Origin of the sequence: Rhizobium quercicola, assembly GCF_021168455.1 — a bacterium.
Classification (GTDB): domain Bacteria; phylum Pseudomonadota; class Alphaproteobacteria; order Rhizobiales; family Rhizobiaceae; genus Ferranicluibacter; species Ferranicluibacter quercicola.
In genome coordinates, this window is sequence record NZ_JAJOZR010000004.1 from 282837 (window position 1) to 340507 (window position 57671).

48 protein-coding genes (1 of these 48 only partly in view) are annotated in these 57671 nt (G+C 63.4%); 13 read left to right on the plus strand and 35 right to left on the minus strand.

Translation table 11 applies throughout. The features are described 5' to 3' along the window. On the minus strand, positions 1-2713 hold the 5' portion of the coding sequence (locus LRX75_RS08215) for a DUF2339 domain-containing protein (protein ID WP_231813383.1). Its footprint begins 95 nt before the window's first position; 2713 of the gene's 2808 nt are visible here — the first part of the coding sequence; it begins with the start codon at positions 2711-2713; its stop codon lies beyond the left edge, outside the window. A gap of 108 nt (positions 2714-2821) precedes the next feature. After that, positions 2822-3610 carry a DNA repair protein RecO gene (gene recO, locus LRX75_RS08220; protein WP_231813385.1) on the minus strand — a complete coding sequence of 263 codons (789 nt, stop codon included), beginning with the start codon at positions 3608-3610 and terminating at the stop codon, positions 2822-2824. Positions 3611-3903: 293 nt separating this feature from the next. On the opposite strand from recO, the gene LRX75_RS08225 reads away from it, so the two are divergent. Both LRX75_RS08225 and LRX75_RS08230 read left to right on the plus strand, forming a co-directional pair. After that, entirely contained in the window at positions 3904-4617 is a 714-nt protein-coding gene (locus tag LRX75_RS08225) for a class I SAM-dependent methyltransferase (RefSeq protein ID WP_231813387.1), read from the plus strand. A 122-nt stretch (positions 4618-4739) separates the two neighbouring features. Further along, complete coding sequence (locus LRX75_RS08230) at positions 4740-5714, plus strand: acyltransferase family protein (RefSeq protein WP_231813389.1); 975 nt, start codon at positions 4740-4742, stop codon at positions 5712-5714. Positions 5715-5763: 49 nt separating this feature from the next. On the opposite strand, the gene LRX75_RS23265 is transcribed toward LRX75_RS08230, so the two are convergent. Further along, positions 5764-5889: a hypothetical protein gene (locus tag LRX75_RS23265; protein ID WP_269456111.1), complete on the minus strand. Its 126-nt coding sequence runs from the start codon at positions 5887-5889 to the stop codon at positions 5764-5766. Positions 5890-5943: 54 nt separating this feature from the next. On the opposite strand from LRX75_RS23265, the gene LRX75_RS08235 reads away from it, so the two are divergent. Further along, a complete protein-coding gene (locus LRX75_RS08235) occupies positions 5944-7365 on the plus strand; it encodes a family 16 glycosylhydrolase (protein WP_231813391.1) in 1422 nt (473 codons plus the stop codon). Positions 7366-7453: 88 nt separating this feature from the next. Here the strand turns inward: LRX75_RS08235 and LRX75_RS08240 are convergent, their stop codons facing one another. Further along, complete coding sequence (locus tag LRX75_RS08240; protein WP_231813393.1) at positions 7454-7600, minus strand: hypothetical protein; 147 nt, start codon at positions 7598-7600, stop codon at positions 7454-7456. Positions 7601-7989: 389 nt separating this feature from the next. Here LRX75_RS08240 and LRX75_RS08245 point away from each other — a divergent pair, with 389 nt between their 5' ends. Beyond that, a complete protein-coding gene (locus LRX75_RS08245; protein WP_231813395.1) occupies positions 7990-9009 on the plus strand; it encodes an acyltransferase family protein in 1020 nt (339 codons plus the stop codon). 19 nt (positions 9010-9028) lie between these two features. On the opposite strand, the gene LRX75_RS08250 is transcribed toward LRX75_RS08245, so the two are convergent. From LRX75_RS08250 to LRX75_RS08275, 6 genes are all read right to left on the minus strand, one after another. Then, the gene (locus LRX75_RS08250) at positions 9029-9733 is read right to left on the minus strand and encodes an SGNH/GDSL hydrolase family protein (protein ID WP_231813397.1); all 705 of its coding nucleotides are present in this window, start codon (positions 9731-9733) and stop codon (positions 9029-9031) included. Between the two features lie 191 nt (positions 9734-9924). Next, positions 9925-10077: a hypothetical protein gene (locus LRX75_RS08255; RefSeq protein WP_231813399.1), complete on the minus strand. Its 153-nt coding sequence runs from the start codon at positions 10075-10077 to the stop codon at positions 9925-9927. A gap of 10 nt (positions 10078-10087) precedes the next feature. Further along, complete coding sequence (locus tag LRX75_RS08260; RefSeq protein WP_231813401.1) at positions 10088-11314, minus strand: hypothetical protein; 1227 nt, start codon at positions 11312-11314, stop codon at positions 10088-10090. Then, positions 11314-11517 carry a hypothetical protein gene (locus LRX75_RS08265; RefSeq protein ID WP_231813403.1) on the minus strand — a complete coding sequence of 68 codons (204 nt, stop codon included), beginning with the start codon at positions 11515-11517 and terminating at the stop codon, positions 11314-11316. The genes LRX75_RS08260 and LRX75_RS08265 overlap by 1 nt, the downstream gene beginning before the upstream one ends. A 172-nt stretch (positions 11518-11689) precedes the next feature. Then, entirely contained in the window at positions 11690-14176 is a 2487-nt protein-coding gene (locus LRX75_RS08270) for an SGNH/GDSL hydrolase family protein (RefSeq protein WP_231813405.1), read from the minus strand. Between the two features lie 239 nt (positions 14177-14415). Continuing rightward, the gene (locus LRX75_RS08275; protein WP_231813407.1) at positions 14416-16389 is read right to left on the minus strand and encodes an acyltransferase family protein; all 1974 of its coding nucleotides are present in this window, start codon (positions 16387-16389) and stop codon (positions 14416-14418) included. A 159-nt stretch (positions 16390-16548) separates the two neighbouring features. On the opposite strand from LRX75_RS08275, the gene LRX75_RS08280 reads away from it, so the two are divergent. From LRX75_RS08280 to LRX75_RS08295, 4 genes are read left to right on the plus strand one after another with little or no spacing between them, the layout of a single operon-like run. Then, on the plus strand, positions 16549-17466 hold the full coding sequence (locus LRX75_RS08280) for a glycosyltransferase family 2 protein (RefSeq protein WP_231813409.1): 918 nt from the start codon (positions 16549-16551) through the stop codon (positions 17464-17466). Then, positions 17453-18805 (plus strand): O-antigen ligase family protein, encoded by a 1353-nt coding sequence (locus tag LRX75_RS08285; protein WP_231813411.1) that lies wholly within the window; start codon positions 17453-17455, stop codon positions 18803-18805. Before LRX75_RS08280 ends, LRX75_RS08285 begins: the two co-directional genes overlap by 14 nt. A 3-nt stretch (positions 18806-18808) precedes the next feature. After that, entirely contained in the window at positions 18809-19732 is a 924-nt protein-coding gene (locus LRX75_RS08290; RefSeq protein WP_231813413.1) for a glycosyltransferase family 2 protein, read from the plus strand. Further along, positions 19729-20883: an endo-1,4-beta-xylanase gene (locus LRX75_RS08295; RefSeq protein ID WP_231813414.1), complete on the plus strand. Its 1155-nt coding sequence runs from the start codon at positions 19729-19731 to the stop codon at positions 20881-20883. Before LRX75_RS08290 ends, LRX75_RS08295 begins: the two co-directional genes overlap by 4 nt. 20 nt (positions 20884-20903) lie before the next feature. Here the strand turns inward: LRX75_RS08295 and LRX75_RS23340 are convergent, their stop codons facing one another. The 7 genes from LRX75_RS23340 to LRX75_RS08330 form a co-directional block, all read right to left on the minus strand. Then, positions 20904-21623, minus strand: a complete 720-nt coding sequence (locus LRX75_RS23340) for an acyltransferase (RefSeq protein ID WP_231813415.1) — start codon at positions 21621-21623, stop codon at positions 20904-20906. A gap of 28 nt (positions 21624-21651) precedes the next feature. Beyond that, entirely contained in the window at positions 21652-22584 is a 933-nt protein-coding gene (locus LRX75_RS08305) for a glycosyltransferase family 2 protein (RefSeq protein ID WP_231813416.1), read from the minus strand. Further along, complete coding sequence (locus LRX75_RS08310; protein WP_231813417.1) at positions 22581-23714, minus strand: glycosyltransferase family 4 protein; 1134 nt, start codon at positions 23712-23714, stop codon at positions 22581-22583. The genes LRX75_RS08305 and LRX75_RS08310 overlap by 4 nt, the downstream gene beginning before the upstream one ends. Before the next feature lie 46 nt (positions 23715-23760). Next, positions 23761-24879 (minus strand): DUF1972 domain-containing protein, encoded by a 1119-nt coding sequence (locus tag LRX75_RS08315; RefSeq protein ID WP_231813418.1) that lies wholly within the window; start codon positions 24877-24879, stop codon positions 23761-23763. A 258-nt stretch (positions 24880-25137) separates the two neighbouring features. Beyond that, a complete protein-coding gene (locus tag LRX75_RS08320) occupies positions 25138-25926 on the minus strand; it encodes a WecB/TagA/CpsF family glycosyltransferase (protein ID WP_231813419.1) in 789 nt (262 codons plus the stop codon). 364 nt (positions 25927-26290) lie between these two features. After that, positions 26291-27553, minus strand: coding sequence for a polysaccharide biosynthesis protein (locus LRX75_RS08325; protein ID WP_231813420.1), 1263 nt, complete (start codon positions 27551-27553; stop codon positions 26291-26293). 55 nt (positions 27554-27608) lie between these two features. After that, positions 27609-28898, minus strand: a complete 1290-nt coding sequence (locus tag LRX75_RS08330) for a glycoside hydrolase family 5 protein (protein WP_231813421.1) — start codon at positions 28896-28898, stop codon at positions 27609-27611. Positions 28899-29229: 331 nt separating this feature from the next. Here LRX75_RS08330 and LRX75_RS08335 point away from each other — a divergent pair, with 331 nt between their 5' ends. Further along, positions 29230-30243, plus strand: coding sequence for an NAD-dependent epimerase/dehydratase family protein (locus tag LRX75_RS08335; protein ID WP_231813422.1), 1014 nt, complete (start codon positions 29230-29232; stop codon positions 30241-30243). Positions 30244-30433: 190 nt separating this feature from the next. Here the strand turns inward: LRX75_RS08335 and LRX75_RS08340 are convergent, their stop codons facing one another. After that, positions 30434-32704 (minus strand): polysaccharide biosynthesis tyrosine autokinase, encoded by a 2271-nt coding sequence (locus tag LRX75_RS08340; protein ID WP_231813423.1) that lies wholly within the window; start codon positions 32702-32704, stop codon positions 30434-30436. 246 nt (positions 32705-32950) lie between these two features. After that, complete coding sequence (locus tag LRX75_RS08345; protein ID WP_231813424.1) at positions 32951-34162, minus strand: polysaccharide biosynthesis/export family protein; 1212 nt, start codon at positions 34160-34162, stop codon at positions 32951-32953. 360 nt (positions 34163-34522) lie between these two features. Between LRX75_RS08345 and LRX75_RS08350 the strand changes: the two genes are divergently transcribed. Further along, positions 34523-35218 carry a metallophosphoesterase family protein gene (locus LRX75_RS08350; RefSeq protein WP_231813425.1) on the plus strand — a complete coding sequence of 232 codons (696 nt, stop codon included), beginning with the start codon at positions 34523-34525 and terminating at the stop codon, positions 35216-35218. Positions 35219-35436: 218 nt separating this feature from the next. Here the strand turns inward: LRX75_RS08350 and LRX75_RS08355 are convergent, their stop codons facing one another. From LRX75_RS08355 to rpoZ, 13 genes are all read right to left on the minus strand, one after another. Further along, positions 35437-36123, minus strand: a complete 687-nt coding sequence (locus tag LRX75_RS08355) for a sugar transferase (protein ID WP_338110289.1) — start codon at positions 36121-36123, stop codon at positions 35437-35439. A 516-nt stretch (positions 36124-36639) separates the two neighbouring features. Next, positions 36640-37806, minus strand: a complete 1167-nt coding sequence (locus LRX75_RS08360) for a nucleotide sugar dehydrogenase (protein WP_269456112.1) — start codon at positions 37804-37806, stop codon at positions 36640-36642. Positions 37807-37957: 151 nt separating this feature from the next. Next, entirely contained in the window at positions 37958-38953 is a 996-nt protein-coding gene (galE, locus tag LRX75_RS08365) for a UDP-glucose 4-epimerase GalE (protein WP_231813426.1), read from the minus strand. A 66-nt stretch (positions 38954-39019) separates the two neighbouring features. Continuing rightward, a complete protein-coding gene (locus LRX75_RS08370; protein ID WP_231813427.1) occupies positions 39020-41338 on the minus strand; it encodes a Tex family protein in 2319 nt (772 codons plus the stop codon). Between the two features lie 75 nt (positions 41339-41413). Continuing rightward, a complete protein-coding gene (locus LRX75_RS08375; RefSeq protein ID WP_231813428.1) occupies positions 41414-42415 on the minus strand; it encodes a glutathione S-transferase family protein in 1002 nt (333 codons plus the stop codon). Between the two features lie 117 nt (positions 42416-42532). After that, complete coding sequence (era, locus tag LRX75_RS08380; protein ID WP_113150457.1) at positions 42533-43513, minus strand: GTPase Era; 981 nt, start codon at positions 43511-43513, stop codon at positions 42533-42535. Positions 43514-43630: 117 nt separating this feature from the next. Continuing rightward, entirely contained in the window at positions 43631-44341 is a 711-nt protein-coding gene (gene rnc / locus LRX75_RS08385; RefSeq protein ID WP_231813429.1) for a ribonuclease III, read from the minus strand. Then, positions 44341-45084: a signal peptidase I gene (gene lepB / locus LRX75_RS08390; RefSeq protein WP_113150216.1), complete on the minus strand. Its 744-nt coding sequence runs from the start codon at positions 45082-45084 to the stop codon at positions 44341-44343. Before lepB ends, rnc begins: the two co-directional genes overlap by 1 nt. Positions 45085-45248: 164 nt before the next feature. Further along, on the minus strand, positions 45249-45668 hold the full coding sequence (gene acpS, locus LRX75_RS08395) for a holo-ACP synthase (RefSeq protein WP_231813430.1): 420 nt from the start codon (positions 45666-45668) through the stop codon (positions 45249-45251). A 31-nt stretch (positions 45669-45699) separates the two neighbouring features. After that, positions 45700-46263, minus strand: coding sequence for a DUF2062 domain-containing protein (locus LRX75_RS08400; RefSeq protein ID WP_231813431.1), 564 nt, complete (start codon positions 46261-46263; stop codon positions 45700-45702). 456 nt (positions 46264-46719) lie between these two features. Further along, positions 46720-46872, minus strand: coding sequence for a DUF3563 domain-containing protein (locus tag LRX75_RS08405; protein WP_092988262.1), 153 nt, complete (start codon positions 46870-46872; stop codon positions 46720-46722). 138 nt (positions 46873-47010) lie between these two features. Next, a complete protein-coding gene (locus LRX75_RS08410; protein WP_231813432.1) occupies positions 47011-49236 on the minus strand; it encodes a RelA/SpoT family protein in 2226 nt (741 codons plus the stop codon). A gap of 304 nt (positions 49237-49540) precedes the next feature. Further along, positions 49541-49942, minus strand: a complete 402-nt coding sequence (gene rpoZ / locus LRX75_RS08415) for a DNA-directed RNA polymerase subunit omega (protein ID WP_113150212.1) — start codon at positions 49940-49942, stop codon at positions 49541-49543. 500 nt (positions 49943-50442) lie between these two features. Between rpoZ and LRX75_RS08420 the strand changes: the two genes are divergently transcribed. Beyond that, positions 50443-51024 carry a LabA-like NYN domain-containing protein gene (locus tag LRX75_RS08420; RefSeq protein ID WP_231813433.1) on the plus strand — a complete coding sequence of 194 codons (582 nt, stop codon included), beginning with the start codon at positions 50443-50445 and terminating at the stop codon, positions 51022-51024. A 151-nt stretch (positions 51025-51175) separates the two neighbouring features. On the opposite strand, the gene smpB is transcribed toward LRX75_RS08420, so the two are convergent. Next, positions 51176-51652 carry an SsrA-binding protein SmpB gene (smpB, locus tag LRX75_RS08425; RefSeq protein ID WP_113150211.1) on the minus strand — a complete coding sequence of 159 codons (477 nt, stop codon included), beginning with the start codon at positions 51650-51652 and terminating at the stop codon, positions 51176-51178. Next, a complete protein-coding gene (dapA, locus tag LRX75_RS08430) occupies positions 51652-52536 on the minus strand; it encodes a 4-hydroxy-tetrahydrodipicolinate synthase (RefSeq protein WP_231813434.1) in 885 nt (294 codons plus the stop codon). Before dapA ends, smpB begins: the two co-directional genes overlap by 1 nt. A gap of 309 nt (positions 52537-52845) precedes the next feature. Here dapA and LRX75_RS08435 point away from each other — a divergent pair, with 309 nt between their 5' ends. Together LRX75_RS08435 and LRX75_RS08440 are read left to right on the plus strand one after the other, a co-directional pair. Next, complete coding sequence (locus LRX75_RS08435) at positions 52846-54996, plus strand: lytic transglycosylase domain-containing protein (RefSeq protein WP_231813435.1); 2151 nt, start codon at positions 52846-52848, stop codon at positions 54994-54996. Positions 54997-55106: 110 nt separating this feature from the next. Further along, positions 55107-56000: an alpha/beta fold hydrolase gene (locus tag LRX75_RS08440; RefSeq protein ID WP_231813436.1), complete on the plus strand. Its 894-nt coding sequence runs from the start codon at positions 55107-55109 to the stop codon at positions 55998-56000. A gap of 107 nt (positions 56001-56107) precedes the next feature. Here the strand turns inward: LRX75_RS08440 and LRX75_RS08445 are convergent, their stop codons facing one another. Next, a complete protein-coding gene (locus tag LRX75_RS08445; protein ID WP_231813437.1) occupies positions 56108-57136 on the minus strand; it encodes a porin in 1029 nt (342 codons plus the stop codon). Positions 57137-57671 lie beyond the last annotated feature (535 nt).

Consider the following 57671-nt stretch of genomic DNA (forward strand, 5'->3'; position numbering starts at 1 on the left):
CGAGCCCCATGAAGGACAGTGCGCGCAGCAGACCTTCCAGATTGGCCATGTCGAACAGGAAGACCTTCAGCACCGTGACGAAGACGAGCACGCCGGAGACGATGCGCATGCTGCGGCTATGGAAGCGCAGGCTGGCGACGAGCAGAAGCACGCCGAGGGCGAGCCAGACAACCGAATAGGTATAGGTCTCGCCGGCGAGGAAACCCTTCCAGTCCGCGATACCGGGGCCCTGCCAGGCACGGCGCACCGACAAGGTGGCCCAGGTGAAAGCGAGCACCGCCGCCGCTGTCGCCAGTGCCGCGACGAAGATCGGCGGACGCCGGCCGACGGCCATGCGCGCGAGCGCGGCGTAGGCGAGGCCCGGCAGCAGGTAGCCGATGAGGAGCAGGTCGAACAGCGGATAGGGTCCGAGCATTTCGCCGGTGAGATAGGGATTGAGACCGACAAGGTGGGCCGAGAGCGTCATCAGCAGAGAGACGGCGCCGAGACCGATACTGCCATAGCGCAGGAACGAGCCGGGACGGCTGAGATCGAGCCGCATCAGGATGGCGGAGGCGCCGATGACCAGCAGCGTATAGATCGACTGTTCCGACAGGGACGGCGTGCCACCCTGAAGCTGGCCACCATTCATCGCGTGGCGCACCAGAATGGCGAGCGTGAGCAGGCCGAACAGGCTGGCAATCGCCTGCAGCGTGTTGCGCAGGCGATCGGACGGCCAGTCGCGCAGCGTATAGGCCGACCAGAGCGCAAAGAGCGCGGGGAGACCATAGCCCGGAAGCAGCGCGTTCAGCACCGGCGTGCGGCCAAGGGCGAGCGGACCGACGATGGTCGGTTCCCAGCCGATCCGCGCAAGGACGAACACGAAACCGAGCGCCCCGACCCAGGGCAGCGCCGCCCAGTCGCGCACCCGCGTGGCTGCGACGAAGGCGACCGCGAAGACGGCCATGGCGAGCACCGTCCAGAGCCCATCCGACAGCGCGTGTGCGGCAATGACCAGCTGGCCGAGCGCACCGGCCAGCAGCAGGCCCTGGGCGACGATCGGAAAAGACGCGTCGCGGCGGACGGAGATGTCTGCAAGCGCGAGAAAGGCAAGGGCGGCAAGCGTTGCGGCGATACCGTGCAGCGGATCGAAGGCATAGGTGCCGAGGATGAGGAAGGAGAGCCCGATGCAGGCGACCGAGGTGACGGCGGAAAGACCGGACCAGAGAATGACGAACCGGTGCCTGTCGCCATGGCGATGGAGGGCGAAGGCGCAGAGCGCGATGAAGATCGCCGCAAGGCTCAAGGCCGCGACCGGCGAGGTCGCGAACGACCGTTCGGCAACGACGCCGATGCTGGAAAGCTCCAGCAGCATCGGAAGCGTGGCCAGCGTCGAGACGCCAAGAATGGCGAGGAGTCCGGCCGTCAGCGCAGCCGTGACGGCCCGCACCCGCACGGCGCCGAGGAGGCCGAGCGCGGCGGTGATGGCCAGGAATTCATAGGTCGGATTGCCATCGGTCTCCGTCAGCGGACCGATGAGCGACAGCCCGGTCATCAGCACGGCAAAGGCGCCGGTGAGGATGATGGGGGCATGACGCGGCAGCAGCAGGCGGCGCCAGTGCGCCGCACTGCGCGATGCCGGCACCGCCGGTGTCGCCACGGCATCCCCGGCCTCCGCCGCTGCATCCGCGGCAAGGGGACGTGCCTCCGCTACGTCCTCGATCGCCTCCGGCTCCGCGTCGTCGGCACCGGCCGGCCAGACATAGGCGTGGCCGGCGATGAGGACGAGCAGCGACAGAGAGACCGGCAGGGTCAAGGCTGGATCTTCCGCAATCAGATAGACCGTGCCCCAGAGGGCAAGGCCGATATTGGCGAAGGCCGGCACGATCCGCCAGCGGCCGATCCGCGCCGTTGCCATCGCAGCCAGCCACACGAGCGACAGGAAGGCGAACAGGCTCCATGGCGAGGGATCGTCGGCATCGATCAGGAGCGGCGTGACGAGCGACGCGACGAGGCCGAGACCGGCCAGCGCCTGGCCATGCCGCAACGACAGGCCGAAGACAAGGAGCGACACCAGCCCCATGAGAACGAAGGCCGTCGTCGGACCGATGAAGGCGTAGACCGCATGTGCCGCAAAGATTGCGCCGAGCAGCGTCACCGCGCCGGCCGCGGTCAGAATGCCGGGGATCATGGCATTGGCGAAGCGCTGTCCGCCGTCCGCAGGACCACGCCTGCGGATCATCTCGCCGCCGACCATGAGGGCCGCGCCGAACAGCGCCGCCAGCACCAGCCTTACGGCAGGGCTGAGCAGCCCCGCATCGATCGACACCTTGACCAGAAAGATGCCACCCAGAGCCAGGGCAACCCCGCCGACCCAGACGGCCCAACGCGCACCGAGCCAGCTTTCCAGCGATTCGCGCGGTTTTTGCGGCTCGGCTTCCTCCGGGGTCGCGGAAGCGGCGTCCGCGTCGATCGTTTCCGGCTCGGCGACGGCTGCCGATCGCTCATCCTCCTGCGCGTCGGTCGTCGGCATCTCGATCGCCGCGACATCCGTCGCCGGCTCCGTCACGAGCGTTCCGGACGGGCTGTCGGCGGGAAGCCGGGCAGCGGACAGGCGGGCGATCTCCGACTGGAGAAAGGCGATGTCGCGCGTGAACCGCTCGTTTGCCTGCCGGGTGCGGGCAAAGGCCAGGAACGAGAAGATGAAGGCGGCGAGAACAAGAAGGTCGGTCATGGGCACCCGTCATGCAGACCCCTGCGGCCGAAACCGGCAGAGGCGATCAGAAAGACGGCAACTTATCGTCATTGCAGCGGAAACCAAGACGGAACCGCGTGATTCTCTTCAAGGGAGCAGGATGTCGATGGTCTTTTCCCCGGTCGAGGCCGCATCGGCTGCGGCCGGCGCGGTGCCGAGCGCCTTCATCGCCGCCTGAACGAAGCCGTTTCTCGCGGCCGAGATTTCGATGCCGCGTGGCTCGTAGACGTGGCGATGAAGGAAATAGCCCGTCATGCGCAGCGCGTCTTCGAGGCTTTGCCGGTCGGCCGCCCTGCCCTCCAGCGCCAGGAAGGGCGGCAGCGCGAACATGCGTTCGGCATAGGGCAGACCGGCTGTGCGGCTGACGGCGCGGCCGGATTTCGGCGAGATGAAAGCCAGATCCTCGCGCGCGCCGGTGGCGGCGCAGCGCGCGAGATCGAGGCCGAAACCGAGATCCTCGAGCACTGCGATCTCGAACCGCACGAAGAGTTCGCCGGCATCCTTCGGATCGTGCAGATGGTCGAGGATGACGGACAGCGACGTATAGAGATGCGGATGCGGGTCGCGCTCGGGCAGCAGCCGCAGAAGCGCCGCCATGGCCTGCACGCCGTAAACGGCCGTCGCCGTCTCCATCAGGCGCGCGGCACGCAGCTCCACCGGCTCCATGCGGAATTCTCCGAGATGCTCGTCGAGACGCGCCCGCCAGGTGACTTCGACCGCGTTGCCCGGCTGCAGCACCGGCTGGAGCGCGCGCGACCGCCCGCCGCGCACGAGGCCGAGATGGCGGCCGCGGGCGCGTGTCATGACTTCGGCGACGACGGAGGTTTCCCCATGTCGCCGAATGCCAAGAATGATCGCCTCATCGGTCCATTGCATGGGAAACGGTCCAGAAAGCAGGAGGTGTGGCGCGTGTGAGCGGACGCGGCGCCCACGCCGGGCGGCCGGTCGTGCGTACCAGCCCTGATGTAAGACGCGAGCGCCGCTTTGGGAAGAGCCCGCCGACAGGGCCGATCGCTCGCGAAGCGGCATCCCGACGCTGACGGGCCTCCCGCAAGCGCGCCCGCGGGCGAGGTTAACGATGTCTGAAGATATGACCGATATCCCTAATGTAAACTCTTCAAAATAAGGATAGCCTGATGGTCCGTCGATCCTGTCTTCCCGGAGTTTTCATGCATCCGACCATCAAACGCGTCGCCAAGCCGATCTTTCGCGCCGTCCGGCCGATCCTTCCCGCGCCTCTCCTTCTCTGGTTCAAGGGATATTCGGAGATGCGGTTCTGGAAGGGCCTCTACTCGGAAGAGCGCAAGCTCGACAACGATCACTACGAATATTTCTACACGACGTTTTTCTCGCTGGAGAAGGACTGGTACACGGGCAAGACGCTGCTCGACGTCGGCTGCGGCCCTGCGGGTAGCCTCGAATGGGCCGACATGGCGGGCACGCGCACGGGTCTCGATCCGCTCGTGGAGCAGTACCGCACGCTCGGCATCGACAAGCACAAGATGGACTATGTCTGCGCACCCGTCGAAAAGATCCCGTTCGCCACCGGTTCGCGGGATGTCGTCTGCTCCTTCAATTCGCTCGACCACGTGGATCACCTCGACACCGCGATCGACGAGATCTTCCGCGTGCTCAAGGTCGGCGGTTCGTTTCTCATCATCGTCGAGGTAAATCACAAGGCGCGCCCGACCGAGCCGATCGAGATCTGGGAAGACGCCCTGCGCCAGACGCTGGCGCGACACGGTACGATCGCCTCCTGGCGCGCCTTTCCCATCCGCTACGACCACGACATCTATCGCAGCCTGCGCGAGGGATCACCGATCGAGCGGATGCCGGACGGCAAGGAGGGGCTGATCGCCGCCCAGGTCATCAAGGGCGCCTGATCGGCGTCCGGCTCGGGCCGGGCGCATGGCCTTGCGCCGTCGCGGCGCAGGCGCGCTGTGTTTCCATCCCCCTGCCCGGCTGTACCACGCATGCCAGAGCCCTCTCCCGCGGAACGATCGCCATGTCCAAGGTCCCCTCCTACCAGTCCATCCAGTGCCTGCGCGCCGTCGCGGTGCTGATGGTGGCGCTCGTACACCTCTATCCGCAGCAGGTGGCCATCGGGGCTGCGGGCGTCGATATCTTCTTCGTCATCTCCGGCTTCATCATGGCGACCATCGGTGCACGGGAAACGCCCTCGACCTTCGCCATGCGCCGCGTGGCGCGGATCGTGCCGCTCTACTGGGCGGTGACGCTCTTCATGTGCGCGCTGGCGCTGAAGCCCGGCTTCTTCGCCAACTTCACCTTCGACACCCCGCGCCTCCTCATGTCGCTGTTCTTCCTTCCCTACCGCGATATCGACGGCGTCATCTGGCCGCTGGTCAAGGTCGGCTGGACGCTCAATCTCGAGATCTTCTTCTATGCGGTGTTCATGCTCTGCCTGTTGACGGCACGGCCGGTACCGGCCGCCATTGGTGCCATTCTCCTCCTGATCGTCACCGGTCTGCTGCTCGACCCCGCGCACGCCGCGCCGATCACCTGGACCTCGCCGCTGCTGGCGGAATTTGTGTTCGGCATGCTGATCGCCATCCTGCCGCGACCGCGCAACCGCGCTCTGGCGCTTGCGATCATCGCGGGCGGCATCCTCTGGTTCGCCCTCGCCGCCGCATCGCAGGTGACGCCCGACAACGAGGGCTGGCGGTTCGTCGTCTGGGGCGGCGGTGCCGCCCTCCTCGTGCTCGGCTGCCTCGGCATGGAGGAGGCCGGCGCCTGGCCCCGGGCAACCCGCCCGCTCGCCCGCCTCGGGGATGCGTCCTATTCCTTTTATCTGCTGCACGGTCTGGTCATCGCGCTCGTCGCCAAGCTGCTCGGTCACGGACTTTTCGCCGGGATCGTCGTCCTCGCCGTCTCGACGGTCACCGCCTTCCTGTCGCTCCATCTCTTCGAGCGCCCCGCTGCCCGTCTCGTCCGCAGCGTGCTGTTCCGCAACCGCGGCTGAGGCCGCCTGTTGTGCCTTTCCGGCACAGCCGTGCCGGATCGACACAGGTTCAACCTTCCTTCACCACCATTTCCAGCGTTTTCAGGCGCGCGCCGGTGAATCCGCCGATGCGTAAAACTTGAACGATCGCAAACGGCTTATCTTCATTTGGGACAATTAGGTTTTGCTGCATCACCTGCTGGCAATCGACTGCCGCGCAGGCCTTCTTCCTCGGATTTTGGAGATGACAATGGCAAAATCGATCAAGAATGCTGCTGGCAAGACTTTGTACTACAGCAACGACTCCAATGCATGGTCCGCCGCGACAGAAGCCAACACGTTCTTCAACAAGAACGGCGGATGGTTTTCGGGTACGGCCAAGGACGACTCGATCTGGGGAAAGGCAGGCTTGAAAGCCACCCTGATGGGCGGCGCCGGCGATGACATCTACTATCTCGCATCCCCCGACAACCTTGTCTATGAGGCTGCCGGACAGGGAACGGACACGGTCAGCACATGGTTCAGCTACCAGTTGACCAACCCGAATCTCGAAAACCTGATCGTCAGCGGCGACGATACCTTCGCGTTCGGCAATAGCCTCGACAACATCATCACGGGCGGCGCAGGCAAGCAGACGCTCTGGGGCGCTCTTGGCAACGACGTCCTGACAGGAGGCGCCGGCGACGACACGTTCATCATCACCGGCGGCGGCGGCCACGATACGATCACGGACCTCGGCGCCACCGATACCGTGCGCATCGCCTACTACACCTTCACGTCCTTTGCAGACGTCCTAAAGAACGCCAAGCAGGTCGGCAACGACACCGTCATCAAGATCACCGACAGCGCATCGGTGACGCTTCCCAACACAAAGGTCGGCAGCCTGAAAGCCGACCAGTTCGACCTGAACATCTCCAAGGCCGGCATGAAGATGACCTTCAGCGATGACTTCAACAAGCTCAGCCTCAACACCGGCAAGAATGGCGGCACCTGGGATACAAAGTTCTGGTATGCCAGCGACAAGGGCTCGTCCCTCGGCGCCGGCGAGCAGCAGTGGTATATCAACCCCTCCTATGCCCCAACCTCCAAGGTCAACCCGTTCTCGATCAAGGACGGCGTGCTGACGATCACGGCCGCGGAAACGCCGCCGGATTTGCTGAAGACCATCGGCTACGACTATACCTCCGGCGTGCTGACCACACATTCGAGCTTCGCCCAGACATACGGCTACTTCGAGATCCGCGCCGACCTGCCGGACGACGCGGGCGCATGGCCTGCCTTCTGGCTGCTGCCGAAGGACGGCACCTGGCCGCCCGAACTCGACGTCTTCGAGGCGATCGGCGGTACCAACAGCTACTTCGCGACCGCGCATACCAAGGAAACGGGCAGCCACACAAAAGTCTCCACTCAGGTGCATACCCAGAGCACCGAGGGCTTCCACACCTATGGCCTCCTGTGGACGAAGGACACGCTGACCTGGACCTTCGACGGGACCAAGGTCGCCAGCACGAAGACACCGGATGACATGCATTCCGACATGTACCTGCTGGTCAACCAGTCCGTCGGCGGCTGGGCGGGCACCCCGTCGGACAAGGATTTCGCGGACGGATCGCAGTTCAACATCGACTACATCAAGGTCTATTCGCTGCCGGCCGACGGCTCCATCATGTAATCCTTCGCTGCTCCTGTCCCTGATACGCAAAGGCCGCGCATTCAAAAATGCGCGGCCTTTGCGTCTCCGTTTCGGGCAGCTCCCGGGGTTAACGACCGGGCACCGCCATGTCGTCATCGCTCTCACCAGCGATGCCGCGATTGCCCTTCAGCCGCTCCATTTCCGCACGCAGCCGGTGGAAAAGGAAGTGAATTTCCGAAAGTGTGACACGGAAGTTCGTGATTTTATTCTCCAAGTGCCTCGTCAAAAGGCTTTAGAACAGAGTTCATATTCCGTGTGATATCCGTTTGACAAAGCTGTCTCGCCTAATGCTCAGCGTGCCACTCAGATTTTTTCTTTATACGAGACACGCTTTGCGCGCCTGCCAAAGGGCGGCTGGTTAGAAGGATTTCGTGCCAAGAGCGGCTGAAATCGGATCCTGACCGCTTTATGAGGAAACCCCATTACGGCACAGAGTGAACCAGAACGCAGGGGCTGCTAAATTTTCGCCAATTAACTGATTTATGTATTACTACTATTATATGTTGCCTTTTTTTAGCTGCGGATTATCAGTTATCCGACCGCAAAATATGGGGCTCGCAAATGGTTTCATTAAGTACCGATTTACATAGATTCAATTCAAAGATGATTGAGGTAGGAAGAGCTATAGCTGCAGCAGCTGTAGTTTTCTATCATGCTGGATCAATGTACGCATTACCCAAATATGGAAATGCCGTCCCATGGAGCGGATGGGGAGAGATCGGCAAGCATGGCGTCGATTTATTCTTTATAATTAGCGGATTTATCATTTTTGCGACCCATCAGAAAGATTTTGGCCATCCTGAACGTCTGAAGACATACATTATCCGACGCTTCGTTCGTATCTATCCAGTATACTGGTTCTGGATGACGGCATTTCTTCTGATGGCAACCGTCGGGTTGGCGACCGCGGCAATTGCGAAATCCCCTATCGACCTTCTTTCAGCTTATAGTCTGATCAGGTTATCCTCAGAGAACCCGCCTCTTTGGGTCGCGTGGACTCTGTTCCACGAGGTTGCATTCTACGCTATTTTTGCGCTTCTCATTCTGCACCGCTCAATTGGTATCATGGCTCTGACGGTTTGGGGTCTGAGCATTGTACTGATTAGGACATATACCGGACCAGATCAGCCAACTTTCATTACAGTGATCACAGATCTAATCAATCTCGAATTCTTCTTCGGTATGGCTATAGCCGCGACCTTTCGCCGGACCGGCGTCAAGATAGCAGCCGCCTTGGCGATTATCGGTGTTTTCGCGCTAGCCTTTGTTGCCTATCACAATCATGCTGGCACACTTCCGAGAAACCCTCTTTTCTATGGGGTCCCGTTCGCGCTGATACTCTCCGGGGTGGTTTCGCTTGAGTATAAGAGGCGCATCTCCGTACCCGCGTGGATATTAGCTATCGGCGCAGCAACATTTTCGATCTACCTCGTACATGGAATGTTTTTGTCAGTTATCTACCGCATCATCACGAAAATCATTCCAAGCTCGATACCGTTTTCTCTCCAACTCATTCCAGCCATCGCGGCGCTAATTAGTATCGGCATCGGGTACATTTGCTACTTGATGATCGAACGTCCTGCTCTCGCCTGGATGCGCAATCGTGTGGCCAAACCCGCATAGTCTGGACCGGCGTCGTAACTCACAAGTAGGACGACAATGCCCTCTTCAGTGCCGGCAGGATCCTCAAATAGCCTTCACGACTAAGGTGGATCTTGTCAGGCATGAGAATCTGCGGAACCGGCGACGGTCCAGCAGTTAGATAGTCACCGAGATCAAGAAAGTGGACATGGCTGTCCCATTGGCATCTACGCAAGCTATCATTCGTTTGCTGGATTTTCTCTGTGATTGAGCCTGCTTCGAGGCCGGTTGGTAACACCGCTATCAGAAAGATTTCAGCTTCGGGTGCATACTCCCGAAGCTTATGAACTGCAGAACCAATGCCACGCGCAGCGTACTCCGGCGACGCGGCGTGCTGGGCTATGTCATTTGCGCCACCGAGGAAGGTTATAATTCGTGCCCTTCGGATATCGAGGCGCGAGATCCGCCAATTAAGATTGGCGAGCGTATCGCCACCAATGCCGGCATTAAAAGGCTGTTTTCCGTTGAAGATTTCTGCCGCGATCTCACGTGGAAGTCGTTCTGTAAGAGAATCTCCGATCATGACATACTTCGCACCTGCAGTAAGGTGCTCTAAGGCGACGGCTTTACGAGACCATTCCGGGTTATCTCTAGGGACGCTGGCGGTTTCTGAAGCCCCACACTCAGAATGCTCGCTTTTAAAGCTACCAGTCGCGAAGGTGATCACGACTACCAGCAACGCTAGAACCCACGATCTGCTTTTCATTCAGATCTCCATAAGGAAATATGAATGTTTCTAGCTTGATGTCGTTCACTCGAAAAGCTTAGTTTGCCTTGCTCAGATGCGTAGGCTGCACTGATGTCCTGCAATGTCGCGTTTGTCATAATCGTCCTCATCTGGCTAAAACAGGCGAATATTAGCATAGACCGAAAACGTGTGCGCTCCGCCCTGCGCCATTAGCCCTCACCTTCATTGGCAGTTTGCAGCGCCTCCAAATGCTGTCGCTCGCGCTTGGCGAGTTCCGCCCGCAGCCGGAGAACCTCGCGCTTCAGCGCATCCAGTTCGATCCCCAGCGCATCGATCACGATCATCAAACCCTGTCCCTGCATCGGTCTCTCCTCAGGCCAGCGCCACGTCGCCCGACACCAGGGCGCCGGCTGCGGTCTTCGCGGTGATCTTGAACTTCGCATTGGCCTCGTCGTACCAGAAGGTCAGCTCCGCATTGACGAGGTCGGCCGCCGCCGGTGCCGCCGTCTTTCGTGTCATGACATAGCCGCCGTAGTTGATGCGGCTCACCACCTGGTCGCTATAGTCCAGCATCTGGAAAAAGTCGCCGGTGCCCGATGCCGTTTCCTGGCTGAACTGCACCACCGGCTGGGTCGCGGCATAGCCCGACAGCTGCATGGCCGGCTGGTCGGTCTTGCCGGCATTGGAGAAGACGCTCGAATAGGCCGCCGTGATCCGCCCGCTCGCCTGCACGCGGAAGAGCTGCGCGTCGGCGCTGTTGAGGATGGCGAGAATATCCGCCGTCTGGCCGGATGTCCCCTTCGCCGTCAGCGCCACGGTGCCGCTCGCGTTGCCCGTGACCTTCACCGGCGTGCGCCAGTCAAAGAACCCGTACTGGATCGACCCGCGCAGCGTCGTGCCGTCGGCGTCGAACAGGCTGAGCATCGGCTGGCTGGCCGGCACGGCACGCCCGCCCACCCGGAAGCGGATGCCGGTGCCCGAGGCGCCGGCCGCCTGCGACAGGGTCACCGTCTGGCTGTTCACGACGGCGCTGATCGTCGTGCCCGAGGGAATGCTGCCGAACGGGCTCGATGCCCCGACCGAGGTCAGCTGCGCGATCGCCTGGCCGACATCGGCCGCCGTGAACGCGGCCGTGGCCGAGGTGAAGGTGGTGGAGCCGGCGTTCGACACGCCGTCCTTGAAACCGGCGCCGGTCCTGGCCTGCAGCTTGACGCCGCCGGCGCCGGCATAAAGGTCCACCTGCAACGCGGGATTGATGGCAAAGCCGCTGATATAGGCGCCGAGGCCCGCACCCGGATTGTTGACGATGTTGAGGCCCCAGCTCGCATTCTTGTGGCTGATGAGCAGGCCGCCGCCCGCGCCCTCGTCCGTGCCGATGCCGATCGCGCCGGCCAGAGCGCCGGAGTTGGGACCGGCGCACAGGTGGAAGATGTAGCCGGTCGCATCGTCATATCTGGCGTCCATGACGCCGCCGCGGCCGTGGCCGGAGGGCTTGGCGATAAAGGCCGCGTCGCCGAAGACGCTGTGGCGGAGCGCATCCTCCACCTCCGTCTTCTCCGTCGATGCGACATTGCCGAGATAGGTCGCGAAATAGGTCATCAGGCATCTTTTCGGGTGAGGTCGTTCTGGGCGGTCGTGGTGGGAGCGATGCCTGTGGCGGACGGTCGGGCAGCACGGCCCATCAGCCTGCGGCTTGCCGAATCCGTCAGGACGGCACCGTTCTTCGCTGTCAGGGCCATTCTCCCCGAGACAGCGGATGCGCCGCCCCGGTCGAGGTTCAGGCCAAGAGAAATCTGATGCATGTTCTGTCTCCTCGATGTGTCCCGATGCGCCGGCCTCGACGGATGGGCAGCCGAACGATGAATGCAGAAGCGTCACGAATATCCACCGGGGGAGCGTCTTCGCTCCTCCGTCGTAAAATCCGCCATCCATGGACTTGAGACCCGTGCGCCGGATCCGGACCTGAGGCCGCGCCTAGCCCGGCCGCGCAGCGAGGCGCACGAGGCGCCGGTTCTCCGCATCGGGCGGCAGCGTGTAGGGGCCGCGAACGCCGAAGACGTCCTGCGTGCTTCCGTCCTCATAGGTCAGAGAAAGGTCGTGGCGCCCCGGAGGAAGCGCGATGCCCACCGTGTCCGCCTCCCGCACAGCCGCATGTCCGGTGGTGGGGATGATGGAAGACGGCGCGGGGCCCTGTTCAAGCTGCGGCAGGCCGATCCGGAAGGCGAAGCGGGTTGCCTGGCCCACCGCGCAGGGAATGGAGAGAGACGGGCGCAGGTGCGTCGCCAGCGGCGTCAAGACGACCGCCGTGCAGGCCTGCCGCAAGAGATGGCGTCCGGCCGCGACATCGGTCGAATGACGCGTCAGCGGCTCCGCGGACGACGCCAGTTCGGTCAGCCCGAGCCGCAGTTGCGGTGTATCCACTGCACCGATCCGCGCGAGGAAGCAGGAGAGCGTCCAGGCTCCCGGCTCGGCCGCCTGCGGCACGGCGATCGCGCCAGCCTCCTCGAAGAACAGCGTGACGGCATCCGTCTCGGGCACGCCCTCCCAGACCAGATCGATGAAGGACACGCCGGCTTCCGTGCCCGTGCGCAGGACCGACAACGTCAGCCCTTCGCCGCCCAGAACGCTCCAGTGCCGGGGCAGACCGGCCTGCGAAACGTGGGTTGCGGCGCTGTTGCGGATCAGGTTGCGTGCCGCAGGCTCGATCAGCAGCCCGCCGCCATCGGCTCGCCTTGCGTGTTGGGCGGCAACGGTGTGCCAGCCCGCACTGCCCTGTGCGAAACCGGGCGCGTCCCGTTTGCAGGACAGCACTGTGGCGAGCGCCACGCGCGCGCCGTCGAGGCGCGCGATATCGTCGACGAAATCGATCTCGATGCCCGTCCGCCCGGACGATGTCACGGCATTGGCCGCCATGCGCCGGAGCGCCGGCAATGCGGCTGCGGCCATGGCAGCATGCCCCGCCGCCTGCGGGTGGATGCCGTCTGCCGAAAGCGTTGCGCGAACCGGCGTGCCGGCGTCATGGGCAGCGCCCGGGCCGCCATTCAGGACGGCGGTGACGGGATGTGTCGCCGAAACGGTCGTCACGTGCGGCCAGTTCCGCTCCGCGCCATCGCTGCTACCGACGGGTGCGACCGGCAGGAAAACCAGATGATCGCCCGGCAGGGGCGCATCGCGCAGCACGAGCGCGCCGCCCCAGGCCGCCACCGGCGCCGCAAGCTCGGTCTGGAAGAGAGGCACGTGCCATCTGTGCTCCGTCTGCACGGCTGCCACGATATCGATGATGTCGTCCGGTCCCTTCTGCCCGGCAGCCGCCGCGCCGGCTGCGGCAGCCATGGTTTCGTTGACGGCGGAGGCGACGCTCTGCGGGCCGAAGCCTTGCTGGCTCTTCTGGCCTTCGATGCTCGTATTGGCATCCGGCGACAGCGTTTCGGACAGAACGGGTGCCTGAGCAATATGGCGGACACCGGCTGCGCGCAGGGCGCTCCGGATCGTCTCGAGGTCGCCCGAGACCTGATCGGCCGTGCGACCGTCGCGAATGTCGTTGGTTCCGAGCGCCAGGATGGCGGCCGTGGCACCGGCCCGCCGGACGAGGTCCAGCGATTTCTGCGACATGGCGCTGACGAACTGCGCCTTGTCGCCGGTCCGCGTCACCGAGAGATAGGGAAGCCCTGCGGCGAACGCGGCCCGCCGTCCCCAGCCGCCGCCCGCCTCGCCGTCGCCGGCCACATCGACCGCCCCGTCGAGGATACTGTCGCCGATGCCGGCGACGGAGGTGACGGGCTGCGCCGGTGTGCCGACCAGCATGACCGGGCACGGCGCCGGCACCCAGAGATCGGCACCCTCCGGGATTTCCCAACCGGCGCCATCGATATCGTCGCCGCCCTGGCGCGGGTCGAACAGCAGCTGGCTTTCGCCGGGGAGGTATGCAGAATTGCCCTGCACCGCGACGAGGCCTTCGGCTTCCAGATCGACCAGCATGCGGATATGCACGACCGTGCCCGGGGCGAAGACTTTCAGCCCGAACGCCTCGACCGAGAGCGGGTCCGGCAGCACCGCGATGGCGCCTGCCGATACGCTCCGCGACCGTTGTCCGTCGAAGACGAAGGGCACCGTTCGCCCTTGGGTGGACGCCGACACCTTGACGAGGCTGTAGGCGACATCGCCATCGACCTCCCGGTTCCCGGCATTGACGATGCTGAAATTGGAAAAGACGGGCGCGATCGACAGGGCGCCGCCGGCGCCGACGACGAAGCGCGTCGCGATCTTCATGCGGGTCTTCGCGCCCTTGGCGCCGCCCATGGCGTTCGGAACCTGCCCCCGGTTGGCGATGTTCGACAGGGGGATGGCAGACGAACCCGATGCCGCACAGGGACCGACAGCGCTGGCCACGGCCGCAAGGCCGGCAGCTGCGAGGAACTGTCGTCTGTCGATGGTCCAAATACCGCCGTTTCCCTTGTCCAAAGTCCTATCCTTCCGCGTTCCGCCCGGTCGCTTCCGCTGCGGTCATCCCCGTCGTTTGCATCCGTTCCGCACGTCCGCTGCTGCGTCGCTCGGTAGCCGACACTATCGGCCGGCAAATTCGCGCGGGGAGATGCCGACGTCGGTTTGTGCAGAGGATTCCTTGACAAATCTCGCAAATCTCGTCTCATGTCTCGAAAATTGACGGCTCTTCCACCCAGATTTTCCCCGCGGCCGACACGTCACGGTGCCGCCTCCTGCCATGCTCGCGCTCCGGGGATAGCACCGGTGCCGATGATGGCTTCGGCAAGAGCTTGGGAGCCCTCCGCGGTCATATGGCCGTAGTCCCATTGCAGAGGGACATTGCCGACCATCGTCCTGCAGGCCGTCTCCGGGTTAGGGCAGAGAAGCCGATACGGCGAGACGTAGATGGCGCCAGATGCCTCGACCAAAGCCTGCAGTTCATGGTCCCACTTTGCCTGTTCGGTCGCTCGGCTCCCCACCAAAAGCGCATCGCTGCGCCCGCCCGCGACCTGTGCGAGCAGACGCGCCAAAGGCCGCTGGTACTCCGCGATCGGGCCAGAGACAACGACGATGCCCGCCCTGTCTTTCACCTGCCGGAGCGTTTCGGCCACCAGCGGAAGGTCGTAGTCGGCCCAGCGTGCAGAGAGGATCAAGACTTCGGGCCTGTTTTCGGGTAGAAAGCGCTCGAACATGCGCTGCATCAGGCCGACGCATTCCGGATCGCCGCCCGCCCCGAACAGCGGCTTGCATCCGCTGGATGCCGCAAGCATGACATGCGCCTGCGGCAAGGCCGCTTCGAAGCCACGATACAGATGCGCGGCGTGGCTGTCGCCCATGATGAGGATATTCGGCTTGACCACCGAGGGCGACAGACAGTCGGCGGTGGCGAAATCCGCCACGGTCTGCTGGTAGCCGATGAGAAAGCAGGTCCCCCGCAGGTAGACGTCCCGATCGTCATAGGTGAGATAGGCAGCAAGGCGGTCGCTTTCCGTCTGCGGCGCCGCCGCCGCGACATGCCAGATCGCGAGACCGAGAAGGCCGCACGCACACCAGGCCGCACCGGCCTGCCGCCACAGCGAGCCAGCCGTTCGGCCGATCCGGCGTTGCCGGAAAGGCTGTTCCACAAAACGCCAGGAAAGATAGGCGGCAACCAGACTTGCCAGGATCAGGCCGGCGGCTTCCGGTATCGTCGGCGCCCTTGCGGTGATCAGCGCCACGCCGACGAAGACCGGCCAGTGCCACAGGTAGAGCGAATACGAGATCTTTCCGATACCGACGAAGGGCGGCAGCGCCAGACACCGCGTGATGTGTGAACCGCCGGTGCTGCCGATCGCGATCAGGAGCGCGGCACCGGCAACGGGGGCGACCGCGAGGACGCCGGGGAAGAACATGCCGCCGTGGAACCGATAGGCGCTGCCGAGGATCAAAGCGAGCGCCAGAAGTGCGAGGCCATCCCTGATGCGGGCCGGCAAGCGCGGCAGCGACAGGAAGACAAGCAGCCCGCCTGCGACCAACTCCCAAGCGCGCGATAGGGGAACGTAATAGGCAAGATCGCGATTGGCGCCGGTCAGCCAGATGCAGAACAGGAAGCTCGCCAAAGCGATCGCCGCCACGACGGCCCCGGCACGCCGCCGCCCCAAACCGGACACCGCGAGGAGAATGAACGGGAAGACGAGGTAAAACTGCTCCTCGACCCCGAGCGACCAGGTGTTCACGAGGGGCTGGCTATAGGCATCGGCGGCGAAATAACCGGACTTCCCCAACGTCTCCACAGCGAGATAGAGGTTCGATACGGAGGTCAGGGCTGCCAGCCCCGTCCAGACCGTCGTCGTCCGCTCGCTAGGAAACAGAACCAGCGGCGCAAAGACAAAAGTGACCGCGACCGTGACGACCAGAGCCGGGAAGATTCGGCGCGTGCGTCGCTCGTAAAAGGTAAGAAGAGAGAAGCGTCCTTGCTGGAGCTCCTGCCAGACCGCCTTGGTGATCAGATAACCCGAAATGACGAAGAAGACATCGACCCCGATGAAGCCGCCTCGCAGCGGGCTGATACCAGTGTGGAACAGCAGGACGACGAGAACCGCGACGGCGCGCAGCCCATCGATATCAGCTCGATAAGCGCCCGGTTCGTGCCGGGCAATGCCCTGCTCCGGACGTCGTAACGTTCCCTTCGAAACGTCCTGATCCAAAAGCATAAGCCGTCTCCAGTGCAGAGGAAGTCGCGGCGGCGATTGTTTGCCGCTTGCCTCCCTCAGTGTATCGTGTCACTCAATTAGATACAGATGAAATTTGCTTTGTCGACGGAATTTGCGCCCGGACATGGAAGACCTTTGCGTGACATTCGGTAGCGACGCATGAGGACCGCGGTTCTCGTCGCCATCCCCACCTACCGGCGCCCCGCCGAGCTGGAGCGTCTGCTGTCGCGGATCGCGCAGCTGGACGTCGCCGTGCCGGTCACGGTGCTTGTGGCGGACAACGACCCCGAGGGCCGGCAGGGCGAAGAGGTCGTGGCGGCGCTTGCAGCCCGCGCCTATCGCTTCCCGCTGGAGGCGATCACGGTGTCGGCCAAGGGATTGGCAAACGTCCGCAACACGCTGTTCGCGCATGCTCTTCAGCATCGTGACTTCACGCATATCGCGATGATCGATGACGACGAATGGCCGGACGCGCCGTGGCTCGGCGAGCTTCTGCGCGTCCAGCAGGCGACCGGTGCGGACATCGTCGGGGCGCCCGTCGCCTCCATCTTCGACGGCGCCGGCGGGAGCTGGGTGCGCCGCGCGCGCCTCTTCCAGCCCGAAGCCCGGCCGGAGGGTCCCTGCCCGATCATCTGGGCGAGCAACAACGTGCTCCTCACGCGCGACTGCGTCGAGACCGCCGGACCGCCCTGGTTCGACCTCGCCTTCAACGTCACCGGCGGCGAGGATGTCGAGCTCTTCACGCGGCTGAAGGCGCAGGGCAAGCGCTTTGCCTGGGCACCCGGCGCGCTGATCTTCGAAAGCGTGCCGCGCGAGCGCACGCGGGCGCGGTGGCTTCTGCGGCGGGGTTTGCGCATCGGTTCGACGGATGCCCGCGTCCAGCTGCGCCACGGCACCGGCAGGCTTCATCGCCTGCGCACGGTGGCCAAGGCCGTCCTCGGTCTCGTGGCCAGCCTGTCGCTACTGCCGTTACGGGCGCTGAGCGGCAAGCGCCGCGCCGACGGATTGTTCTCGGCGGCGCGTGCGGCCGGCAAGTTCTATGGTTTCTACGGAGGCAGGGTGCATGAGTATCGGTAATGTTCCGGCCGCGCCGACGCCGGTTTTGGCAGGCGCCGTGCTATCGAAAGAGCCCCTCTGGCTCCGGCGCTTCCTTGAATTGATGCTGTGCGCTTTTCTCGCCTACGTCTTTACCGACGGAACGCTGATTGCGGTCAATTCCGGCGTCAGCGACATGACCAGCCTCGTGCTCGATAGCGGCGAAGGCGATGCCAGCCGGCAAATCTTCTATATTGGCATCGCCATCCTGCTCCTTCTCATCGCGGCGCGACACGGGCTGAGCAATGTTGTCTCGCCTGTTCCCGCCTCCGTCTTCATCGTCGTCTTCTGGTGTTTCTGCAGCGTTTCTTGGGCCATCATCCCGGATATTTCGCTGCGGCGCGTCATTCTCGCTACGATCATCATCTTCGCGACCATCACCATCGTCTCGGCGCTCGGACCGCTCCGTGTCACGCAATTGCTCTACCGGATCCTTGCCTTCTTTGTCGTCGCAAACATGCTTTCGGTCGTCCTGCTGCCTGGCTATGCCATTCATTCCGAGCGGGAACTGGACACGGCCCTCGTCGGGGCATGGCACGGGCTCATGCCACACAAGAACATCGCTTCGGCGGTGACGGCGCTGTCGGCCATCGTGTTTGGCTACCACGCCTTTCTCGCACGCAGTTGGAAATCAGCCGTGCTTTTGGTCCTTTCCGTTATCTTTCTCCTGGGAACGCGCGGCAAGACCTCGCTCGGAATCGTCGTGCCCTGCCTGTTTGCCGGCATCATGTACAACCACGCTTTCCGAACCGAGCGGCAGAAATTCCTAATGTTCGCAAGCATCTTCCTCTTCGTGGCGGGCCTGGCCGTGTTTGCTATGGTCTTCACGCCGCTGCTTGCGCAGATCTTCGACGATCCCGCCTCGTTCACCGGCCGTGTCGCCATCTGGGACATCGTGCTGCGTTATGTCGAGGAATATCCGATGACAGGCGCCGGCTTCGGCTCGTTCTGGTTGATCGGGCAGGACTCGCCGATCCTGCGCATCGGTGGCGACATGCCGTGGCTATTCGGCATCGCGCATTCGCACAATGGCTACCTCGAAATGCTGGTGACAACCGGTGTCCCGGGGCTCGTGCTGACGATCATCATGTTCGTCATCGTGCCGTTCTACTCCTTCGTCATGGCCGATCCGTACTGGCGGAAGATCAACGGCCTCTATTTCGGCATCTGGCTCTTCGCCGTCGTCTACAATCTTCTCGAAACCCACATCATGAACCGCGACCGACAGGTCTGGGTCATCATGCTCATCGCCATCCAGGTCGCGTTCCTGCACCGAAAGCGAGAGGCCGGCACCGGCCCGCGGATCGTTCTGGACAATTAGGCCATGGAGACGAGCACGCCGAAGGTCAGCGTCGTCATTCCGCTCTTCAACAGGGCGCATCTCATCGCCGCGACCCTGCGATCGGTGCTGGCGCAGTCGTTTCAGGACTTCGAGGTCATCGTGGTCGATGACGGGTCCCTCGACGATCCGGAAAGCGCCCTCGCCGCCATCGGTGACCCGCGTATCCGGCTCGTCCGGCAGGAAAACCGGGGCGCCTCGGCTGCGCGCAATCGCGGCGTCGAGGATGCTCGCGGCGCGCTCGTCGCCTTTCTGGATTCCGACGATCGTTTCCTTCCCCACCATCTCGCCACCATGGTCGAGCTGCTCGCCGCGCGGCCCGACTGCGCCGCCTACGCGCAGGTCGTTGCCGATCGCGGGGAAAACCGGACTTTCGTGAAGCCGTCCCGCGGCATAAGGCACGGCGAGCCGATGGCCGACTATCTTGTTTGCCATGGCGGCTTCGTCCAGACCAGCACGCTGGTGGTTCCCCGATCCTGGGCCCTGAAGGTGCCCTATCGCCCGGATGTCGGCTTCGGCGACGACACCGATATCGCCATCCGGCTTTCGCTGGCGGGATGCCGCTTCGTGATGGCGCCCGCGCCGGGGGCCATCTGGTCGGACGAACACGGGGCGGACCGCCTGTCCTCGTCGTCCGCGGCCAGCCGGGCACGGTTCGCATGGCTCGACGATCTCAGCGACCGCATTTCGCCCCGGGCTTATGCCGGCTATCGCGGTTGGCATGTCGCCAAGACGCTGGTGCGGACAGAGCCGCGCAAGGCCTGGGCACTTTACGGCACGGCGCTCCTGCGCGGCGCCTATCCCCCGAAACTTGCCCTGCGCGTCGCCCTGCAGCTGCTCTTGAACGGCGATGGCTACCGGCGCCTGGCAGACCGGATCGTGGCGCGCAAACGAAGGATACCCTCGTGAGCGGATTTCTCAGACGGCAGTTTCTCGCGGGCGCGGGCCTTGGCATTGGGGCGGGCATTGCCGGCGGCCTGACGGACGTTTCCCCCCTGGGTGCCGCATGGGCGAACAGCGCAGCGCCCGCCTCCGCGACCGGACCCACGGACCGTCTGCGCGACCTTGCCGCCCGGCGCGGGCTCTTCTACGGCTGCGCCATGAAAAGCGGGCAGATCACCGACGATCCCGCCTTCACCGCGGCCGTCATCGCGGATTGCGGCGCCATCGTTCCCGAATACGAGCTGAAACGCATCGTCACCGAGCCGTCGCCCGGTCGCTTCGACTTCAGCGGTGCCGACCGGCTGTCGCGCTTTGCGCAGGAGCACGACATGCTGATGCGCGGGCATACGCTGGTCTGGCACCTGGCCAACCCTGCCTGGCTGGAGGCGGCTCTCGCGGAAGCGCCCGACCTGAAGACGCATATGTTCAACTATATCGAGACGGCGATGCGGCGTTACGGAAACCGCGTTCCCGTCTGGGACGTGGTGAACGAGGCCGTCGCGCCCGAAGAAGGCGATTTTCTCGGCCGCAGGATCGGCTCGCCCTGGTTCAAGGCCTTTGGCGAAAGCTATATCGACGACGCCTTCCACCATGCCCGCGCTGTCGCGCCGGACGCCGTTCTCGCCTATAACGACTATGGCGTGGAAATGACGGGAAGCTGGTACGGCGCACGGCGCAGGGCCATGCTGCTCCTGCTCGAAGGTCTTGTCGCCCGCAACGTTCCCATCGACATGGTCGGTATCCAGGGCCATCTCATCGCCTTCGACAAGGCGTTCGACGAAGATGTCTTCGCCGGCTTCCTTGCCGAGATCGCCGGGATGGGCCTGAAGATCACGATCACCGAATTCGACATCACCGACCGGAAGGGACCGGCCGATCCCGCCGTGCGCGATGCCGAGGTCGCAGCGCTTGGCCGCCGGTTTCTGGATGTCGCCCTGAACTGCAAGGCGCTCGTCGGCGTTCTCAGCTGGGGCCTCAGCGACCGCTATTTCTGGGTGCCCGAGGATCCCGCGCAACAGCCGCCCAAGGGCCAGAAGCTCCGCCCGCTGCCGCTTGATGAGACCCTTGCGAAGAAGCCACTCTGGGACGCGATCGCTGGTGCGTTTCGAGAGTCCTGATCGAGACCCCGCAACCGATATCAGGTCGTGGGTGGCTCGCTCGCCGACGCTTCGATCAGCCGGCTCTTCAGCAGCTTTGCCGGCACGCCGCCGATGACCGAATAGGGCGGAAAGGTGCCGCGCACCAAGGCGCCGGCAGCGACCACGCTGTGTGCGCCGACATGGGCGCCATCGAGAAAGGTCGCTTTCGATCCGACCCAGACATCGTCATCGATGCGGATCCCGAGATCGGTGGAGGCCTGCATACGGATCGGGACATCCGTACGGTCGAAAACATGGCTCGCGGCATGGAACGAGACATACTGCCCCATGATGACGTTGCTGCCGATCTCGATGCCGCCGAGGGCACCGAAATAGGAATACTGTCCGACGCCACTGTCGGAGCCGATCCTCAGGCCCTTGCCCAGTTGACTCGGATGATTGGTGATGCCGATGATCGTGTAGTCGCCGATATTGACGCGCTCGCCGAGTACGAGCCCCTGGCGCCCGTAGCCGTCGAGCTGGCAATGGGCGCCGATGGTGGAAAACCGGCCGATCTTGATGCGGTTGCCGCCGCGCATCTTCACACCCGGGCCGATAAAGACCTTGTAGCGCCCGCGAAGCAGTGCGCGGAAAAGCCAGATCAACCGTCGCATGAGAGTATGCACCAGAAAGCCGGCGGGAAGTTCGGGCGACATCGCATAGGTCTTTCCGACCAGCCGTAGGAGGGCTGCGAAGATGCGGTGCAGAAAGGCATCCACTGTCTGTTCCTTTGTTGGCGCGCGGCCCTTACGATCCGTGAATCGTCGTGTATTCGTTGTACCGGCGACCGGCAAAAGCGTTCAGCATGCCGAGGCCGCGTGCAGCACGCGAGAAGGCCTTGACCCTCGTTGCCGTACCGAAGGGCAGCGCCGCCACCGACAGGACGGCGCCGCCGCCCACGCGTGCGATACCGGACAGGAACAGGGCGATCTGCCGGCTGGCCGTGCATCCCGACAATTTTTCGGAGAGAACATAGGTGTTACCCTCGCGGAACTTGCGTGAAATCAGCCACTTTGACGAGACGCGCGAAGCCGGAACGATCTCGCGAACCCGGGCTCTGCTAGCCCAGAGCATCCGCCCGCCCTTCTTGTGTATCATCATGCCGAGCAGCGTATCCGTTCCGCCCGTGTACCGCATGCGCGGATCGAACTGAAGGCCGAAGGCCTTGAAGACTTTGAGGTCGATCAGGATATTGGCTGTATTTCCGAAGGGAACGGCACCGCCATCAGCAAAATCCTGCGCGACGAAGAAACCGCCTTCGGAGACCCATTGCGGCGGGGTCGTCTCGAACTCCGAAATGACAGGCCCGAGAATCGCCTCGGCACCGGTGGCGCGGTACTTCGCCAGAAGCTGGTCCGCCCATTCGGGTTCCGGATATTCGTCATCGTCGATGAAAAGGATGACCCCGTCCGCACCCTTTGTTTCTGCAACGACCCGATTGCGCGCGAAGGGGATGCCTGATTCCGGGTGGACAGCATAGGTGATGGGAAAGGGAAACGACGGCCGCATCTCCTCGATCAGCCCGGCCATCGGCCCCTCCCGATCGTTATCGACGACGATTACCGTTATCGGCGGCGGGGTGGTTTCGAAGGTCAACCCGGCGATGCCTTCCAGCGCCCGCCGAAGGCCTTTCGGCCGCCTAAAGGTGATCAATCCTATGAATAGGTTGTCGATGCTCATGTTCGCGATCCACTTCCTGCTGTGTCCAGTCCGAAAGCCGCCACCATGTTCCGACCATAGGCTTCCTCGGAGAAAAGCGCCTCGAATCGCATGAAACCGCGATCCCCCATCGTCTTGCAGAGTGCTTTATCGGCGACGAGCGTTGTCAGAGCCTCGGCCAGCGCGGTCTCGCTGCCCGGCGCCACCAGGAACCCGCTGTCGCCATGCGCGACGATTTCCGAAAGCCCCCCGTGGTCGGCGGCGATGACGGGGCGATGGTAGCTCATCCCCTCGATGGCGACGCGACCGAACGGCTCGGGAAGCGTCGAGGGAACGGCCACGACATCGCTCCAGAGAAAATGTTCGGACGGATCATCGACGAACGGATGGATGGTGACCGAACGCTCCAATCCGGACGCGGTGATCAGCGCCCTCACGTCATCGACGAAGTGGTCCTGCCCTCCATAGACGCCGCCGACGAGGCGAACCTCGACATGATCGCGTATGTCCGGCGCCAGGGCCGCCATCGCCTTGACCAGAACCTGCTGGCCCTTCCATGCGTTGAAGCGGCCGATCAGAAGAACCTTGAGCGGCCGTGAGGGCGAAATCTCCGACTGCACCGCCGGCGCGGCAACACCGTTATAGATTACCGACTGCCCTGTGTTTGCCGGAACGGCGAAGGCGTCGCTTGTCGCCTTCGAATTGAAGATGACCCGGCTGCGGCTGAAGGCGAGGACGCGGGAGAAAATGGCCATCGCCTTGCCCGTCGGAATCTCGTGCACATGGCAGATCGCGGGCCCCTTGAAAAACCGGGCGGCGACCAGATAGTCGAACGGCACCAGTGTGCTGATGTAGAGCAGGTCGCATCCGGAGTCGCGGATCACCTTGCGGGCCCGCAGCACGGCAAGGGGGAAGCTGATGGGCGCGGTCAGCACGATCCGTTTCAGGTCCGCCTTTCGCAGGACCCACATGGGTCCGTAGAGAATGCGGGTCGAGGCGCGCTCGACATGCGGCGTGATCGGCCCCTCGCCCACGAGGCGCACATCGAGCGAGCCGTCTGGATCGGCGGCCCGCACGGCCTCGAGGACCTGGAGGAAGCTCCTGTCCGAACCGTAAAGTTCGACGTTCGGATGTACGCAGAGAATTTTCAAGCGTGGCTCCCCGGCCTGTCTTCGGTCTTGTTCGATGCCGTCACGGTCACAGGCACGTCAGAAGCAGCGCCTCGTAGGCCGAGTTGACCTTCAACCAGGTAAATTCCGCCTGATGGCGTGCCGCCGCCGCCGCCGCCGCCTGCTTGAGGTCCAGGCCCGAACCGATCCGGTCGATGAGGACTTCAAGCGCCGTCTGGCTGTCGAAGTAGAACTGCTGATCGCCGGCGACCCAGCGATTGAAGCGGTTGTCATGAGCGATGATGGGGTTGCCGGCGCCGAGCGCCTCGACGAGCGAGGGGTTGGTGCCGCCGACCTGATGGCCGTGGAGGTAGGCCAGCGCATGGTACCGCAGGGCCGAGACGACATCCGGCTCGTAGATGCCGCCGGGGAATACCACGTCCTGCGATGCCGCAGCGCGGACCCGGCGGTGATAGGCATTGTCCGGCGAGAAATTGCCGAGAACCATGAGCTTGATGTCGCGCTTCTTGCTGGAAAAGGCGCTGACGATCTCCAGGATCGAGTTTTCCGGCTCGGCACGCGCGATGGAGATGAGATACTGGCCGGTCTTCAGATCATAGGGCTCGATCAGGCTTTCCGGCGCGGCCTCGATCCTGTCGGCGCCGTAGGGGATCATCACGGCGTTGCTGCACCCGTGGCGGCGCAGGTGGCGCGCAATCTCGGGGTGATCGGCGATCGCGACATTGCTGATATTCGCTCCGATGAACTCATTCGCATAAAGCCAGATCTTCACGGGAAACGACCACTTGTCGCGGCGCCACTCCACACCGTCCATGTTCATGAGAACCTTGCGGCCCTTGAGCCTCTGGAGCGTGTTGAAGACGGCGGTGTTGTAGCCGAGAACGAGATCGATGCCCGGCCGCTTGCAGACGTCGGCGACGCACTTCCTGTCGAAGATCACGCTCCCCTTGGAGCCCGTGGCATCGCTGGAAATGTGGATGCGATGGATGCCGTTCCAGTCGTCCTCGTGATCGGCTTTCCCGCTTTCCTGGCAGTAGACGTTCACCGTCCACCCCTGTTCGACCAGATAGGGAGCAAGTCGGCCCGCAAACGTCTCGAATCCGCCATGGGCCGCAGGAATGCCGCGAATACCGAGAATGTTCACCACCTTGCGGCTCGTATCGACAGTCTTCGACTGTGCGACCATGCGATTGCTCCCTGTCACACTTCGGACCCAGACGGGATATGTTCGTCGTGAGGTCGGGAAGCTGCGCGATGAGCACCTGCCACGACCTCAGGACGGGCCCGTGAAGACCATCCTCGACTGGACAGGCTCAGTCCGTATGCCTGTATCCGAATATTCTAATTTCATTTAGTAGGAAGCTATCGCATAGTTCCGCTGCAATGCAAAAAAAATTTGCCTGCAGGGTTTATTTTTCAACGATTTCAGTAGGTAATGTTAGACTTACGCTCTGTGCTTCGGCGCAGACACGCGGCGCGTCCGCCGCAAGGCGGCATAGAAGGCGACCGGGTTCGTGGTGAGATACCGCCAGAACAGCTGCCGGGGGCGCAGCACCATGCGGTGCAGCCATTCGAGACCGATCTTCTGCAGGAACAGCGGTGCACGCTGGTAATGGCCCGCGGCGAAATCGAAGCAGCCGCCGCATGTGACGATCCAGCGGCCCTCGAAGTGATCTCGGATCGCCAGCGACACGAACTGCTCTTTGGGCTTGCCGAGACCGACCCACAGGACATCCGCCTTGGTGGCATTGATATCCGCGACGATGCCCGGCAAGGCGGTCTCGTCGAAATAGCCGTTGCGATAACCGGCGATGACCAGCTGCGGATACAGGAACGTCATGCGGGCGACGCATTCCGCGATGACCGCGTCCGTCGCACCAAGGAAATAGCAGGAGATGCCGTTTGCCTGGAAACCTTCGGCGAAATCGTAGAAGAGATCGGTCGTGGCGCTGCGTCCCCGCACCGGCGTCGTCGTCAGCAGGCGCGAGGCCATGACCAGCGGTTCGCTGTCGACATGGACGACGTCTGCCTTGGCGAGGCTCTCCGCATAGCGCGGATCGGATCGGCTGAGGCCGACCGCATGTCCGTTGAGATCGAACAGCAGACGCGGTGCGTGGGGCGTTGCATCCAGCGTCGTCTGCACGACGTGGTCGGTCAGTTCGGCACGGCTCTTCCGCGTCACCTCGACACCGGCAACGATCACCGAATCTTCATGTTCTGCTTGTTTCAGCACGATGCGTTCTTTGATCGGAGCTAGAAGGACACTCATGCTCTCTGCCATCCCGCATCATTCTTTCCGTTCGTGCATGAAGGAAGAGAGGCGGCACGGAGCGTGGCAAAGTGGACGATGGAAAACCTCTGACGGGCTGACCCTGGCAAACATGCGTTCAGACAGTGCATTCCCAAGGCCCCTTCCTCTCACGCGTCACGATACCTAGTCTAAGTTAAGCATCCCTAAAAGAGATTTTATGAATGAATGCCGCGATATCTATGGTGAACAAAGGGCCGCGCCCGCAGCGCGGCATTCACGGCTGAAAACACGCCGGGAGGGCACATCGCCCTTGCACGATTGAACCGCCGATACTCTGCCCCGACGATCAGGCCGGCTGGTCGAACAGCTGCTTGCGACGCGTCAGGCGGAAGACGAGCGCCGTCATCACCACTTCGCCTGCGATAATGCCGACGATCGAGGCGATGGGGCTGACCGTATAGATGATGCCTGCCGCAACCAGCATGGTCACGGGGGCCGCAATCAGGCTGGTTTGCGCCAGAGGCTTGAACTGCCGTGCCGCCTGAATGAGGCTGCTTGCGGGAATGCGCATCGACTGGATGAGGACCACGATGAACCAGAGGCTGCAGGCGGTGTAGAGCGTGCTCGCCTCGTAGGGCAGGCTCGCGACCTTGTCGTGAAAGACGAGCGCGACGGCGACCGCCAGGACGACGTTGCCGGCGAGAATGGTGAGAACGATGCGCAGGAACGACCGGGCGGTGGCGCGCGCGCCATCGACATCCCCTTTCGCCAGCTGTCGCGCCATGATCGGCCGCTCGATGAGCATCAGCGAGGGCAGGACGACCGTCAGCGGACGCCAGAACAGTGCGGCAACGGCGATCGGCGCGAAGGCCTGAGGCCCCGCCATGAATGTCACCAGATAGGCATGACCGTTCGAGGTCATTTCCGTGGTGACGACGCCGAGAAGCGCCCAGCGGGACTGGCCTTTCCAGACCTCGGCATAGTGCGAAAGCCGGCCCCTGCCGCCGACCTTCTCCAGCGACAGCCAGAGATAGACCGCCGAGAGGCTGGCCGCCGTCGCCACCGTAATGCTGGCCGCCAGCAGCGTGTCGGCCAGATGTCCGAAATACATGACGACGCAGCCGGTAACCACGATGCAGGCATAGATCACGTCGGACAGACCGGTCGTTTTGACCCGGTGACGCGCGAATTCCGCGCAGCGAAAACCCCAGCGGAGCGCGGCGGCGAACGTGAACAGCCCCATGAAGAGCGTCACGGGCAGCGGCATACCGAACACGAAGCCGGAACCGATGGCAATGAGGCCCGCGAGCACGGAGAGGATCGCATCCACCTTCATGATGGCCAGATATTCCGGTTGCCAGTCCGGCGTGCCCTTGTTCAAGGTGATCGAGAGCGGTGTTCCGCCCATGGCATTCACGATGCTGTAGCTGAAGGCGGTCAGCACCTGCCCGAAGATGAAGAAGCCGTAATCGGCCGGTACGAGCAGCGGGATCAGCACCAGCGACAGAAGAAAGTTCGATCCGGCAATCGCCAGCGTTCCCGCCATGGACAGGCTGACACGGCTGGCTTTGGCCGCAACCGACCGCAGCAGTAAGACGGGCTTCGTCATGAAATCCTCGAGATCCGGAGATGGTTTGCAGCGGTAAGGGTGTCCGCTTCAGCGTTTACGGCATGTTCAGACCGAGCGAGACGAGCATGTCCGCGTCCACTGTGCCGCTGGCCTCGTCGAACAGGCCGAAATAATCGCCATAGCACCAATAGGACCAGGGAATGCCGCTCTCTTCGGCCTCCCGGCGCACCGCGGACAGCCAGGCGAGCCGATCCGCATTGTACGCCGGCAGAAGGCCGGGTTTCGGTCTCGGAGCACCGAACTCCCCGAGATACAGGCGCTCCCGGGGTATGTCGTAGCGATCGGCCCAGGCGAGCGCGCTTTCGAAGTCCCGCGCGATGTCGCCCGCATCGTAGCCACGGCCGTAGTAGACGGCGAACTTCCGGACCTGCGAGACGATATATCCCCAGGACGACGGCGTATTCCAGAGCGCGGCGACGCGATAACCGAATTCGCTGAGCGATTCGACTGCCCCTGCCGTCGTGGCGGGCCATCGGAACAGAGGCGGATAGCGGGCGGCAAGATCCTGCGTCACCGGCGCATAGCCCTGAAATACGAACTCGGGCGGCGCGTAGTAATGCAGGGAGTAGAGAAGATTCGGATCGTCAAAGCTCGAGGGGTCGAGCCGCAGCAGGCCGAAATGACCGCCGCCACAGGCGCCGGTGACCACGAGCGTGTGATCCGGCGCGGAGCGACGCGCGACGGACACCAGCGTTTTCAGATAGCCTTCCCACAAGCCGGGCGTGCGGCAATCGACCTGCGGTTCGTTGAAGAGCTCCAGCGCCACCTGGTCGGTCGGGCGGCGGGCCGTCCTCTCGGCGAATGCGGTCACGACGCGCGTCAGGGCATCGAACATGCCCGGCCCCTCGACCAGCGACTGGGCGTCGTAAGGGCTGTTGCGACCCTTGTCCGGCGTATGGATATCGACGAGGACCTTGAGACCACGTGCGGAAATGGCATCCACCTGGGCAAAGACGTAGTCGGCGCGCCTCTGCAGCTCCTCCGCACTGGCAAGCACCAGAGGGCCGACATTGACCGGCAGGCGGACATGATCGAAGCCCATGGCCTTCATGCCGGAAAAATTCGAGAGCGGGAAATAGGTCCCGACCGGCGCGTAGCCGGCACCGAGGAACCGGTCATTCTTCTGTGCCGTCGGCCGCCAGAGGAAGGGAAAGGCATTCACGCCTTTCTTCACCCGAAAGGTAGGCTGCACGTCCTGCGCCATCGCAATGGGCGCCGCGAGCGGGGCGACGGCAACGAGGAGAGCGAGAATGGTGGCGAGAACGCGGCGCCCGAAACCATGGCATGAGGCGATGATCCGGGAAAGGAACGGTCTGCCGATCACGCTGTCTGCACCAAAAGACGGCAACCATCTGCGCAGCGGCAAAGCGCGAGGACGAATCGGATGGCTGGATCGTCCAAACTGCACTCCATCGGAACCTCTTCGGACTGTTCAACGCCGCCGCATCCGCGCCGGATCGGCAGGCTGGCCGCATGCCCCCGTCGGATGTCAACTTTGCGAAGCCTACATTAGATATTTTTCATATTCAAGCCGCGTCCGGCCTTGTCCCGTGTCGACAGGTCGCCTCCTCTCGGGTTAAAGGCCCATGGCGTGGCGTCGGGATCGGATCTTCCGGTCGGGCGACAGCCTTTTCGCAAGTCTTGATGGGATGAGCATGCGCTACTTTATCACCGGAACCGCTGGCTTCATCGGCTTCCACCTCGCCCACCGCCTTGTCCGGGAGGGCCATACGGTCGTCGGATTCGATGCCATGACGCCCTACTACGACGTGGACCTGAAGCGGAAGCGGCATGCCCTGCTCGAGCGGTTCGATGAATTCACCGGTGTCATCGGGAGGCTGGAGGATCGCGCCGCGCTGGCAGCGGCCGCCGAGGCGGCAACGCCCGATGTGATGATCCATCTCGCCGCGCAGGCCGGCGTCCGCTATAGCCTGAAGGAGCCCCGCTCCTACATTGATTCCAACCTTGTCGGCTCGTTCAACGTCATCGACCTCGCGCGAGACCTGAAGCCGCAGCATCTGCTCATCGCCTCGACCTCGTCCGTCTACGGTTCCAATGAAAAGGTGCCGTTCGAGGAGGACGATCGGGCCGACGAGCCTATGTCCCTCTACGCGGCCACCAAGAAGTCCATGGAGCTGATGGCGCACAGCTATGCGCATCTCTTCGCCGTGCCGACGACGGCCTTCCGCTTCTTCACGGTCTATGGCCCTTGGGGACGGCCTGATATGGCGTTGTTCAAGTTCGTGGAGGCCATTCGCCAGGGACGCCCGATCGACGTCTACGGCGAAGGGCGCATGAGCCGCGACTTCACCTATATCGATGATCTCGTGGACGGCATTCTCCGTCTGTCACAGGCCGTGCCTCTCGAAGAGTCCCGCCTGCGCGATGGCGCGGTGGCCGACAGCCTGTCCCACCATGCCCCCTTCCGCACGGTCAATATCGGCGGCGGCCAGCCGGTCGAACTCCTGACCTTCATCGAAACGATCGAGCAGCGGCTCGGCCGGACGGCGATCAAGACCATGCTGCCGATGCAGCCCGGCGACATGCAGCGCACCTACGCATCGCCCGATCTTCTCAAAGCGCTGACCGGCTTCCAGCCGAAGGTGACGCTGGCCGAGGGCGTCAGCCGGTTCGTCGACTGGTACGACGAACATTACCCGCAGGCCTGAGGCATTCCGGGAAGGCACGCGTACCCAGAATGGTACCGTCTGATCGATGCATCGTGCAGCCGCTCGAATGCAAAGCGCCGCGCGTCATGACGGACGCGCGGCGCTCTATGGCCTGTTCATTCTTTAGGTCGTCCTGCCGACATCGAGCACCCGGACCGGCACCCCTTGCGGAGCGCCGGTCCGCGATCGGCTATTTGGATTCCAGATAATAATCGCCATAGCGGCTGTTGTGGTAGAAGTTCTCGTCCTGATGGACGTAGAGCTTGACCTTGCTCAGATCGACCTTGTTTAGGATCACGCCGGCGCATTTGCGCATGATGGCGGGATGCGTCTGGACGGCGGTGCGAACGATCCGGCGTGCGGTCTCACCCCATCCGATGACCATCAGGAAGCTGTCGATCCTGCTGGAGATGGCGCGCGCATCGACCACGGGGCCGAGCGGCGGAAGATCGAGCACGATGTAATCGAAGGTCTTGGAGAACGAGGCCAGGAGATCTGTCATCGCGTCCGATGAGAGCAGTTCGGCTGAAAACAGGATGCGCTGCTTGATGATGGTCGGCAGGAAGACGAGGCCCGTTTCGGAATCGGTCAACAGGACGTCTTCCACCGACTGGCTTTCGCTCAGCACCTCGTATAGCCCGCTGCGGGCATTGGCACCGATGGCACGGGTCGCGCCGGGATTGCGCAGGTCGGCGTCGATCAGCAGCGTCCGGGAGCCCTGCTTGGCCAGATGCTGGGCGAAGTTCACGGCCACCGTGGACTTGCCTTCCCGCGGCAGGACCGAAACGATCCCGATGGTCCGCCCGGATTTGTTGCCCGCCTTGAAGTCCGCCGCGATCTTCGCGCTGCGGATCGTCTCGGCAAAGGACGAGAGCGGATGATCGATGATGTAGCGATCGAGATTCGACTTGCTCAACACCCCGCGAGGACCGACCTTTGACGAATCCAGCTTCGCGCCGCCCGCCTCGTGTTTTTCCAGCGGAATCTGACCGATGAACTCCATGGAGAGCTCTTTCTGGACCTGCTCGCCCGTGCGGAAGAAGCGTTCGCCGAACTCGCGATAGGCCCCGATCGCCGCACCGACGCCGCAGCCCATGACGAAAGCGAGCGCGAGGATCAGCGGCTTCTTCGGGTAACTCGCATCCTGCGGAGGCTCTGCCCGTGTCACGACGCGGGCAGCGGTCACGGGGAAGCTTTCCCGCTGGCTGGCTTCCTGGAAGCGCTGGAGATAGGTCTCGTAGAGCGTCTTGTAGGTTTCCGCGGCGCGCTCGTATTCGCGCAGCTGGACGAGATCGTCGTTGGCGACGGCGGAGGTGCTCGTTGCCGTCGCCACCTGCCCTTCCAGGGCCTTCTGGCTTGCCGATGCGACCTCGTATTCCTGCCGGTAAGTGTCGGCGATGCGGCGAAGCTCCTTGAACATGACCTCGTCATATTCCTGAAGCTTGGCGCGCAGGAGAACGGCCTGATAGTGATCGCGACCGAAGCGCTTGGAGATCTCGGCCTCGCGGCGGGACACGTCGAGGGCCTCCTGCTGCAGCTTGTTGATCACCGGGCTTTCCAGCGAGCCGACGACGGCCGAGCGGATATCGCCGCTCGCCACGACCGCCTGGACGCTGTCATACTTGGACTTGGCGTCGGACGCCGCGTTCTTTGCCTTGACGAGATTGGTGTTGATCTGCGTCAGCTGCTGCTCGGTGACGAGTTCGCCGCCGGTCGCGATGAGGCTCTTGTCCGCCCGGAATTTCTGGACGAGCATGTCGCTCTCGAGCGACTTCTGGCGCAGCGCCTCGATCCGCGTCTGCAGCCAGTCGCTGGCGCGCCGCGTCGCATCGAACTTCGAATTGTACTGGTCTTCCAGATAGGCATCGACGATGGCATTGGCGATCTTCGCCGCGGCTTCGGGCGATCGGGAAACGTACTCGACCTCCAGAATAAAGGTCCGACCGACGCGGGAGGCCGACGTGTTCCGCATCAGGACGTCCTTGACGCTCTGCTTGAGCGCCTCGACATCCTCCGCCTTCGGCGCCGTGTCCGGCGCGACCAGCGACTTCAGCGTCGCAACGGCCGTGGACACCAGCGACGGCGCCTGCTTCTTGAATTCGGGATCGTTCAAAAGGTCCAGCCGTTCGACCACCATGGTGGCGACGCGCTCGGACCGCAGGATCTCGACCTCGCTGAGCACCGTCGCATCATCGTCCCGCGTGGGATAGGGGGAATTCCGGTTGCCGTCGGTGAGAAGCTGATCAGCGATCTGCTTGTTGTCGCCATCGATGAAGAGTGTCGAGGATGCCGTATATTTCGGCGTCGCCGTGAAGGCGAAGGCGGCGCCGAGAAACAGCATCAGGAGGCCGCAGAGGGCCACGATCCTCCACTGTCGCTTGATGATGGAGACGATCTCGTTGAGATCGATCCCGCTCTCGTTCTGGGCGGGAAGGAACTCGCTTGTCTGAACCTTATCCAATGTCTGTACGCCTTAATGATGCAACGCCGGAACACTTGTTTCGCATCATCATGGCAGAGATCGACAATGTAAAACCAGATGTTTTTTTGCAACGCAGCAAGTTAATACTTTGTAGGTCAGTACTTACGATGTATTGCCCGGCAATACACGGCGAGTGCGCGGGCTTTCGTCTTGCGACGTTAGCTCCGCGTCCGTCTTGTTACCCCCCGCCCCGCCATCGGCCGGACGCCACCGTCCCGCTGTTTCCTACAGGTCCTTCACCGCATCGCGCGTTTTCACGACGTCGGTGGAAACGCCGGATGCCGTCGAGGACACCGAGTTGACCACATCGAGGAACTTGATCAGCTCGGTCGCCTTCGAATTGGTGATGTAGACGATGTCCTTGTCCTGCATCGGGAACTTCTGGATCATGAACATGGCCGAGGGATCGCGCAGGTTGGCGCGGAACACCACGGGGATCCGTTCGACCGGATAGCGGCTGACATCGACATGCAGCTGCCTGAGGAAATCGCGGTCGACGACGCGGTAGAGAAGCACCTGCTCGGGATCGGCACGATTGTCGAGGAGACCGCCGGCCTTGCCGAGCGCCTCGCCGAGCGTCAGGTCCGCATCCTCGAAATCGATGCGGCCGTTCTGGCCGGAGGCGCCGAAGGCCAGGAAGGTGCGGCGCTCGCGGTTGACGATCACGGTATCGCCGGGGACCATGAAGATGTTTTCGGCCGGCGTGTTGATCAGATAGTCGTAGAGCACCGTCGCGGTGCGCGGGCCACGCTGCAGCGTGACATAGGTCTCGAGGCGCGGCGTGCTGAGGCCGCCGGCCTGGGAGATGACGTCGAGAATACGGTCGCCGGCTTCCGTGAGTTCCACCTTCGCCGGATTGTTGACGTCACCGAGGACAGCGACCTGGGCCGAGCGGCTGACGACCTTGGAGATGACGACCTGCGGCTCGATGGCGCGGTTGGCCAGAAGCCGCTGGAGCTCTTCCTGCACGGCGCTGGTCGTCCGGCCGGCCACGCGGATGCGGCCGGCATAGGGGATGGAGATCCGTCCGCTCTGGTCGATCGTCTGGTTCGGCATGGTGACGAAATTGCCGGAGCGCGAGCCGGCGTCGGCCGGAATGAAGAGACCGCCGGACTGGGACTCGAACACCGTGACGCTGATGATGTCACCGACCCCCAAGGGCAGGTTCGGCGCGCCGCCGCGACGGTTGCCGAAGCTGCCCTGCAAGGTCGGCGTTGTCGCCTGGGATACGTTGGCGAGAACCGATGCGGTGATATCGACGAGCGCGTAATCCACGCCAGGACGCTTCCGCGACGCGGACCGCGTGTTCACCACCTTGAGGGCGGCCTGTTGTTCGACCTGTTCCGAGGCAGGCCCGGAGCTCGGCAGCGAGGTGCAGCCGGCAACGAAGGTCGTGGCGGAAAGAGCGATGGCGCTGATGCACAGACGGTATGACAAGAAACTCTCCTGCAAGAGGTCGTGCAGACCAGCGACCTTGAGTAGACGACAATGAGCGACGGCTGGAAGAGGCGTGTCGAGACCACCCAGCCATGCCCAAGGGCACTTCGAGAATCACGCGCTCCACAAGCGATTTCTAACGCAAGAATGAAGACGCGTGGTTAAGCAATCATTAAATTAACGTCAATGACTTTAGATATTGAGATTTTAGTCATTTAACGGTCTGTCTACACGACTATCTTGACAGGCGTGCGATGTACAGTGATGCCTTAAATAATGTGGACCCCTTGGAAGCAGAATTCACAGCGCAAAGAGCGGCCGGTTGCCCCTCGGCAACGACTGGACCTCCGTCAGTGGGACATGGGTGGCAACATCTATGTCATTCCCGACATTCACGGCTGCCTGCATGCCCTCCACGAGGCCGAAGGGCGAATCGCTGCGGATCGCGATGATGCGCAGGACACGGCGATCATCGTCTACCTCGGAGACTATGTGGACCGAGGGCCCGATTCGGCCGGGGTGATCGAGCATCTGATCGAGGGCTCCATCGCGAAGGCACACCGGATCATGCTGTGCGGCAATCACGACCAGATCTTTCATGCGGTTCTCTGCGCACAGGCGGACCCGCGCGGCTGGCTGTCGCTGGGCGGGCGCGAGACGCTGCGCTCCTACGGCATGTACGATGCCGATATCCACCGGCTCTCCGCCTCGCCCCGCAAGCTGGCGGAAGCCGTGCGGTCGCACGTTCCCGACTCGCACAAGCTGTTCCTGAAACTGCTTCCGGTCGCAGCCCGCATCGGCCCGCGACATATCTTCGTCCATGCCGGGCTCTATCCGGGCCGCCCGCTCGACCGGCAGACGGACGAGCACATGATGTGGATCCGGGAGCCCTTTCTCACCGACGGCCCGCAGATGCCGATGGTGGTCGTTCACGGGCATACGATCGTTCGGGAGCCGGAGTTTCGCGAGGACCGCATCGGTCTTGACACCGGCGCCTTCAGGAGCGGTCGTCTGACCGTCCTCAGGATCGCCAAAGGCGTCGCCAGCCTCATCTGAGAGGCTTTTGGTGCGGCCCGGCTGCAGCGGCCGCCAAGGGCGCCACCCGTCAGAACGCGCGTTGCAGCGCCTTCGTCGTCTCCCCTCGCTCTCCAGCGAACACGACAAAGGCGCCCGACAGGCGCCCAGTGCAAAGTCATTGTCTTGAGAAAGAGCATGACATGCGGCGGCATCTCCGCCAAAGCGCGGGACGATCCGGCCGGCCTGCCGCTCGCGTCTTAGAAGCCGCTACCGCCGCGCAGTTCGGACATGATCGTCCGGCCGATGATGCTCATGTCCATCCAGAACGTGTAGTTGTGGACATAATAGATGTCGCAGGCGATGCGGGCGCGGGCCTTGGCAGCGTCCGTCGTCGGGCCACGGAGACCGCGGACCTGGGCGAGGCCCGTCAGGCCCGGCTTGATGCGGTGGCGATCGTGGTAATGCGGGACGAGGTCTTCATAAAGGCGATCCGCCGCGAGCATGCCGACGGCGTGGCAGCGCGGGCCGACCAGCGACATATGTCCGAGAAGCACGTTCACCAGCTGCGGCAGTTCATCGATGCTGGTCTTGCGCAGGATGGCCCCGAGACGCGTGATCCGAGGATCGTTCTTCGTCGTCTGCGCCACACCGCTGGCGTCGCAGAGGTCCGTCCGCATGCTGCGGAACTTGTAGATGCGGATGCGCGTGCAGTTTACGCCCCAGCGGACCTGGCTGAAGATCGGCGAGCCTTTGCTCTCCAGCCGGATCGCGATGCAGACCAGCAGGAAGAACGGCAGCAGGACCGCCAGCGCCGTGAAGGAAACCGCAATATCGAGCGCGCGCTTCGCCACCAGATGCGCCGTGCGGCTTCCGGAATGCCCGACGGACGTCAGCGGACCGCGATAGGCGGCGGGCGAGGTCGGAACCGCGGTCACGTATGTCATCGCACCAAACTCCTTCATACCAACCTCCGGCCGGACGCGTCTCTATGTTGCATCGCAATATGCATCACTCTAAATCAGGAGTCACTAAGGAATATACGCTTGATTAACTATGGACGGCTGATATGCAGCAATTGCATAGCTGCCGGCTCTGTTTTCCCGGCATTGCTGCAAAAGCATGCGGCCACCGCACGTCTCAGGTCAAACAGCGCGAAAATGAACCGTTTTTTAGCTGTGTCTTCTGGAAGTGGCCGGTTCGCGCGACCGGTGCCGCCGGATTTAACGGCGTCATAAGGCGGGTGCGCCTAGGGTCCCGGAAACGACCTGGAGAGCCCCATGACCCTTCGCCTCAAGAGCCTGTCCGCTGCCTTCGGCCTGTCGATCGCCACCTGGAGCCTCATTCTGCATGGCGTCAGTGCGCTGTAGTCGCAATCCCCTCGCGGACACTGCAGAAGCGCACGCCGCTGCCGCCGTGCGCCTTGCGATCTTTCTCATGCCCGGTAAAGGGCGTGATCCGGCTCAGTCGGACCCGAACAGGTCACGCGTATAGACCTTCTCGGCCACGTCCTTCAGTTCCGGCGTGTAGCGATTGGCGACGATGACGTCGCAGGTCTGCTTGAAGACGTCCAGATCGCGGATCAGCGGCGATTTGAAGAAATCCTCGCCCGGCAGCGCCGGCTCGAAGACCACGACGTCGATGCCCTTCGCCTTCAGCCGCTTCATGATGCCCTGGATGGACGAATCGCGGAAGTTGTCCGAGCCCGCCTTCATGACGAGACGGTAGATGCCGACACGCTTGGGGTTGCGGCGCAGAATGCTTTCCGCGACGAAATCCTTGCGCGTCGTGTTGGCGGTGACGATGGCGCTGATCAGCGCCTGCGGCACCTCGCGGTAGTTCGCCAGCAGCTGCTTGGTATCCTTGGGCAGGCAATAGCCGCCATAGCCGAAGGACGGGTTGTTGTAGTGCGTGCCGATCCGCGGATCGAGGCCGACGCCGTTGATGATCTGGCGGGCGTTCAAGCCGTGCAGCTCCGCATAGGTGTCGAGCTCGTTGAAATAGGCCACGCGCATGGCAAGATAGGTGTTGGAGAAGAGCTTGATGGCCTCGGCCTCGCTCGAATCCGTCAGGAGGATCTCGACGTCCTTCTTGATGGCGCCCCCGAGCAGCATGTCGGCAAAGGCCCGCGCGCGCTCGGACTGCTCGCCGACCACGATGCGCGACGGGTGCAGGTTGTCGTAGAGCGCCTTGCCCTCGCGCAGAAACTCCGGCGAAAAGATGATGTTGTCGCGCCCGAGGCTCGCGCGCAGGCGCTGGGTGTAACCGACCGGGATCGTGGACTTGATGACGATGACGGCCGTCGGATTGACCGCGAACACGTCCGCGATCGCCGCTTCGACGGAGCGGGTATCGAAATGGTTGGTCACCGTGTCGTAGTTCGTCGGCGTCGCCACGATGACGTAGTCGGCCCCGGCATAGGCATCGGCCGTGTCGCCGGTGGCGCGGAAGTTGAGAGACCGGCCGAGATAATCGGAAACTTCGGGGTCGACGATCGGCGACCTGCCCGCATTCAGCATGTTCACCTTGTCGATATTGGTATCGTAGGCGACCACCTCGTTGTGCTGCGCCAGAAGCATCGCATTCGAAATGCCGACATAGCCCAGACCTGCAACTGCAACCTTCATCATCACTCACTTTCTAAAAAAGACGACCCTCAAACGACATACCCTAATATGCCGGAGGATGGACACCTTAAATATGTTCAGCGACAACTCACCGCGTTGCGTCCGGCCGGATTCACACCGGCCGGCCATCTATCAGCATGTCGGAACGAGGGCGTCAGTCGGTGGCGTTGCGGCGCGAGAGGCGGTCCTCCCACGCGAGCGCATGGCGGACGATCGTGTCGAGATCGTCATATTCCGGCACCCAGCCGAGTTCCTTCATGGCAAGCGCCGGGTTCGCGACGATCATCGCCGGGTCGCCTGCACGGCGGGGGGCGAAATCGACCGCGAGATCCGAGCCGTTGACGCGCTTGACCGTGTCGAGAACCTCGAGCACCGAGAAGCCGTGGCCATAGCCGCAATTGGCGACGAGAGAGCCACCCCCGGCGCGCATGCGCTGCAGGGCCTTGAGATGGGCCTGCACCAGATCCCAGACATGGATGTAGTCGCGCACGCAGGTGCCGTCCGGCGTCGGGTAGTCGGTGCCGAAGACGCTCATGGAGGCGCGCTTGCCGAGCGCCACGGCGCAGGCGATCTTGATGAGATGGGTCGATGTCTTCGACGACTGGCCGGAGCGTCCCTTCGGGTCGGCGCCGGCCACGTTGAAGTAGCGCAGCACCGTATAGGTCAGGTCGTGTGCGGCGGCGGCATCGCGCAGCATGATTTCCGTCATCAGCTTCGAGGAGCCGTAGGGCGATTCCGGGCGAAGCTGGACGGTTTCCGAAACGGGTTCCAGCACCTCCGGCGTGCCGTAGACGGCAGCGGTGGAGGAGAAGACGAAATGCGGGATGCCGGCCTCCACGACACTGGCGATCAGCGCACGCGACTTGACCGTGTTGTTTTCGTAATAGCCGAGCGGGTCGCTGACGCTGTCGGGGACCACGATCGATCCGGCAAAATGAATGACGGCGTCGATGGCGTTCTCGGCGAAGATCCGCGACAGCAGTGCCGCATCCGCGATGTCGCCCTCGTACATCCGCGCCTCCGGCGCGATCGCCCAGCGAAAGCCGGTGGAGAGCCGGTCGATGACGACGACCTCCTCCCCCGCTTCCAGCAGCGCCCATACCATATGGCTGCCGATATAGCCGCCACCGCCCGTCACCAATACTGCCATACGTCCCTCACGTCGATTGTCGCATCAGGTATGAAACGCCTGCCGGGAAATGACAAGCGTCAGCGGTTACTTCCGCTTGGTCGCCCGCAACAGTGCTTCGCCCAGCGCTCCGGTAGCCGCAGGCGCCGGCTTTTCCGGCTTGATCGGCCGATGATCGCGCCGGGGCTCGGGCGCGGACGCAGGCCGTCCACCCGCCTCGCCGCCATCCTTGCGCATGGTCAGGCCGATGCGCTTGCGCGGCACGTCCACCTCCGTCACCCGCACCTTGACCACGTCGCCGGCCTTCACCACCTCATGCGGGTCCTTCACGAAGCGATCCGCCAGCTGGGAGACGTGCACGAGCCCGTCCTGGTGGACGCCGATATCCACGAAGGCGCCGAAGGCGGCGACATTGGTCACGGTCCCCTCCAGCAGCATGCCCGGTTTCAGGTCCTTGATGTCGTCGATGCCGTCGGCAAAGGTCGCGGTCTTGAAGCTCGGGCGCGGGTCGCGGCCGGGCTTTTCGAGTTCCGACAGGATGTCGCGGATGGTCGGCAGGCCGAAACGGTCGTCCACGAAAGCCTTCGGGTCGAGCGACTTCAGAAGCTGGGAGTCGCCCATCACGGTGCGGACGTCGCGGCCGCAGGCGGAAATGATCTTCTTGGCGACGCCGTAGGCTTCGGGGTGGACCGAGGAGGCGTCGAGCGGCTCCTTGCCGCCGGGAATGCGCAGGAAGCCGGCGCACTGCTCGAAGGTGCGCGCGCCGAGGCGCGGCACCGTCTTCAGTTCCGTGCGGGTCTTAAACGGGCCGATCGCATCGCGATGCGCGACGATCGCCTCCGCCGTCGAGCGGCTGAGGCCGGAGACACGCGCGAGGAGCGGTGCGGAGGCCGTGTTCAGGTCCACGCCGACGGCGTTGACCGCATCTTCCACCACGGCATCGAGCGAGCGGCTGAGCCGGCCCTGATCGACATCGTGCTGGTACTGGCCGACGCCGATCGACTTCGGTTCGATCTTGACGAGTTCGGCCAGGGGGTCCTGCAGCCGGCGGGCGATGGAGACGGCACCGCGCAAGGAGACGTCGAGCGTCGGAAACTCGTCGGCCGCCGCCTGCGAGGCCGAGTAGATCGAGGCGCCCGCTTCGGACACGATGACCTTGGTGGGCTTGGTGCCCGGCAGAGTGGCCAGCATGTCGGCGACCAGCCGCTCGGTCTCGCGGCTGCCGGTGCCGTTGCCGATGGAGATGAGCTCCACCTTGTGGCGGGCGACGAGCCTTGCGATCTCGGCCTGGGCGCCGCGCACGTCGTTCTTCGGCGGAAAGGGGTAGACCGTCGTGGTGTCCAGGAGCTTGCCCGTGCCATCCACGATCGCCACCTTCACGCCGGTGCGGATACCCGGATCGAGGCCCATTGTGGCGCGCGATCCGGCCGGGGCTGCCAGCAGCAGGTCCTTGAGGTTTCGCGCGAAGACGTGGATCGCCTCTTCCTCGGCCCGCTCACGCAGTTCGCGCATCAGATCGAGCGAAAGCGACATGGAGAGCTTGACGCGCCATGTCCAGCGGATGACCTCCATCAGCCACTGATCCCCGGGCAGGCTGCCGAGCTGATAGGCGGCGGCGATGATGCTTTCGACCGGTTTGACGGGCGACGGATCGGCCTCGTCCACGACGATATCGACCGAAAGAATGTCCTCGTTCCAGCCGCGCAGCATGGCCAGCGCCCGGTGGCCGGGGGCGGTCGCCCAGCGTTCGGAATGGTCGAAATAATCGGAAAACTTGGCGCCGGCCGCTTCCTTGCCGGCCACGACCTTCGCGCGGAGAAAGGCGCCGCTGCGCATATGGCCGCGCAGCCGGCCGAGCAGGTCGGCATTCTCCACGATGCCCTCGGCAACGATGTCGCGCGCGCCCTCGAGTGCCGCCTTCACATCCGGCACCTCGGCGGAGAGGAACGATGCGGCACGGTCCGCGGGCGGAATGCGGCGATCGAGAAGGATGGCTTCGGCCAGCGGTCCGAGCCCCTTCTCGCGCGCGATTTCGGCCTTGGTCCGGCGCTTCGGCTTGTAGGGGAGATAGATATCCTCAAGCTCCGCCTTGGTCGCGACGGCGGCGATCTTGCGCTCAAGATCATCGGTGAGCTTGCCCTGGCCGCGTATCGACTCGACGATGGCGTTTCGCCGGGCTTCCAGCTCGCGCAGATAGACCAGCCGTTCGGCAAGCGTGCGCAGCTGCGTGTCATCGAGGCCGCCGGTGACTTCCTTGCGGTAGCGGGCGATGAACGGCACGGTGGCACCGCCATCGAGCAGTTCGACGGCCGAGACGACCTGGGACTGCGTCGCCTTGATCTCCTGCGCGATCAGGAGGGCGATCGGCGGAACCGTCCGCGGGGACGTTTGAGCGGGCTGCGACATGAGGCGCGATCTCCTGTTTCCGATTCGGGCGGACCATAGAGAGATCGGGCGGGAACGCCAAGCGCGCGCGGATGCTCAGGCGCGCTGGACGATCCCCTCGCCCGCAAGCGCATCCCGCCCATGGGGGCTGGTGAGATCGAGATCGGGCCCGAGCGGCACGATGCCCGTGGGGTTGATGTGGGCGATGGAGTAATAGCCGCGCTTGATATGGTCGATCCGCACCGTCTCAGCGATGCCGGGCGACTGATAGATGTCGCGCAGATAGGCCTGCAGATGCGGATAGTCGGCGATGCGACGAAGATTGCACTTGAACGCACCGTGATAGGCCGCGTCGAAGCGCACCAACGTCACAAACAGGCGGATATCGGCTTCCGTCAGATGGCGGCCGGCGACATAGCGGGTGCGTGACAGATGCGCCTCCAGCGTGTCGAGCGTCGCAAACACACCCGTGACCGCCTCCTCGTAGGCGGACTGCGTGCGGGCGAAGCCCGAGCGATAGACGCCGTTGTTGAGCGTGTCGTAGATCAGCGCGTTCCAACGGTCGATGTCGGGGCGGAGGGGTTCGGGATAGAGATCACCGCGGTCGCCGGTCAGATCATCGAAGGCGCCGTTGAGGATGCGCAGGATGTCGGCCGACTCGTTGTTGACGATACGGCCTTCCCTTCTGTCCCAGAGCACGGGCACGGAGACCTTGCCGGTGTAGTGCGGATCGGAGGCGGTGTAGAGTTCGTGCTGGTAGTGCACGCGGCCGACGCGCGGTCCGGCATCGGCCGGCGGATCGTAAGTCCAGCCGTTTTCGCCGAGTTCGGGCTGGGAAATGGCGATGGGAAGGATGTCCTTGAGGCCCTTGATGCTGCGCATCATCAGCGTGCGGGACGCCCAGGGGCAGATATAGGCGACGAACAGCTGGAAACGCCCGGCCTCGGCCTTGAGCGCCGGCTGTCCCTCCGGTCCGGGGCTGCCGTCCGGGGTGATCCAGTTGCGAAAGCTGGTCGGCTCGCGATGGAAGGCGCCGCCCTTCATTTCGCCGGAGGCGACGTCACCCTTTTCCCAAACCCCATTCACGAGCTGCGGCATCGGCCGTCTCCTTGCACCTGATTGGGGTCATCAGGTGACATGACGGGTCCCGCTGCGCAAGGCGGGCGGGACTGGACGGAGCGTTCACCGAATCACGGCATCGCTCCGCCCTTTCCATCAGCGGGGGAATTCCAGGCCCATCTCGCGGAAGCGCTCGGGGTCGTCGCCCCAGTTTTCCCGCACCTTCACGAAAAGGAAGAGGTGGACAGGCTGTTCGAGGATCTCGGACAGCTCCTTGCGGGCGGCCATGGAGATCGCCTTGATGGCGTCGCCGTTCTTGCCGAGGGCGATCTTCTTCTGGCTGTCGCGCTCGACATAGATCACCTGCTCGATCCGCACCGAGCCGTCCTTCTTTTCCTCCCAACCCTCGGTTTCCACATGCGAGGAATAGGGAAGCTCCTGGTGGAGGCGCAGGAACAGCTTTTCGCGGGTGATCTCGGCGGCCAGCTGGCGCATGGGCAGGTCGGAGATCTGATCTTCCGGGTAGTACCAGGGACCTTCCGGCAGGGCTGCGGCCAGATAGTCCATGACGTCCTCGCAGCCGGAGCCGGTCAGCGCGGAGATCATGAAGGTGCGCTCGAAGGGAACGACTTCATTGGCGGCGGAGGCCAGCTGCAGCAGAACGTCGCGGGAGACCTGATCGATCTTGTTGAGCACGAGGATCTTCGGCTGGTGGACCTCCTTCAGACCCTCCAGGATCATCTGCGCATCGCCCTTCAGCCCGCGTTCGCTGTCGACCAGCAGCATGATGAAATCCGCATCCTTGGCGCCGCCCCAGGCGGTGGTGACCATGGCACGGTCGAGCCGGCGGCGCGGCTTGAAGATGCCGGGCGTATCCATGAACACGATCTGCGCGCGGTCGTGGATGGCGATGCCGCGCACGATGGCGCGCGTCGTCTGCACCTTATGGCTGACAATCGACACCTTGGCGCCGACCAGCCGGTTGACGAGCGTCGACTTGCCGGCATTCGTCGCGCCGATCATGGCGACGAAGCCGGAATGAGTCGGGCCGACAGGCTCGGCGACATCCGTTGCAGCTTCGGTTTCGACTGCTGCGTCCTGCCCGGTCTCGGCAGGATCCGTGTGATCTTCGGTCATTATATCCGTCAATTCGTTGGGGGCCGGCGTGTCTGCCGGCGTGAGTATGAACCGCAATCGCTTCCGCGACCAGAGGTTCGACAAAGGTTCGTTGCGCGCAGGATCAGGCGCCCATAATCAGGTACCGGAAGCGGCCCAGACCCCTTCCCGCTCCAGAATGCGGGTTGCGGCGGTTTGCTCGGCGGCCCGCTTGGAGCGGTCCACGCCGGTCTCGGGCGCGACACCGGGGATGATCACCGTCACCGTGAAGCGCGGATCGTGGTCGGGGCCGGAACGGTCGTCCACGCGATATTGCGGGGCGACGCCGAACTTCGCATGCGACCATTCCTGCAATTCGGTCTTGGCATCCCTGCGGGCGCCGTCGGCGCGCGTCGCGCGAGCCTTCCAGTGCTTGAGCACGAAGCCGCGCGCGGCCTCCAGACCGCCATCGAGATAGATCGCGGCGATCAGCGCTTCGACCACGTCGGCACGGATATTCAGGACGTGCTTGCCGGAGAGCTTCTTGACGTCTGCGCCGGCGCGGATGAAGCGGTGAAGCTCGATCTCGTCGGAAATTGCAGCGCAGCTTTCGGCGCTGACCAGCTGGTTCAGCCGCACCGACAATTCGCCTTCGTTCGCCGTCTTGAACGTCTGGAACAGAAGCTCCGCGACGCAGAGACCGAGCACGCGATCGCCGAGGAATTCCAGCCGCTCGTAGTCTGAACCGCCGGAATTGCGGGCGCTGGAATGCGTCAGCGCGCGGTCGAGCCGGACCTTGTCGGTGAAGACGTAGCCGAGCGCGTCTTCGAGACGCTCGCGCTCCTGCGGCCCGAGATCGCGCGGCTTCATTACTTCAGAACCTTGAAGAGGCGGTCATAGCGCAGGTTTGCCGGCCACTTCCAGATTTCGAGGAAGGAGGTGTCGTGGCCGAGCGAGAAGAAGATGAGGCTGGCGCGACCGACGAGGTTTTCGGCCGGGACGTAGCCGACGTCGAAACGGCTGTCGGCGGAATTGTCGCGGTTGTCGCCCATCATGAAGTAATGACCTTCCGGCACCACGAATTCGCGCGTGTTGTCGCCGCGCGAATCCGGAAACTGGTCGAGCGTGTCGAAGCTGACGCCGTTGTCGAGCGTTTCGCGGAAGACCGGCACGTCGGCGCCGGTGTCGTATTGGTCGTCGGCCCGGAAGACGCCGTCGGGCGCACGGGCGACTTCCTTGTCGTTGACGTAGAGAATGGAATTGCGCACCTGCACGCGGTCGCCCGGCAGGCCGATGACGCGCTTGATGTAGTCGATCTCGGGATTGGGCGGGAAGCGGAAGACGGCGATGTCGCCGCGCTTCGGGTCACTGCCGAAAATGCGGCCGCTGAAGAGATCGGGCGAGCGCGGCAGCGAGTATTTCGAATAGCCATAGGCGAACTTGTTGACGAAGATGTAATCGCCCACCAGCAGCGTCGGCATCATCGAGCCGGAGGGAATGGTGAAGGGCTGGAAGAGCACGGTGCGGATCACCAGCGCCAGAAGCAAGGCCTGAATGATGACCTTCACGTTCTCCCAGAGGCCGCTGTCCTTCTTTGCGATTTTTTCTGCCACGCCCGTCTATCCTTGTTTGCCGCTGACCGGCGCTTGTCGTCGTTTGAATGCCGTTGGTCTGCAGGGGTCCATGGCGCTCGCATCGAGCTTCGGCCCATCGGGCTCAGCCGCCCCTAAGAACGCGCGCGCCGTCAGCGGCCGCCGGACCTCGACTGCGCCATCCTCTAGCCGCTAACGTCTTCGGGAGCAACGGGCAGCGCCTCTATTATGACGAAGGCCTGCGCCAGAGGATCGTCGTCGGTGATCGTGAGGTGAACGACGGCGCGATGGCCGTGCGGCAGCATGCTCGCCAGGCGCAGGGCGGCACCGCCGGTCAGCATCATGGTCGGCTTGCCGCCGGGCAGATTGACGACACCCATGTCCTTCCAGAGCACCCCCTGCCCGATCCCGGTTCCCAGGGCCTTCGAACAGGCCTCCTTCGCCGCGAACCGCTTGGCATAGGACGCCGACCGGTTCTTGCGGCCTTCGGATTTCGCGATCTCCACCTCGGTGAAGCAGCGCTGGATGAAGCGCTCGCCGAACCGGTTCAGCGAGTTGTCGATGCGGCGGATGTCGATGAGGTCGCTGCCGAGGCCGATGATCATGAAAACCTGAGGGATCCGAAGGGTTGAGGGTTTAGGCCGCCGGCGACGCCTTGGGCTTTCCGGCGAGACGCGACACGCGGCGCGACTGGAACAGCCGGGCGGCATAATAGGAGCCGATATAGAACACGAGCGCGCTGCCGGCCGCCAGCGGCAGGCTGCCAAGCAGGAGCGGCTTCAGCAGCGGACCCCAGAGCTCGGTCAGTTGCAGATGCGTCAGCATGCGCAGCATATCCTCCCCGTCGAGCGGCCCATGACCGCCCGAGCCGAGGATCGCCGTGCCGATCTCGTAGCTGCTCGCGAGAATGACGGGAATGGTCAGGGGGTTGGCAAGCGTCGTCGCGATGCCGGCGGCGATCAGGTTGCCCGAGAAGAGATAGGCGGCGGCCAGCGCCAGGAGAATATGGAAGCCCACGAAGGGCGTGGCGGAGGACGCGGCTCCGGCTGCGACGCCCATGGCGATGGAATGGGGCGACGACGACAGGCGCAGGATGCGCAGCGCCAGATAGCGCAGGCCGCGGGTAAATCCCTTGCGCGGCCAGACCAGCTCGCGGAGCCGGACTGAGAACGATGCGGGCTGACGACGTTTGAACACCATGGTGCCGTGATAGACGATGCCCGTGTGGCCTTACAATGGCAATCTGGGGCAATCCGGGGCAATCTCGATCGTTCTCGACGCAAGGGTCGCGTTTCGCGCCGCCGGACGATCGAGGGGCGGCCTTGCAGGCGTCTCGACCGCGGCATGGGGAGGCAGGCTGCAACGGGCGGACGGAGGTGGATCGCGCGGGGGCGGTGCGTCGATGGTCCGGAGATCGCGGCGAACGCGGGCCCCCGAAAGGACACATCGCACGACGATCGCCGACCGCTCCTGGATGTCGGCTTTTCATGAGCCGCCATCTCCAGAGCATTTCCCGCAGGGTCCGCCCTCATGGCGGCCCCGTGCCGGGAACGTTCAGGATACTGCTAGTGTCACGCGGCCCCGGAGAGGCTGCGCATGTCAGCCTTGCACCAGGCGCAAGGCTCGTGTCTTGGTCTCGGTCGAACCGAGCGCGGCTCAGAAGCCGTTGCGGAAGAGACCGCGGTCGATCTGACGCTGGCGATATTCGAGGTCGATGCGATCGGACGAGCCGTTGAGGTAGCTCAGTTCGCGTTCAGCTGCCGACAGGGGGCGCAGGGCGCCGGTGAGTTTCTTGATCTGCTTGAACATTGGTAAACCTTTCTTCGTTTACCTCCCAAGCCAGAACATAAGCGCATCATTGCCTTTCCACCAGCGCCGGCTTCGGCGGGCAGCCATGCGGTCGGCGCATACCGCGCCCGGCCGCAGCCTATCTCGCAGGCAGACGGCTCAGAGGAAGACGCGCTTGACCGTGGAGATCACAGGCAAGTCCTTGAGCTGCGTCAGCATGTGGTTCAGCTGGCGCAGGTCCCAGACCTCGAGATCGAGCATCAGCTCGCTGAAATCGGCGGCGATCGGCCCCATGGTGATGGCACGGATGTTGATGTCGCCGGTGGCCAGCGACTGGGCGATATCGGCCAGCGTCCCCGGCTCGTTCAGCGCATTGACCTGCACGCGCGCCATGAAGCGGGTGTTGTTGGCCTGGTCGAGATCCCAGCGCACGTCGATCCACCGCTCCGATTCGTCGTCGAACTGCTGCAGGCTCGGCGACTGGATCGGATAGATGGTGATCCCCTTGTCCTTCTCCATGATGCCGACGATACGGTCGCCGGGGACGGCGCCGGATGCGCTGAAATGGACGAAGGCATTGCCCGAGAGGCCACGGATCGGCAGGTCTTCCGGCCCGCCGGCATCGATGGCGGTGGCGCTTTCCTTGGAATGGCCGGGAATCTTGAACGCCATGCCGGCGGCGGAGCGCATTGCGAACCAGCCGTCGTCCGTCGAGGGCTTCGGCGTCACGCGCTCGTCCTGATGGTCGGGATGCATGGCGCGCAGCACGTCGAGGGAGGACAGCTCGCCGCGGCCGACGGCGGCGATGGCGTCCTCCACCTCCTTCTGCCCGAGACGGTGAAGGATCGGCTTCATTGCTTCACGTGTGAAGGGCTTGCCGGCGCGCTCGAACGTGCGCTCGAGAATGCGGAAGCCGAGGCCCGAATACTGCTTGCGGATGGCCGCCTTGGTCGCCCGGCGGATGGCGGCACGCGCCTTGCCCGTGACGACGATCTCCTCCCAGGCGGCCGGCGGCACCTGGATACCCGAGCGGACGATCTCGACCTCGTCGCCATTGGCGAGCCGGGTGACGAGCGGCATGATCCGGCCGTTGATCTTGGCGCCGACGCAGGTGTCGCCGATATTGGTGTGGACCGCATAGGCGAAATCGATCGGCGTCGCGCCGCGCGGCAGGGCGATCAGCTGGCCCTTGGGCGTGAAGCAGAAGACCTGATCCTGGAAAAGCTCGAGCTTGGTATGCTCCAGAAACTCTTCCGGATTGTCGCCTTCCGCCAGCGCCTCGATGGTGCGGCGCAGCCAGGAATAGGCGTTGGAGGTCGGCGACAGCTTGACGTCGCCCTGCGCCTCGGCTCCATCCTTGTAGAGCGTATGGGCGGCGATGCCGTATTCGGCGATCTCGTGCATGCGGCGCGTGCGGATCTGCAGCTCGATGCGCTGGCGCGAGGGGCCGACGATGGTGGTGTGGATCGACTGGTAGTCGTTCTGCTTCGGCGTCGAGATGTAATCCTTGAACCGGCCGGGAACGACGCGCCAACGGGTGTGCACGATGCCGAGCGCGCGGTAACAGGCGGGAATGTCCTCGACAATGACCCGGAAGCCCCAGACGTCGGACAGCTGCTCGAAGGACAGCGACTTCGACTGCATCTTGCGGAAGACGGAATAGGGCTTCTTCTGCCGGCCCTTCACGCTGATGCCGTTCAGCCCCTTGGCGGCGAGCAGGTCGCCCAGCTCGTCCTCGATCTTCTTGATCAGGCCTTCGTTGCGCGCGGAAAGCTCGTCCAGCCGCTGCGTCACGGTTTCGAAGGCATCGGGATTGATGTGCCGGAAGGACAGGTTTTCCAGCTCCTCGCGCATGTCGTGCATGCCCATGCGGCCGGCGAGCGGCGCATAGATCTCCATTGTCTCCTCGGAGATCCGGGCACGCTTCTCCGCCGACATATGGTCCAGCGTGCGCATGTTGTGCAGCCGGTCGGCGAGCTTGACGAGGAGGACGCGCACATCGTCGGAGATGGCCAAGAGCAGCTTGCGCAGGTTTTCCGCCTGCTTGGCCTTGCGGCTGACGAGATCGAGCTTCTTGATCTTGGTCAGGCCCTCGACCAGCGCGCCGATGTCCTCGCCGAAGAGATCGTCGATCTCCGCCCGCGTCGCCGTGGTGTCCTCGATGGTGTCGTGCAGCAGCGCGACCGCGATCGTCGCCTCGTCGAGGTGCATTTCGGTCAGGATGGCCGCGACTTCCAGCGGATGCGAAATATAGGGATCGCCGCTGGCGCGCTTCTGCTGGCCATGCTTCTGCATGGCATAGACATAGGCCTTGTTGAGCAGTGCCTCGTTGACGTCAGGCTTGTATTTCTGAACCCGTTCCACGAGTTCATATTGGCGCATCATGCGTGTGCGGCTCCGCGGGGGCTGTGTTTCCGAGGCATCACTCCTTCAATGGAAATCCATTTAAATCATGACGCAGCGGCAACGGAAAGCGCGTCCGGTGCGATCCGGCGCGATTCTTCCCGTCTATCATGGCGTTACCATCGATTTCCCACCATCGAAATCCGGGAAGCGACCCGTTCGACGCAGTCCGCCGCAGCGACGCTGCCGGCGTTGCACCGCAGGAATCAGAATGTGAGAAGAAGCCGGAACGACAAAGCGCCGGACGATGCCGGCGCTTCGAAGATGGTATGCCTGGGCGGGACGATCAGTAGTCGTCGCTCTTTTCCGGGGGAACGAGGCCCTCGATGCCGGCCAGCAGCTCTTCTTCCGTCATGCGGTCGAAGGTGACGGCTTCCGGCTGATCGTCGTCCTCGGAGGCGTCGGCGAAGTTTGCCGCGCCGCCCGTGATGGATGCCGGATCGGCTTCGGGCTCGTCGACTTCGACATGCTTCTGCAGCGAATGGATCAGGTCTTCCTTGAGATCGCCGGGCGACAGCGTCTCGTCGGCGATCTCGCGCAGGGCGACGACCGGATTCTTGTCGTTGTCGCGATCGATGGTGATCGCCGCGCCCTGGGAGATCAGGCGCGCACGGTGGCTGGCGAGGAGCACGAGCTCAAAGCGGTTGTCGACCTTGTCGATGCAATCTTCGACCGTAACGCGGGCCATTGCGTATCCTTCGATGGTTTCAAGCGCCGGGCACGGCCAAAAGCTGCCTTGCCTGCGCGGATAAGGTGACGAGAGCGACCAACGCTGGCGCGGCTTTCCGGCTCTCGGGAACGGATTGGTTGCCGGATACAGCCATTGGCCTGAAAATTCAAGTTTTTCATGAGAGGGCGCGCGATAAAGGGCCAACCCCGCCAGTAGTATTGTTTCTGTACTGTATCGTGCAAATTGCAAATGCCCGGTTGCAACATTAGATCTGCATGAAAAGAGAACAGACTACCACATATTTAGGGGTCCGTTTATCATGTTGATGTGTGCATCTGCGATCGAGACTAGTGGTCCGCGAAAAATTGTGCTGGAACGACGTTTGTCCTCCATCGAACTTTTCTCTCGATCACTGGTGCGATAAGGACAATAATCATGACACCCCCGGTATGCACTTGTTTCGCGTCTGATGATGGACAGGAAAAATTTGCACGCATCGCCGGACTGAAGGAATGCCGATGTTCGATCCACGCGAAAAAATAGCTCTCTTTATCGACGGCGCGAACCTGTACGCCGCGTCGAAAAGCCTCGGCTTCGACATCGATTATCGTAAGCTTTTGAAAGCTTTTCAGAAGCGGGGCTATCTTCTGCGGGCCTATTACTACACCGCGCTGATCGAGGATCAGGAATATTCCTCGATCCGCCCTCTGATCGACTGGCTGGACTACAACGGCTACAAGGTCGTGACGAAGCCCGCGAAGGAATTTACCGATTCGCTCGGCCGCCGGAAGATCAAGGGCAATATGGACATCGAGCTTGCCATCGATGCCATGGAACAGTCGGAAACCGTCGATCACCTCGTGATCTTTTCGGGAGACGGCGATTTTACCACGCTCGTGGAGGCGCTGCAGCGCAAGGGGCGGAAAGTGTCCGTGGTGTCCACCATGTCGACCCAGCCGCCGATGATCGCCGACGACCTGCGGCGCCAGTCCGACCATTTCATCGACCTCCTCAGCCTGAAGGCGGAGATCGGACGGGACCCGTCGGAACGGGCCGCCCGCACGGTCGAACCCGTCCATCAGGACGACATGAACGGATAATCCGGCCTCACGATTGGCGGCACGGCGCCAAGACGCGGCGTCTCCGCGCCTTGGAGTTTGTCAGGGATACGGGAGATCCGCTTATCCCGGAGGGACAAACGATCACACTGGAATCGAGCGCCACGCTCGTTCGCAATGGACCTGACAGGCCCTAGTGGTCCTTCAGAAGACGGCTCTTCTGCCGGTTCCAGTCGCGCTCTTTTTCGCTCTCGCGCTTGTCGTGCAGCTTCTTGCCCTTGCCGAGCGCCAGTTCGAGCTTGGCGCGCCCCTGATCGTTGAAATAGATTTTCAGGGGAATGAGCGACATGCCCTCGCGGTTCACGGCACCCTGCAGGCGGTTCACCTCGCGCTTGGACAGGAGAAGCTTGCGGCGACGGCGCGGCTCGTGATTGAAGCGGTTGGCCTGCAGATATTCCGGCAGATAGGAATTGATCAGCCACATTTCGCCGCCCTCGTCCGTCGCGTAGGACTCGGCGATATTGGCCTTGCCCTCGCGCAGCGACTTCACCTCCGTGCCGGTCAGCACGAGGCCGGCCTCGTAGGTGTCGAGGATCTCGTAATTGTAGCGCGCCTTGCGGTTTTCGGCGACGATCTTGCGAACGGTGCGCTCGCTGCCCTTCGGGGCCATCAGTTCAGCAGCCCGGCATGGACGAGCGCCGCCTCGATGGCGCTTTCGGTTGCCGGCTCGAGCGACGGCATCAGCGGCGAGCGGACGTGCCGGCTCATGCCGCGCAGCCGGTTCAGCGCGAACTTCGAGCCACAGACGCCCGGCTCCATGAAGATGGCCTTGTGCAGCGGCATCAGCTGGTCCTGATAGGCGAGTGCCTTGGCGAAGTCGCCGGCGAGCGTGGCCTCCTGAAACGCTGCGCTCAGGCGCGGCGCGACATTGGCGGTGACCGAGATGCAGCCGACGCCGCCATGGGCGTTGAAGCCGAGTGCCGTCGCATCTTCGCCCGAAAGCTGGACGAAATCCGCACCGCAGGTGATGCGCTGCTCGGAGACGCGCTCGATCTTGCCGGTCGCGTCCTTCACACCGAGGATCGACGGATAGGCCTTGCGCAGGGCGCCCATGGTTTCCGGCGACATGTCGATGACCGAGCGGCCGGGGATGTTGTAGATGACGATCGGCAGCTTGACGGCTTCGGCGATCGCCGAAAAATGGGCATAAAGTCCCTTTTGCGTCGGCTTGTTATAATACGGTGTCACGACGAGGATACCGTCGGCACCGGCCTTTTCCGCATGCTGGGCCAGTTCGATCGCCTCGCGGGTGTTGTTGGACCCGGCTCCGGCGATGACCGGCACGCGACCGCCGACAGCCTCGATGCAGAGTTCGACGACGCGCTTGTGCTCGGCATGCGACAAGGTCGGGGACTCCCCCGTCGTCCCCACCGGAACGACACCGTGGCTGCCTTCGGAGATGACCCACTGGACGTGATCGACGAATGCGTCCTTATCCACGGCGCCGGCCGGCGTGAACGGGGTGACGAGAGCGGGAATGGATCCCTTGAACATGCACTGCTCCTGACGGCGCGCGGGCACTGGAGACCCATGCTTCGGCCGCATTTCATGGTTAGAAAATTGCCGGCACCTTAATCGTCCCGGTCTCCGGCGGCAAGCATTGACTGGCAATGACGATGCAGAGCGGAACGGATGAGGCGGCCGGGGGTTCGGGCAGATCACGCGGATTTTTGAACACGATGCCGTCACGGCTCGCGGCAATGGCGGGATCGGCGATGTGGCATTAACCTTTCATTAGTGTCTCGATTGCCAAATGCTGTAGGATTGCGGAACGGCGGGTTGATCATGGGCGGGAAAGTTTTCATGCGTGGTGCCATCCATCGAACACTGATCGCCGCGCTGAGCGTTTCCACCCTCGGGCTTGGCACGCTCCTGGTCCCGGGTGTCGCCGCTCGGGCAGAGCCGGCCGGCGTTCCCCTCCCCCTGTCGCGCCCGTCCGTTTCCCGTTCGACAGCCGTCGCATCCGCCGCAGAGGCCTTCGTGCCCGTTCCCAAGGCGCCGGCCGCCTTCAGCGGCATGACGGACGGCGGCATGACCGGCGCCATTCCGCGCAGCACCATCCCGGACTCGGTCGCAGCCCTCAAGGACGGCCTCGACGCCTTGACGAATCGCGATCCCGTGCGCGCCATCGCCGTTCGCAATTCCATGGGCGACGATACGCTCGACCGGCACATCCTGACCTGGGCCATCGCACAATCGACGCAGAAGGGCATTCCCTCCTACGAAATCGCCCGCGCGCAGCAGGACCTGAAAGGCTGGCCGGGTCTCGGCGGGCTGCGCGCCAGCTCGGAACGGGCGCTCTACCGGGAAAACCCGGCGCCCAAGGACGTGCTTGCGGCCTTCGGCAGCACCGCGCCCGAAACGTCGGAGGGCACGCTGATCCTCGCGCGGGCCCTGGTGGCGAAGGGTGACACGCGCCAGGCCGCAACCCGGCTTCGCACGCTCTGGGCGACCAAAGCGCTGGACGTGGCGACGGAAACGAAGGTGCTCGCGGAATTTCCGAGCCTGCTGACGACGGCAGACCACAAGCGCCGGATGGAAATGCTGCTCTATCGCGGCCGTTTCGAGCAGGCGACGCGCTTCAGCGATCTCGGCAAGGCGCAGTCGCTCTACCGCGCTTGGCTCGCCATGTCGAAGAAGGCCGCGAATGCCGATGCGCTGATCGCCGCCGTCGATCCGTCCTGGAGCAGCGATCCGGCCTTTCTGTTCGTGCGGATCGAGCAGTTGCGCAAGCAGGAGAAGTACGACGCCGCCGCAAAGCTCCTGTCGCAGCTGCCCAAGGATCCCGAACGCCTGATCGATACCGGGGAATGGTGGGTCGAGCAGCGGATCATCAGCCGCGGCCTTGCCGATGCCGGGGATTTCCGCGGCGCTTATCGCGTCGCCGCCGCGCATGTGGCGACGGATGCGACCGATGTGGTGGATGCGGAATTCCATGCCGGCTGGTATGCGCTGCGCGGTCTTCAGGACGGTCAGACCGCCGCCACGCATTTCGAGCGCATTCTCAAGGCTTCCAACCGGCCGATTTCGGTGTCGCGTGCCTATTACTGGCTCGGCCGTGCTGCCGAGAAGGGCGGCCCCGGCCAGGCGAAGACCTATTACGCCAAGGCCGCCGCCCTTTCGGGCACATTCTATGGACAGCTGGCAAGCGCGAAGCTCGGCCGCAAGACGCTGAACGTGACCTATCCGAGCCCCACGGCCGACGACCGCACGCGGTTCGAGAGCCGGGAAGCCGTTCGCGCCATCGGCCGGCTGGAGGCCGCCGGTCACGGATGGCGGGCCGACCGGCTGTATCTGGCACTAGCCGACAATCTGACCAGTCCCGGGGAGCTGGCGATTCTGTCTGCCCGCGCCGAGAAGACGCGCACGCACGGTCTCGCGCTGCAGGTCGGCAAGCTGGCCTTTGGCCGCGGAATCGATGTCGCCGCGCTTGCCTTTCCCTTGGGGGTCATTCCGGGCACGGCCAATATTTCCGGCTCCGGCAAGGCGCTCGCCTATGCCATCGCGCGGCAGGAAAGCGCCTTCAACCCTGCGGCCGTGTCGCCCGCCAATGCGCGCGGCCTGCTGCAAATCCTGCCGACGACCGCAAAGCTCGTCGCGAGCCGTCACGGCATCCCCTATTCCAAAGAGCGTCTGACGACGGATGCCGGATACAATGCGACGCTCGGCGCCCATTATCTCGGCGAGCAGATCAATGATTTCGGCGGGTCCTACATCCTGACCTTCATCGCCTACAATGCAGGCCCCCGCCGCGTGCCGGAATGGATCGGCCGCTACGGCGATCCACGCGGCAAGTCGATCGACGAGGTGGTGGACTGGATCGAGCGCATTCCCTTTGCCGAGACGCGCAACTACGTGCAGCGGGTCATGGAGAACTACCAGGTCTATAAATCGCGCCTCGGCCAGAGCGCCGATATCGTCGAGGATCTACGGATGGGGCGGCAGTCGTCCTGACCGGGCGATCTCTACCTCCATTCGTCCTTTCGCCATCGTCCTCCTACCTTCTATAATGACGGGAGTACCGGCACCGCGGAGCGAGAAGAACCTCCGCGAAGGGAGGACAGATGGACAGAAACGGGATCGTCGAGCATTTCATCCGGGTTCGCGATCGGCTGACGCTCTTTGCGGCGGACTATCCTGCCGCCCGCCCCTCGGCAGACGGTGACGATACCCTGCCCGTCATCTGTCTTCCCGGTCTCAGCCGCAATTCCCGCGACTTCCATGGCTTTGCCCGGGCGATCTCGAACGATCGGATGAGGCCGCGACGTGTGATCGCGATCGATTATCGCGGGCGCGGGCGATCCAACTGGGATCCGGACCCGAGCCGCTACCAGCTCTCCGTCGAGGCGGGCGACGTCGTGGACATCTGCGGCGCGCTCGGCATCGAGGCCGCCATTTTCGTTGGAACGTCGCGCGGCGGCTTGATTCTCCATCTCCTGCCCGGCATTGCGCCCGGACTTTCACGGGCCAATATTCTCAACGATATCGGGCCCGTGATCGAGATCGGCGGACTGCTGGCCATCGCCCGCTATCTGAACGACGAAGGCCGCTACACATCATGGCGTGCGGCGGCCGCAGCGCTGAAAATGCTGCACGGACCGGCCTTTCCCGCCCTTCGTGCTGTGGACTGGGACGAAATGGCACAGAGCCTCTATCGCGAAACGGATGGCGTCATCCTGCCCGATTTCGACCCCGCCCTCGTCGCGCCGCTCCTCGAACTCTCGGCCGAGACGCCCCTCGCCGATCTCTGGCCCCTCTTCGATGGCCTGCGGGAACAGCCGCTCATGGTGATCCGCGGCGAGACATCGTCTCTTCTCTCGCAAAAGACGGTTTCGGACATGGCCCGGCGCCATCCCGGACTGTGGTCCCTGACGGTGCCCGGCCAGGGGCACGCCCCCCTCCTCCACCTTCCCGGCGTCATCGCGCCGGTCGCGGACTTTCTCGCAACATTGGCGTGAGCCGCTGACAGGCAGCGCAGGGTTTCCCGGCGCCCGTCGCGTCCACATACGAAAAAACCCGGCATCTCTGCCGGGTTTTCCATCAATGACCGTGAGGTCAAGTGATATTAGAAGTCGCGCTGCAGGCGGAGGAAGCCCGTCCACTGGTCGTCGGATACGAGACGATCAGCTGCGTCGCCGTCGAACTTCGTGTAGTTGACGGTTGCCAGCGTGCGCAGGCCTTCCGTAACCTGGTAGCCAGCCGTCAGACCAACCTTCCAAGCGTCGAGGTCGTTGTTGAACTGGCTGCCCGTGCGGACGTTGCCGAAGTACTGAGCGGCCGGGGTGATCGTCAGCTTGTCGGTTGCCTTGACAGCGTATTCAGCTGCAACGGTCCATTCAGCGCGGTCGTAGTAGTAGTTCGGGTTCGTGGCGTACTGGCCAGCGATGCCGAACGTGCCCGGGCCGATTTCAGCCGTGGCGAGCAGGCGGAAAGCTGCTTCTTCGACGTCGACGTCGTAGGAAGCGAGACCGTAGACGTTGAAGCCGCCGATCGTCGCGCCGAGCTTGCCGGTTACGCCGAGGTCGTTGTTGCTGTTGCGGTCGGTGAAGTAGGTGTTTTCAACTTCTTCAACCGAAACGCTGGCGACGAAAGAGCCGGCATCATAGGTGTAACGAGCCGAGTTCTGCAGAGCGCCGAACGAAGAGTCGAGCGAGTCGGTTTCGCCAGAGAGACCATCGTCCCAGTAGCTGTAGAAGTAACCGACGTCGAAACCAGCGATGTTGATCCATGCGCCGTCAAGGAATACGTCGCTTTCGGTATCAGCCTGAAGGTTGATGTAGGACGACAGCGTGCCGTATTCCGTGTCGTTCTTGGCAGCGAACGTCAGGTAACCACGCGAGTAAGCGTCGTAGTCGCCACGGCCGTTTGCACCGTAGGAATTTTCGTTGAAGCGAAGTTCCGTACGAACGTAGCCGCCGATCTTGAGGCAGGTTTCCGTGCCCGGGATGTAGAAGTAGCCGGTGCCGAAAGCGTCGCAAACGCGAACGTATTCCATTGCTTCCGGTTCAGCAGCGACGATAGCGTCGGCAGCGTGTGCGCCGGATACTGCTGCGAGAGCGGCAGCGGAGCCGAGAAGAAGGCTCTTAATGTTCATTTCTGACCTCCAGTCAAAAGTTTAAAACGGGTCTGGGTATTTTGCTGAAGGACAGCGTTCCCTGCCCCATCCCCAACACTTCAGAAGTTGGCGATCAACCGCCCTTGCTTCTGGATTTGAAAATACCTGACGCGGCCGATGGCGCAATCACCAACTTGCTATCCCGCCTCCTTTCGTCCGCCCTTCCGCATGTCCTGTTGCTGAAACGACACAAAATGGCCATCCGGGGTCCGAAGTCTTAATGAGACCTTAAGAAAATCGTTTGTTGCGAAGTGCTTAGCCCGGTTGAGGCTTGCGCGAAACTGGTGCGGAACGTGGCAAAACAGGGGCTGCGCCGCGCTCGAGGCCCTCTCGCCGCTGCGATCAGCCGCCCGGACACCCGGGCGCCATGCCCTTCCGCCCGGCTGGAGAATCGGTCGCCACGCCTGATTCCCGCCTGGAGAATCGATATCGGGACCTTCGTCTACGCGATCGCGCGCCTGCACGGCATCGCCGCCATCGGCCGGTGGAGACGGCGCCGCGCAGCCGGGCGGGG

What these genes read in the sequence shown, in the direction of transcription:
- LRX75_RS08435 (WP_231813435.1), top strand. Translation starts at nt 52,846, where the DNA reads ATGCGTGGTGCCATCCATCGAACACTGATCGCCGCGCTGAGCGTTTCC.
- rpoZ (WP_113150212.1), bottom strand. Translation starts at nt 49,942, where the DNA reads ATGGCCCGCGTTACGGTCGAAGATTGCATCGACAAGGTCGACAACCGC.
- LRX75_RS08265 (WP_231813403.1), bottom strand. Translation starts at nt 11,517, where the DNA reads ATGCATCAGATTTCTCTTGGCCTGAACCTCGACCGGGGCGGCGCATCC.
- LRX75_RS08230 (WP_231813389.1), top strand. Translation starts at nt 4,740, where the DNA reads ATGTCCAAGGTCCCCTCCTACCAGTCCATCCAGTGCCTGCGCGCCGTC.
- dapA (WP_231813434.1), bottom strand. Translation starts at nt 52,536, where the DNA reads ATGTTCAAGGGATCCATTCCCGCTCTCGTCACCCCGTTCACGCCGGCC.
- LRX75_RS08360 (WP_269456112.1), bottom strand. Translation starts at nt 37,806, where the DNA reads ATGATGAAGGTTGCAGTTGCAGGTCTGGGCTATGTCGGCATTTCGAAT.
- LRX75_RS08370 (WP_231813427.1), bottom strand. Translation starts at nt 41,338, where the DNA reads ATGTCGCAGCCCGCTCAAACGTCCCCGCGGACGGTTCCGCCGATCGCC.
- LRX75_RS08235 (WP_231813391.1), top strand. Translation starts at nt 5,944, where the DNA reads ATGGCAAAATCGATCAAGAATGCTGCTGGCAAGACTTTGTACTACAGC.
- LRX75_RS08355 (WP_338110289.1), bottom strand. Translation starts at nt 36,123, where the DNA reads ATGACATACGTGACCGCGGTTCCGACCTCGCCCGCCGCCTATCGCGGT.
- LRX75_RS08245 (WP_231813395.1), top strand. Translation starts at nt 7,990, where the DNA reads ATGATTGAGGTAGGAAGAGCTATAGCTGCAGCAGCTGTAGTTTTCTAT.
- acpS (WP_231813430.1), bottom strand. Translation starts at nt 45,668, where the DNA reads ATGATCATCGGCCTCGGCAGCGACCTCATCGACATCCGCCGCATCGAC.
- LRX75_RS08400 (WP_231813431.1), bottom strand. Translation starts at nt 46,263, where the DNA reads ATGGTGTTCAAACGTCGTCAGCCCGCATCGTTCTCAGTCCGGCTCCGC.
- LRX75_RS08410 (WP_231813432.1), bottom strand. Translation starts at nt 49,236, where the DNA reads ATGATGCGCCAATATGAACTCGTGGAACGGGTTCAGAAATACAAGCCT.
- LRX75_RS08325 (WP_231813420.1), bottom strand. Translation starts at nt 27,553, where the DNA reads ATGACGAAGCCCGTCTTACTGCTGCGGTCGGTTGCGGCCAAAGCCAGC.
- era (WP_113150457.1), bottom strand. Translation starts at nt 43,513, where the DNA reads ATGACCGAAGATCACACGGATCCTGCCGAGACCGGGCAGGACGCAGCA.
- LRX75_RS08260 (WP_231813401.1), bottom strand. Translation starts at nt 11,314, where the DNA reads ATGACCTATTTCGCGACCTATCTCGGCAATGTCGCATCGACGGAGAAG.
- LRX75_RS08405 (WP_092988262.1), bottom strand. Translation starts at nt 46,872, where the DNA reads ATGTTCAAGCAGATCAAGAAACTCACCGGCGCCCTGCGCCCCCTGTCG.
- galE (WP_231813426.1), bottom strand. Translation starts at nt 38,953, where the DNA reads ATGGCAGTATTGGTGACGGGCGGTGGCGGCTATATCGGCAGCCATATG.
- LRX75_RS08335 (WP_231813422.1), top strand. Translation starts at nt 29,230, where the DNA reads ATGCGCTACTTTATCACCGGAACCGCTGGCTTCATCGGCTTCCACCTC.
- LRX75_RS08255 (WP_231813399.1), bottom strand. Translation starts at nt 10,077, where the DNA reads ATGCAGGGACAGGGTTTGATGATCGTGATCGATGCGCTGGGGATCGAA.
- LRX75_RS08305 (WP_231813416.1), bottom strand. Translation starts at nt 22,584, where the DNA reads ATGAGCATCGACAACCTATTCATAGGATTGATCACCTTTAGGCGGCCG.
- recO (WP_231813385.1), bottom strand. Translation starts at nt 3,610, where the DNA reads ATGCAATGGACCGATGAGGCGATCATTCTTGGCATTCGGCGACATGGG.
- LRX75_RS08290 (WP_231813413.1), top strand. Translation starts at nt 18,809, where the DNA reads ATGGAGACGAGCACGCCGAAGGTCAGCGTCGTCATTCCGCTCTTCAAC.
- LRX75_RS08440 (WP_231813436.1), top strand. Translation starts at nt 55,107, where the DNA reads ATGGACAGAAACGGGATCGTCGAGCATTTCATCCGGGTTCGCGATCGG.
- LRX75_RS08250 (WP_231813397.1), bottom strand. Translation starts at nt 9,733, where the DNA reads ATGAAAAGCAGATCGTGGGTTCTAGCGTTGCTGGTAGTCGTGATCACC.
- LRX75_RS08420 (WP_231813433.1), top strand. Translation starts at nt 50,443, where the DNA reads ATGTTCGATCCACGCGAAAAAATAGCTCTCTTTATCGACGGCGCGAAC.
- LRX75_RS08375 (WP_231813428.1), bottom strand. Translation starts at nt 42,415, where the DNA reads ATGCCGCAGCTCGTGAATGGGGTTTGGGAAAAGGGTGACGTCGCCTCC.
- LRX75_RS08275 (WP_231813407.1), bottom strand. Translation starts at nt 16,389, where the DNA reads ATGCTTTTGGATCAGGACGTTTCGAAGGGAACGTTACGACGTCCGGAG.
- LRX75_RS08315 (WP_231813418.1), bottom strand. Translation starts at nt 24,879, where the DNA reads ATGGTCGCACAGTCGAAGACTGTCGATACGAGCCGCAAGGTGGTGAAC.
- LRX75_RS08445 (WP_231813437.1), bottom strand. Translation starts at nt 57,136, where the DNA reads ATGAACATTAAGAGCCTTCTTCTCGGCTCCGCTGCCGCTCTCGCAGCA.
- LRX75_RS08350 (WP_231813425.1), top strand. Translation starts at nt 34,523, where the DNA reads ATGGGTGGCAACATCTATGTCATTCCCGACATTCACGGCTGCCTGCAT.
- smpB (WP_113150211.1), bottom strand. Translation starts at nt 51,652, where the DNA reads ATGGCCCCGAAGGGCAGCGAGCGCACCGTTCGCAAGATCGTCGCCGAA.
- LRX75_RS08285 (WP_231813411.1), top strand. Translation starts at nt 17,453, where the DNA reads ATGAGTATCGGTAATGTTCCGGCCGCGCCGACGCCGGTTTTGGCAGGC.
- LRX75_RS08280 (WP_231813409.1), top strand. Translation starts at nt 16,549, where the DNA reads ATGAGGACCGCGGTTCTCGTCGCCATCCCCACCTACCGGCGCCCCGCC.
- LRX75_RS08225 (WP_231813387.1), top strand. Translation starts at nt 3,904, where the DNA reads ATGCATCCGACCATCAAACGCGTCGCCAAGCCGATCTTTCGCGCCGTC.
- rnc (WP_231813429.1), bottom strand. Translation starts at nt 44,341, where the DNA reads ATGAAGCCGCGCGATCTCGGGCCGCAGGAGCGCGAGCGTCTCGAAGAC.